Source organism: Microbacterium pumilum, assembly GCF_039530225.1.
GTDB lineage: Bacteria > Actinomycetota > Actinomycetes > Actinomycetales > Microbacteriaceae > Microbacterium > Microbacterium pumilum.
Window position 1 is genome coordinate 3,604,370 of sequence record NZ_BAAAOH010000001.1, and the last position, 57,671, is coordinate 3,662,040.

44 protein-coding genes, 1 tRNA gene and 1 pseudogene (2 of these 46 running past the window's edge) are annotated in these 57,671 nt (G+C 66.2%); 25 read left to right on the forward strand and 21 right to left on the reverse strand.

Going from position 1 to position 57,671, the window contains the following annotated elements:
* Positions 1 to 359, forward strand: the 3' portion of a protein-coding gene (gene mscL / locus ABD188_RS16230) for a large conductance mechanosensitive channel protein MscL (protein ID WP_344067180.1). It extends 64 nt beyond the left edge of the window; 359 of the gene's 423 nt are visible here — the last part of the coding sequence; its start codon lies off the left edge, out of view; its stop codon occupies positions 357 to 359.
* Between the two features lie 30 nt (positions 360 to 389).
* Here mscL and ABD188_RS16235 read toward each other — a convergent pair whose 3' ends face one another.
* Positions 390 to 587, reverse strand: a complete 198-nt coding sequence (locus ABD188_RS16235; protein ID WP_344064627.1) for a hypothetical protein — start codon at positions 585 to 587, stop codon at positions 390 to 392.
* On the reverse strand, positions 574 to 4,299 hold the full coding sequence (locus ABD188_RS16240; RefSeq protein ID WP_344064630.1) for an AAA family ATPase: 3,726 nt from the start codon (positions 4,297 to 4,299) through the stop codon (positions 574 to 576). The genes ABD188_RS16235 and ABD188_RS16240 overlap by 14 nt, the downstream gene beginning before the upstream one ends.
* 173 nt (positions 4,300 to 4,472) lie before the next feature.
* Here ABD188_RS16240 and ABD188_RS16245 point away from each other — a divergent pair, with 173 nt between their 5' ends.
* Positions 4,473 to 5,027 (forward strand): methylated-DNA--[protein]-cysteine S-methyltransferase, encoded by a 555-nt coding sequence (locus ABD188_RS16245; protein WP_344064633.1) that lies wholly within the window; start codon positions 4,473 to 4,475, stop codon positions 5,025 to 5,027.
* Between the two features lie 60 nt (positions 5,028 to 5,087).
* On the opposite strand, the gene ABD188_RS16250 is transcribed toward ABD188_RS16245, so the two are convergent.
* Genes ABD188_RS16250 through ABD188_RS16260 form a run of 3 tightly spaced genes read right to left on the reverse strand, consistent with a single transcriptional unit; the run spans position 5,088 to position 9,042 of the window.
* Positions 5,088 to 6,710 carry a solute symporter family protein gene (locus ABD188_RS16250; protein ID WP_344064637.1) on the reverse strand — a complete coding sequence of 541 codons (1,623 nt, stop codon included), beginning with the start codon at positions 6,708 to 6,710 and terminating at the stop codon, positions 5,088 to 5,090.
* Positions 6,707 to 7,057 (reverse strand): DUF485 domain-containing protein, encoded by a 351-nt coding sequence (locus ABD188_RS16255; RefSeq protein ID WP_344064640.1) that lies wholly within the window; start codon positions 7,055 to 7,057, stop codon positions 6,707 to 6,709. Before ABD188_RS16255 ends, ABD188_RS16250 begins: the two co-directional genes overlap by 4 nt.
* Positions 7,058 to 7,101: 44 nt before the next feature.
* On the reverse strand, positions 7,102 to 9,042 hold the full coding sequence (locus ABD188_RS16260) for an AMP-binding protein (protein WP_344064642.1): 1,941 nt from the start codon (positions 9,040 to 9,042) through the stop codon (positions 7,102 to 7,104).
* Positions 9,043 to 9,158: 116 nt separating this feature from the next.
* Here ABD188_RS16260 and ABD188_RS16265 point away from each other — a divergent pair, with 116 nt between their 5' ends.
* Together ABD188_RS16265 and ABD188_RS16270 are read left to right on the forward strand one after the other, a co-directional pair.
* Positions 9,159 to 10,016 carry a helix-turn-helix transcriptional regulator gene (locus ABD188_RS16265; RefSeq protein ID WP_344064644.1) on the forward strand — a complete coding sequence of 286 codons (858 nt, stop codon included), beginning with the start codon at positions 9,159 to 9,161 and terminating at the stop codon, positions 10,014 to 10,016.
* Positions 10,017 to 10,172: 156 nt separating this feature from the next.
* Positions 10,173 to 10,526, forward strand: coding sequence for a histone-like nucleoid-structuring protein Lsr2 (locus tag ABD188_RS16270; protein ID WP_344064647.1), 354 nt, complete (start codon positions 10,173 to 10,175; stop codon positions 10,524 to 10,526).
* A 16-nt stretch (positions 10,527 to 10,542) separates the two neighbouring features.
* On the opposite strand, the gene ABD188_RS16275 is transcribed toward ABD188_RS16270, so the two are convergent.
* The 3 genes from ABD188_RS16275 to ABD188_RS16285 are packed head-to-tail and all read right to left on the reverse strand — an operon-like array spanning position 10,543 to position 13,513.
* Entirely contained in the window at positions 10,543 to 11,922 is a 1,380-nt protein-coding gene (locus ABD188_RS16275) for an NAD(P)(+) transhydrogenase (Re/Si-specific) subunit beta (RefSeq protein WP_344064649.1), read from the reverse strand.
* Positions 11,919 to 12,218, reverse strand: a complete 300-nt coding sequence (locus ABD188_RS16280; protein WP_344064652.1) for an NAD(P) transhydrogenase subunit alpha part 2 — start codon at positions 12,216 to 12,218, stop codon at positions 11,919 to 11,921. The genes ABD188_RS16275 and ABD188_RS16280 overlap by 4 nt, the downstream gene beginning before the upstream one ends.
* Positions 12,218 to 13,513, reverse strand: a complete 1,296-nt coding sequence (locus tag ABD188_RS16285) for an NAD(P)(+) transhydrogenase (Re/Si-specific) subunit alpha (protein ID WP_344064655.1) — start codon at positions 13,511 to 13,513, stop codon at positions 12,218 to 12,220. The genes ABD188_RS16280 and ABD188_RS16285 overlap by 1 nt, the downstream gene beginning before the upstream one ends.
* 198 nt (positions 13,514 to 13,711) lie before the next feature.
* On the opposite strand from ABD188_RS16285, the gene ABD188_RS16290 reads away from it, so the two are divergent.
* From ABD188_RS16290 to ABD188_RS16315, 6 genes are all read left to right on the forward strand, one after another.
* Entirely contained in the window at positions 13,712 to 14,683 is a 972-nt protein-coding gene (locus tag ABD188_RS16290; RefSeq protein WP_344064658.1) for a phosphodiester glycosidase family protein, read from the forward strand.
* Positions 14,684 to 14,687: 4 nt separating this feature from the next.
* Positions 14,688 to 15,812, forward strand: a complete 1,125-nt coding sequence (locus ABD188_RS16295; RefSeq protein ID WP_344064660.1) for a GtrA family protein — start codon at positions 14,688 to 14,690, stop codon at positions 15,810 to 15,812.
* Positions 15,809 to 16,468, forward strand: a complete 660-nt coding sequence (locus tag ABD188_RS16300; RefSeq protein ID WP_344064662.1) for a DUF4956 domain-containing protein — start codon at positions 15,809 to 15,811, stop codon at positions 16,466 to 16,468. Before ABD188_RS16295 ends, ABD188_RS16300 begins: the two co-directional genes overlap by 4 nt.
* The gene (locus ABD188_RS16305; protein WP_344064665.1) at positions 16,465 to 17,319 is read left to right on the forward strand and encodes a polyphosphate polymerase domain-containing protein; all 855 of its coding nucleotides are present in this window, start codon (positions 16,465 to 16,467) and stop codon (positions 17,317 to 17,319) included. Before ABD188_RS16300 ends, ABD188_RS16305 begins: the two co-directional genes overlap by 4 nt.
* A complete protein-coding gene (locus ABD188_RS16310) occupies positions 17,301 to 19,061 on the forward strand; it encodes a carbohydrate-binding domain-containing protein (protein WP_344064668.1) in 1,761 nt (586 codons plus the stop codon). Before ABD188_RS16305 ends, ABD188_RS16310 begins: the two co-directional genes overlap by 19 nt.
* Positions 19,062 to 19,225: 164 nt before the next feature.
* Positions 19,226 to 19,651 (forward strand): VOC family protein, encoded by a 426-nt coding sequence (locus ABD188_RS16315; RefSeq protein WP_344064671.1) that lies wholly within the window; start codon positions 19,226 to 19,228, stop codon positions 19,649 to 19,651.
* Between the two features lie 65 nt (positions 19,652 to 19,716).
* On the opposite strand, the gene ABD188_RS16320 is transcribed toward ABD188_RS16315, so the two are convergent.
* A complete protein-coding gene (locus ABD188_RS16320; protein ID WP_344064674.1) occupies positions 19,717 to 19,878 on the reverse strand; it encodes a YciI family protein in 162 nt (53 codons plus the stop codon).
* A gap of 201 nt (positions 19,879 to 20,079) precedes the next feature.
* Here ABD188_RS16320 and ABD188_RS16325 point away from each other — a divergent pair.
* A tRNA-Arg gene (locus tag ABD188_RS16325) sits at positions 20,080 to 20,151 on the forward strand.
* A gap of 313 nt (positions 20,152 to 20,464) precedes the next feature.
* A complete protein-coding gene (locus ABD188_RS16330) occupies positions 20,465 to 21,352 on the forward strand; it encodes a YDG/SRA domain-containing protein (RefSeq protein WP_344064677.1) in 888 nt (295 codons plus the stop codon).
* Here ABD188_RS16330 and ABD188_RS16335 read toward each other — a convergent pair.
* From ABD188_RS16335 to ABD188_RS16355, 5 genes are all read right to left on the reverse strand, one after another.
* A complete protein-coding gene (locus tag ABD188_RS16335; protein ID WP_344064680.1) occupies positions 21,349 to 21,747 on the reverse strand; it encodes a (deoxy)nucleoside triphosphate pyrophosphohydrolase in 399 nt (132 codons plus the stop codon). The genes ABD188_RS16330 and ABD188_RS16335 overlap by 4 nt on opposite strands.
* 94 nt (positions 21,748 to 21,841) lie before the next feature.
* Positions 21,842 to 22,972: a tyrosine-type recombinase/integrase gene (locus ABD188_RS16340; protein WP_344064683.1), complete on the reverse strand. Its 1,131-nt coding sequence runs from the start codon at positions 22,970 to 22,972 to the stop codon at positions 21,842 to 21,844.
* 351 nt (positions 22,973 to 23,323) lie between these two features.
* Complete coding sequence (locus ABD188_RS16345; protein WP_344064686.1) at positions 23,324 to 23,617, reverse strand: ScoMcrA-related endonuclease; 294 nt, start codon at positions 23,615 to 23,617, stop codon at positions 23,324 to 23,326.
* A gap of 44 nt (positions 23,618 to 23,661) precedes the next feature.
* The gene (locus ABD188_RS16350) at positions 23,662 to 24,537 is read right to left on the reverse strand and encodes a macro domain-containing protein (protein WP_344064689.1); all 876 of its coding nucleotides are present in this window, start codon (positions 24,535 to 24,537) and stop codon (positions 23,662 to 23,664) included.
* A gap of 112 nt (positions 24,538 to 24,649) precedes the next feature.
* The gene (locus ABD188_RS16355) at positions 24,650 to 28,078 is read right to left on the reverse strand and encodes a helicase-related protein (RefSeq protein WP_344064692.1); all 3,429 of its coding nucleotides are present in this window, start codon (positions 28,076 to 28,078) and stop codon (positions 24,650 to 24,652) included.
* 74 nt (positions 28,079 to 28,152) lie between these two features.
* Between ABD188_RS16355 and ABD188_RS16360 the strand changes: the two genes are divergently transcribed.
* The 6 genes from ABD188_RS16360 (at position 28,153) to ABD188_RS16385 (ending at position 40,663) form a co-directional block, all read left to right on the forward strand.
* On the forward strand, positions 28,153 to 29,175 hold the full coding sequence (locus tag ABD188_RS16360; RefSeq protein ID WP_344064694.1) for a hypothetical protein: 1,023 nt from the start codon (positions 28,153 to 28,155) through the stop codon (positions 29,173 to 29,175).
* On the forward strand, positions 29,172 to 32,264 hold the full coding sequence (locus ABD188_RS16365) for an AAA family ATPase (protein WP_344064697.1): 3,093 nt from the start codon (positions 29,172 to 29,174) through the stop codon (positions 32,262 to 32,264). The genes ABD188_RS16360 and ABD188_RS16365 overlap by 4 nt, the downstream gene beginning before the upstream one ends.
* Positions 32,265 to 32,372: 108 nt before the next feature.
* Positions 32,373 to 35,186, forward strand: a complete 2,814-nt coding sequence (locus ABD188_RS16370) for a DUF1156 domain-containing protein (RefSeq protein WP_344064699.1) — start codon at positions 32,373 to 32,375, stop codon at positions 35,184 to 35,186.
* Complete coding sequence (locus ABD188_RS16375) at positions 35,186 to 38,536, forward strand: Swt1 family HEPN domain-containing protein (RefSeq protein ID WP_344064702.1); 3,351 nt, start codon at positions 35,186 to 35,188, stop codon at positions 38,534 to 38,536. The genes ABD188_RS16370 and ABD188_RS16375 overlap by 1 nt, the downstream gene beginning before the upstream one ends.
* A 7-nt stretch (positions 38,537 to 38,543) precedes the next feature.
* Complete coding sequence (locus tag ABD188_RS16380; RefSeq protein WP_344064705.1) at positions 38,544 to 38,711, forward strand: hypothetical protein; 168 nt, start codon at positions 38,544 to 38,546, stop codon at positions 38,709 to 38,711.
* 50 nt (positions 38,712 to 38,761) lie between these two features.
* On the forward strand, positions 38,762 to 40,663 hold the full coding sequence (locus tag ABD188_RS16385) for a GmrSD restriction endonuclease domain-containing protein (RefSeq protein WP_344064707.1): 1,902 nt from the start codon (positions 38,762 to 38,764) through the stop codon (positions 40,661 to 40,663).
* Positions 40,664 to 40,913: 250 nt separating this feature from the next.
* Here ABD188_RS16385 and ABD188_RS16390 read toward each other — a convergent pair whose 3' ends face one another.
* The gene (locus ABD188_RS16390; protein ID WP_344064710.1) at positions 40,914 to 41,237 is read right to left on the reverse strand and encodes a hypothetical protein; all 324 of its coding nucleotides are present in this window, start codon (positions 41,235 to 41,237) and stop codon (positions 40,914 to 40,916) included.
* A gap of 350 nt (positions 41,238 to 41,587) precedes the next feature.
* On the opposite strand from ABD188_RS16390, the gene ABD188_RS16395 reads away from it, so the two are divergent.
* The 3 genes from ABD188_RS16395 to ABD188_RS16405 all read left to right on the forward strand — a co-directional run bounded on the left by ABD188_RS16395 (position 41,588) and on the right by ABD188_RS16405 (position 46,771).
* Entirely contained in the window at positions 41,588 to 44,323 is a 2,736-nt protein-coding gene (locus tag ABD188_RS16395) for an AAA family ATPase (protein WP_344064712.1), read from the forward strand.
* A gap of 960 nt (positions 44,324 to 45,283) precedes the next feature.
* Complete coding sequence (locus tag ABD188_RS16400) at positions 45,284 to 45,460, forward strand: hypothetical protein (protein ID WP_344064715.1); 177 nt, start codon at positions 45,284 to 45,286, stop codon at positions 45,458 to 45,460.
* 363 nt (positions 45,461 to 45,823) lie between these two features.
* Positions 45,824 to 46,771: a hypothetical protein gene (locus ABD188_RS16405; RefSeq protein ID WP_344064718.1), complete on the forward strand. Its 948-nt coding sequence runs from the start codon at positions 45,824 to 45,826 to the stop codon at positions 46,769 to 46,771.
* A 316-nt stretch (positions 46,772 to 47,087) separates the two neighbouring features.
* On the opposite strand, the gene ABD188_RS16410 is transcribed toward ABD188_RS16405, so the two are convergent.
* Positions 47,088 to 47,267 carry a helix-turn-helix domain-containing protein gene (locus ABD188_RS16410; protein WP_344064721.1) on the reverse strand — a complete coding sequence of 60 codons (180 nt, stop codon included), beginning with the start codon at positions 47,265 to 47,267 and terminating at the stop codon, positions 47,088 to 47,090.
* Between the two features lie 119 nt (positions 47,268 to 47,386).
* Here ABD188_RS16410 and ABD188_RS16415 point away from each other — a divergent pair, with 119 nt between their 5' ends.
* The 4 genes and pseudogenes from ABD188_RS16415 (at position 47,387) to ABD188_RS16430 (ending at position 51,637) form a co-directional block, all read left to right on the forward strand.
* Positions 47,387 to 48,028 carry a hypothetical protein gene (locus tag ABD188_RS16415; protein ID WP_344064723.1) on the forward strand — a complete coding sequence of 214 codons (642 nt, stop codon included), beginning with the start codon at positions 47,387 to 47,389 and terminating at the stop codon, positions 48,026 to 48,028.
* 458 nt (positions 48,029 to 48,486) lie between these two features.
* A complete protein-coding gene (locus tag ABD188_RS16420; protein ID WP_344064727.1) occupies positions 48,487 to 48,684 on the forward strand; it encodes a hypothetical protein in 198 nt (65 codons plus the stop codon).
* Positions 48,685 to 49,034: 350 nt separating this feature from the next.
* Positions 49,035 to 49,807: pseudogene (locus ABD188_RS16425) on the forward strand (RtcB family protein); the annotation flags it as partial.
* A gap of 120 nt (positions 49,808 to 49,927) precedes the next feature.
* The gene (locus ABD188_RS16430; RefSeq protein WP_344064729.1) at positions 49,928 to 51,637 is read left to right on the forward strand and encodes a SulP family inorganic anion transporter; all 1,710 of its coding nucleotides are present in this window, start codon (positions 49,928 to 49,930) and stop codon (positions 51,635 to 51,637) included.
* A gap of 56 nt (positions 51,638 to 51,693) precedes the next feature.
* On the opposite strand, the gene ABD188_RS16435 is transcribed toward ABD188_RS16430, so the two are convergent.
* The 5 genes in view from ABD188_RS16435 to ABD188_RS16455 are tightly spaced (at most 55 nt apart) and all read right to left on the reverse strand, a layout consistent with a single transcriptional unit that may run on beyond the window.
* Positions 51,694 to 53,136, reverse strand: a complete 1,443-nt coding sequence (locus tag ABD188_RS16435) for an AAA family ATPase (RefSeq protein ID WP_344064733.1) — start codon at positions 53,134 to 53,136, stop codon at positions 51,694 to 51,696.
* A gap of 55 nt (positions 53,137 to 53,191) precedes the next feature.
* Positions 53,192 to 54,343: a GDSL-type esterase/lipase family protein gene (locus ABD188_RS16440; protein ID WP_344064736.1), complete on the reverse strand. Its 1,152-nt coding sequence runs from the start codon at positions 54,341 to 54,343 to the stop codon at positions 53,192 to 53,194.
* Positions 54,344 to 56,470, reverse strand: a complete 2,127-nt coding sequence (locus ABD188_RS16445; protein ID WP_344064740.1) for a glucosidase family protein — start codon at positions 56,468 to 56,470, stop codon at positions 54,344 to 54,346.
* A 9-nt stretch (positions 56,471 to 56,479) separates the two neighbouring features.
* Positions 56,480 to 57,295 (reverse strand): carbohydrate ABC transporter permease, encoded by an 816-nt coding sequence (locus ABD188_RS16450; protein WP_344064743.1) that lies wholly within the window; start codon positions 57,293 to 57,295, stop codon positions 56,480 to 56,482.
* A 2-nt stretch (positions 57,296 to 57,297) separates the two neighbouring features.
* A protein-coding gene (locus tag ABD188_RS16455) for a carbohydrate ABC transporter permease (protein ID WP_344064746.1) crosses the window boundary here: on the reverse strand, positions 57,298 to 57,671 show its 3' portion. 445 nt of this gene lie beyond the right edge of the window; 374 of the gene's 819 nt are visible here — the last part of the coding sequence; its start codon lies beyond the right edge, outside the window; its stop codon occupies positions 57,298 to 57,300.

A 57,671-nucleotide genomic window follows, 5' to 3' on the forward strand; every position in this document is an offset into this window, starting at 1 on the left:
TCATCGGCGCGGCGTTCACGGCCGTGGTCACAGCGATCGTCTCGAGCATCATCAACCCATTCATCGCGCTGTTCTGGAAGCCGGACGAGAACGGCACCATCGGGATCACGGTGAATGGGCTGTGGGGCCCGGTCACATTCCCGATCGGCGATCTCATCAACGCGATCATCGCCTTCCTCGCCGTCGCCATCGTCGTCTACTTCGTGTTCGTGGTTCCGATGAACCGGCTGAAGGAGCGTGCCGCGGCCAAAGCGGGATTGACGCAGGCCGACGAAGAGCCGCAGCTGCCGACCGAGGCGGAGCTCCTGGTCCAGATCCGCGATCTGCTCGCTCAGCAGCCGCCCGCCACGAAGGTGTAGCGCTCGCTACATCCCGTCCGCGGGTCCGTGTCAATAGTGCGGGGGCACGTCCCGCCGCATGCGCTCGTCGTTCGGACCGGATCCGGATGCCGCGTCCCCCTCGACGGGCGCGGCATCCTCGGTCTCCTCCGACGGCACGGGCTCGGGCGCCGTTCCCGGCGCAGGTGTCAGGCGCGCACGGCGTGAGCCGGCGACGCGCTCGATGTGCTGGCGGTCATTCGAAGACATCGATGGGCTGTGTGTCGGTCTCCACCCGCGGCGCCTCCGGCGGCACGCCGAGCATCGCGGCGATCCGCGCGGCCACCGCGGCCGGATCGCTGTAGAGGTCGAACGAGTGCACGCGCACGTAGTGCCAGCCGAGGCGCCGAAGGATCTGCGGGCGCAGTCGCAGCGACTCGCGCAGCGATTCGCCGATCGTCTCGGGATCGCTCTCGGCGACGACAGCTCTGCCCTCGAACTGGGCGACGAGAGGCAGCAGACCGCGATAGTGGACGTCGACCGAGACGCCGAGGCGACGCAGTTCCCGCGCGAGTGCGAGGGTGAGCGGGTCGGAGAGGTCTTCGAGCCGGGAGTCGCGCCTGCGGGCCGCGATGCCGCCGAGGATCCCCATCAGCGTCGCAGCACCATATTCCAGGCGGCCGTCGTCGAAGGCGGAGGGGCGGATCGATGAGACGATCACCATCGACCGGCGGGCGCGTGTCATTCCGACCGTCAGCAGCCGTTCGCCGTCGGGCGTCGAGAGGTCGCCGAAGTCGCTGAGCACGCGACCGTGCTTGGTGAGCCCGAATCCGAGGGAGAAGATCACGCGGTCGCGGCTCTCGGCGACGGATTCCTCGAGGGTGAGCACCGCGAGGGGCTCGGCAGTGTCGCGCGAGACGAAGTCGGCGACATCCGATCTGCCGGCGAACGCCGCCTCGATGGCCGCTCTGATCCGCTCGGCATGTCTCGTGCTGGCGGTGACGACCATCAGCGACTCCGAGCCGCGGTTGACGGCGTGCTCGACGACGAGGGTGACCACGCGCTGCACTTCGGCCTCGGGGCTCTCGACGGCGCCGGTCACGGGGTCGGGGGCTCCCGTGCCGCCCTCGACGTAGTCGACGCTGAGGCTGCCGCGTCCGAGATACGAACCGGCCCACGGCAGCGACACCAGCTCGCCGCCGTAGAACGCGTCGTTGACGAGCTCGGCGAGGTCTTCGCCGCCCGCTCGGTAGCTTCGCGTGAGGGTCTCGACCGGCAGCAGCTCGGCCAGGCGCTCGAAGACGCTGGTCTCGTCGAACGGGTCTTCCGGCTCTTCGTCGTCCGTTGCCGTCCCGGCGCCGACGCGGAACGGCGTGGGCTTCTGCGTCACCGGGTCACCGAACACCACGACCTGACTCCCCCGGCGCAGCGCGGGTGCGACCTCGGCGACGCACAGCGCTGCGGCATCCGCGATGATCACGACGTCGAATGCCGGGGCGGATGGGATGTCGGGCACGTCGTAGGGCGACGCCAGCCACACGGGAGCGAGGGTGCGCAGCAGCGCGGGTGCGACATCCGCGATCTCGGCGGGGGTCACCGCGCCGCGTTTGAGGGTGCGCTTGAGCGCCGCCGCCTCTTCAGGCTGATCGACGATGCCGATGCGCCACTGGGTCGCGAGCTGTGCGGCGAGGAGGGGACCGGATGCGCCGGCGTGGGCCTCGTCCACGAGCCGGTAATCGCGCTCGAGGCGATCGACCACCGAGGTGTTCGCACCGAGCAGCGCCCGATCTCCCCGCAGCAGGTGCTCGAGCGCGGACTGCCACCACGCGAATTCGAGCTCGGCGGCAACCCGCTCCTCGGGCACGTGCCGGACAGACAGCTCGGCAAGGAGCGGCCCGAGGCCGAGCGCCGCGAGTTCGGTGCGCAGCGTCGCCCGCTCAACGAGGTTGTCGAAGACCTCGGAATCCGCCGCGAGCGCCGCGAGGGTGCGAACGAGCTGGGCCACGGGCAGTATCGACAGCCGATCGGCGTCGGTGCGACCGAGCACGGTGTCGAGCTCGGCGAGGTCGGCTTGAACGCGCTGGCAGGCCACGTGGACGTCGGCGAGGCCGATCGGCACCTCGGGCGTCACCCCGGCATCGACGTGGCGCTGCCACTCGGTGCGCTGCTGCTGGATGCGCACGAGGGCCTCGTACATGTCGGGCACGTGCACTCCGGGCCGGACGTACTCCCGCGAAAGCCGGCGCAGCCGCCGGCGGTTCGCGCCGCTCATCGTCGAGGCGTCCCGTCGCGGTGCGTGGGCCTGGATCAGATCGCCGAGCGGACGTTCGAAGACCGTCAGGCTGAACCGGTCGAGCGAGTCGCGGATGCCCTGCAGCAGCGCGACGTAGGCGTTCAGCTCTGCAATGGTCTGGAACGGTCGCATGCGGGTCTGGGCGATCAGCTGATAGCCGCGCTCGAGGATCGATGGCACGTCGTGCTTGTGCAGCTTCGCGGCTCGGGCATGTGCGGTGCGGGCGGCTTCGGTCGTCGCGAATGTGACCCCGTACCAGGGCGAGTCGTCGGGGCCGAAGCGGAACTCGCCGAGCCGGGCGGCGGCCGCGAGCTTTGCGGCCGCCTCGGTGCGGGCGGGGGCCAGCAGCTCGAGCGTTCCGATGCTGAACCGGGCGCTGGTCGAGGGCGATCGGCCCTCGTCGGCGAGACGCGCGAGGGCGCGGAGGATCTCCAGGACCGACACACCGAGTGACGGATGCCGCGTGGTGACCGCGGATCGGTAGTCCCGCAGCACGCCGCGCAGGCGCACGAGCGCGTCGTCGACGTCGGCGATCTTCGGCTGTTCGGCCTTCTCGTTGCGACCGATCGCGCGGATCAGATCGCGCTGCAGCTGACGCGGTGACACGGCGAGCCCCGGCAGGCCGATCGCGGCGAGCCGATGACGGACGCCCTCGAGCGTCGAGCGGCGGGCGCTCACGACGAGCACCCGCTTCCCATCGCGCACGAGCGCGCCGACCGCGTTGATGACGGTCTGCGTTCCCCCCGTGCCCGGCAGGGTGTGCACCGCGAGTGACTGCCCCGCGACGATCTTCGCGAGCACCGCCTCCTGCTCCGCGTCGGCGTCGAGAAGCAGCGTGTCGGCGGCGGGCGGCCGCTCGTCAGGGCTCGCCATGGGCGGCGCGGGGCGCACCGTGCCGAGGGCCGCGCGGTCGTCCGCGTGACCGGCGAGCGCGTTGAGGATCGGATGGTCGAGGTCAGCGGCATCCCGCGCCATCGCGACGCCGACGTCGGCGAAACTCGACACCAGCAGACGGGGGTGAACGGTGAACGACGCGATCGTGGATGCGGCCGCCCGCAGCTGATCGATGACCGGCTGCGGCTTGAACACCCCGTCGGCATGGGCGAGCGCGGCCAGAGCGGTTCCGTCGAGTTCGATGCCGAAGTGCGTGTGCATGGCCCGGACGAGCTCAGGGTTGACGACGAACTCGCCGTGCAGCTTCAGTTCGAAGTCCGCATGATGGCGCCGGATCGCGAGAGGGCGCAGCAGCACGGGTGCGCTGCACACCATGCCGCCGATCCGCCACGAGGCGAGGCCCACCGCGAGATGCACGGGCTCGAGCCCTCGCGTGGTCCGCAGCTCGAGGTTCTTCGCGGTGATCCGCTCGGCCGCGATGCGGGCCGTGCGGAGGGCCACTTCATCGCGGAACAGGTTCGACAGCAGCGTGGAACGCCCGGTGATGAATTGCGGAAGACTGCCGGGATGGGCTTTGGTGATCTCGATCGAGGCATCCGCGGCATCCGAGAAGTGCAGCAGGGTCGACCTGCCGCCCAGCGCGGCGGTCCGCCGCCGCATCCGGTCTCGCTCTGGGTCGGCGATATGGCTCACCGACACGTCCGGATCGGCAAGCCCCAGATCACCTGGGGTCACCACGGGTCCGGACTCGACCCCGTCTTCGCCGACCACGGCGGTGCCATCTGCTCGCCACACACGAGCCAGACTAGGCGGGGTCGTCCCGCCGCCCCGGCAGCCGACCCGAGTTTCGCAGTATTGAGACACGCCGCGCCATCAGCCCTTCCTCCCCAGCGGGGCATCTCCGTCCGTGTTGCACAGCTGGGCCCCGGTCGGACTGGCGCTGTGCTGCAGGGCGCGAGGATGGTCGCATGAGCACAGCTGGTCTTGTCAACACGGGGGCCGTGACCCGTTTCCACCTCCACCCCTCGCCGATCGGCGACATCCTGATCGTGACGACAGCCGAGGGCATCGTCACCCTCCATCCCGTTCACGGAGAAGTCGACGCCGAACTGCAGAATCTCGCGCAGCGGCTCGGGTCGACTCCCGAGCACGACGAGACGGAGGCCGCGACCGCCGCCGCCTCGCAGCTCGACGAGTACTTCTCCGGCGCCCGCACCGAATTCGACCTGCCGCTCGACTGGCGGCTGGTGCGCGGCTTCACGCGTGCGGCGCTCGAAGCCGTCTGCGACATCCCGTACGGCGAGACCGCCGGCTACGGCGAGGTCGCGATCACGGCAGGCAGACCGCGTGCCGCTCGTGCCGTCGGCACGGCGTGCGCGACGACGCCGTTCTCGATCGTGGTGCCGGTTCACCGGGTCGTGAGATCCGACGGCTCGCTGGGCGAATACGGCGGACACCCTGAAGTGAAGAAGTTCCTCGTCGACCTCGAGCAGGCGAAGGAGGACGCGCGCGCGGACGAGTAGGCCGTCCGCCCGCCGTGCGGCCCCGGGGTCTGGAGCCCCGGGGCCGCACAACTCACCGATCTAGTGGTTCGTCGCCTTCTCGGCTCCGTAGCCGGAGAGCGAGCGCACATCCATCTCGGCCGCCAGAGTCTTGTTCTCGTGCGTGCCGCCGACGACCGAGCCCAGCCACCCGAGGAAGAACCCGATCGGGATCGACAGGATGCCGGGGTTGTTCAGAGGCCAGATCGCCACTCCGACATTCTTGAACACGCTCGTCTCCGTGCCCCAGAAGACGGGTGACAGGAAGATCAGGATGACGGCAGCAGCGAGGCCGCCGTACATACTCCACACGGCTCCGCGGGTGCGGAACCGGCGCCAGTACAGCGAGTAGAGGATGGTCGGCAGGTTCGCCGATGCGGCCACCGCGAAGGCGAGCGCGACCAGGAAGGCGATGTTCTGGCCCTGCACGCCGATCCCGCCGATGATCGCCAGCACGCCGATCACGATGACCGTGCGCCGTGCGACCTTCACCTCTCCGTCGGGTGGCACGTTCCCCTTCTTCATGACGTTCGCGTAGATGTCGTGCGCGAACGACGCTGCTGCCGTGATCGTCAGGCCGGCGACGACCGCGAGGATCGTTGCGAACGCGACCGCGGAGATGAACCCGAGCAGGAACGGTCCCCCGAGCGCCAGTGCGAGCAGGGGGGCCGCGGAGTTCACACCGCCGGGCGAGGCCAGGATCTTCTCCGGTCCGACCAGCGACGCGGCGCCGTAGCCGAGCACGAGGGTGAGGAGGTAGAAGATGCCGATGAGCCAGATCGCCCAGACGACCGAGCGACGGGCTTCCTTCGCGGTCGGAACCGTGTAGAAGCGCATCAGCACGTGCGGCAGACCCGCCGTGCCCAGTACGAGCGCGATCGCGAGCGAGATGAAGTCCCACGGGTTCTTGCCGTACTGCAGGCCGGGGCCGAGGATCGCGTCCTGCGGATCCGTGACGGATGCCGCGACAGCGCTTTCCAGCAGCGTGTTGAGGCTGAAGCCGTTGATCGCGAGCACCCAGACCGTCATGACGATCGCGCCACCGATGAGCAGGAATGCCTTGACGATCTGCACCCAGGTGGTGCCCTTCATCCCGCCGACCAGCACGTAGATGATCATGAGGATTCCCACAACACCGACCACGATCGACTGGCCGAGCTTGTCGTTGACGCCGAGCAGCAGCGAGACGAGTCCACCGGCACCGGCCATCTGCGCGAGCAGATAGAACAGGCACACCGCGAGCGTCGTGATCGCCGCCGCCATGCGCACCGGACCCTGCTTCAGGCGGAACGACAGCACGTCGGCCATCGTGAACTTGCCCGTGTTCCTCATCAGTTCGGCCACGAGCAGCAGCGCGACGAGCCACGCCACGAGGAACCCGATCGAGTAGAGGAACCCGTCGTACCCGTTGATCGCGATCGCCCCGGTGATGCCCAGGAACGACGCGGCAGACAGGTAGTCGCCCGAGATCGCGAAGCCGTTCTGCGGACCGGTGAACGAGCGACCGGCCGCGTAGTAGTCGGCCGCGGTCTTGTTGTTGCGGCTCGCCCGGATCACGATGAACAGGGTCACCGCGACGAACGCCGCGAAGATCGAGATGTTCAGGACGGGGTTGTTCTCGACCGTTTCGACGGCCGTGTGGACTGCGCCGAACATGTCGTTCATACGCCCGCCTCCTGACGCTCGAGATCGTCACGGATGTCCGCCGAGATCGGGTCGAGTGTGTGGTTGGCGTACCACACGTACCACATGGTGATTCCGAACGTGGTCACGAACTGACCGAGCCCGAGCAGGAGGCCGAGCGTGATGTCGCCCCACACCCGCTGGGCCATGAACTCGGATGCGAACGACGAGAGGAGCACGTAGGCGAAGTACCAGAGCAGGAATGCGACGGACAGCGGGAAGACGAAGCTGCGGTGCTTGCGCTTCAGTTCCTGGAATCTCGGCGTCGCCTCCTCCGAAAGGTAGTCGACGCCGCCCGGCGGGGCGGTTTCGGTAGGTGATTCGGACATTGTTGAGGCCTCCTTGCCTTCGTGCGAGCTGCCGTCGAGGGTGCTCAGCGGACTTTCTGGGGGGTGCCGGCTCCGCTGCGAACGGCGGAGACCAGCGCATCGAGGACTGTGGGGTCCTCGATGGTGGCGGGGATCTTGTAGGGCTCTCCGTCGACGATCTGCCGCATCGTCTTGCGGAGAATCTTGCCCGAGCGGGTCTTGGGGAGCCGATCGAGGATCGTGACGTCGCGGAACGCCGCGACGGGTCCGATGTGCTCCCGCACCAGGGCGACCAGTTCTGCTTGGAGTTGGTCGTGGTCGACGTGCTCGTGGGCCTTGAGCGTCACGAATCCCGCGGCGCGCTGCCCCTTCAGCTCGTCGTGGACCCCGATGACCGCGCACTCGGCGACTGAATGGTGAATGGTCAGCACCTCCTCAAGCGAGCCGGTCGAGAGGCGATGCCCCGCAACATTGATCACGTCGTCGGTGCGGCCCATCACGAACACGTAGCCGTCCTCGTCGATGTGCCCCGCATCTTCCGTGGCGTAGAAGCCGGGGAAAGCCGAGAGGTAGGCGTCACGGAAGCGGCCGGGACTTCCCCACACGCCCTTCAGCGTCCCCGGCGGCAACGGCACGCGCAGCGCGATGTTCCCTTCCGGAGTGGATCCACCCGGACCGGTGCCGGTGACATCCCGGCCCCTGCTGTCGAGGATCCGCACGTCGTAGCCGGGCATCGCCACGGCTGTCGAACCGACCTTCGCCGGGAGGACCTCGAGCCCGACAGGGTTCGCACAGATCGGCCAACCGGTCTCGGTCTGCCACCAGTGGTCGACGATCGGCACACCGAGTCCGTCGTTCGCCCAACGCGACGTCTCAGGGTCGAGACGTTCACCGGCGAGGAACAGTGTCCGCAGCGTCCGCAGGGCACCGTCAGGCAGTTCCTCCAGGTCGGGATCGACACGCCGGATCGCACGCAGCGCGGTCGGCGCGGTGAACATCGTCTTCACGCGGTACTCGTCGACGATTCGCCAGAACTCCCCCGCGTCGGGGGTCCCGACCGGCTTCCCCTCGAAGAGAACCGTCGTCGCACCCGCGAGCAGTGGCCCGTAGACGATGAACGAGTGCCCGACGACCCACCCGACATCCGATGCCGTGAAGATCGTGTCGCCAGGACCGACGTCGTAGATGTTGCGCATCGCCCAGGCGAGAGCAACCGCGTACCCGCCGGTGTCTCGCACGATCCCTTTCGGGCTGCCCGTCGTCCCTGACGTGTACAGCACGTAGAGCGGGTCGGACGAGACGACCGGCACGGCCGGCGCCGGCGTTGCGGCAGCGACCGCTTCGTCCCAGTCGCACCAACGGACACCGTCGACCGAGCCGGTCATCGAAGCCGCGGACCCGGGAACGGCTGCGCGATCGCGGACGACGACCGTGCGCACGATTCCAGGCGCTGCCTCGAGCGCCCTGCGGACGATCGGCAGATACTCCACGACCCGACCGGGCTCCAGACCGCCCGAAGCGGTCACGACCACCGAGGGCCGGGCGTCGACGATCCTCACGGCGAGCTCCGTCGCAGCGAAGCCGCCGAAGACGACGGAGTGGATCGCCCCGAGGCGCGCGCAGGCGAGCATCGCGATGACGGCCTCGGGAGTCATCGGCAGGTACAGCAGCACGCGGTCGCCGCGTGAGACGCCGAGATCCTCGAGGGCGCCCGCGAACTCCGCCACTCGGTCGCGGAGCTGCCGGTACGTGTAGTCCTTCCGCGTCCCCGTCATCGCCGAGTGATAGCGCAGGGCGACGTACTCACCACGTCCGGCGTCGATGTGACGGTCCAGGCAGTTCACGGTCATGTTGAGAGCCGCGTCGGGAAACCACGTCCATTCGTCGCCGTGGTGGTCGACGGCACGCTGCGGCACGACCGTCCAGTCGACGGCGGATGCCGCATCGAGCCAGAACGAGGTGGGATCGTCGAGGCTGCGTCTCCACTCCGGGGCGTATTCGACCATGGGCGTTTCTCCTTCGAAACCGTTCCATCCGGCCGAGCGACTTCGCCGGTCACGGTGGTATGGTCGACGCTACGAAAGGCGGCGACGAGGCCGTCACCCCCGGAAGTAGGTAGTGGGTGGCCGCACAGACGGGTACCGAAAGCGACGCTCGCCTCATCGAACGTGCCGTTGCGGACCTCGCCCGGCAGTCGCAGTTCCCCCTCGCGTTCGGCGGAATCGAGCATGACGGCGCGGTCGAAGTGACCGCGACCGTCGGAACCCGAACGCGGAATCTGCACGGACTCATCGTCCACGCCGACCGCGGACTCGGCGGCCGGGCGCTTGTCGAGAAGCGCCCGCGGCTGGCCCTGGATTACCGCACGTCGCGCAACATCACGCACGACTACGATCGCGCGGTGCTGGGCGAGGGCATCGTGACGCTCTTCGCGATCCCGGTGATCGTCACCGGAACCGCGCGCGGCGTGCTCTACTGCGGAACGTGGGCCCAGGTGTCGGTGGGTGACGTCATCGCCCGGCCCGCATTCGCCGTCGCCGGAACGCTCGCGACCGAGTTGCGCATCCGCGACGAGGTCGAGCGCCGGGTCTCGCTGGCGCCAGCGGCCACAGGTGAGCCGGGCCTGGACGCCGTCGCGCGTGAGGAGCTGCGCGAGAGCTACGCCGAGCTGCGCAGCATCGCTGCCGTCGTCACGGATGATGACGTGCGTCGACGACTCGAGGTGCTCGAGCAGCGCCGTGCCGCGCTGTCGAACGAGGGCGCGGGACGACCCGTGGACCACGGCATCGCGCTCTCGCCCCGCGAGACCGACGTCCTCGCCCGGGTCGCTCTCGGGTCGACGAATGCCGAGATCGCGTCGAGCTTGTCGCTGAAGGAAGGCACTGTGAAGTCATACCTGCAGTCGGCGATGTCGAAACTCGAGGCATCCACCCGTCACGCCGCCGTCGCCAAAGCTCGCCGCGCCGGCATCCTCCCCTGATTCGTCGCCACCGTAAACGCGCTGACCGAATTTCGGCAATCCGTCCGAAGTTGGGATCCGGATGCCGCAATCCGCCGATTATCGCGTCGTCATCCGAATTCCACGTCATGCGCAATGGGCATCAATACGGTCTTCATTCGGCGTATTGTTGCGCATATGGCTCGCAGAATTGTGCATCAACTGGTGGATGACCTCGACGGCACCATCCTCGAAATCGGCGCCGGCGAAACCGTCCTCTTCTCAATCGACGGAGTCGCGTACGAGATCGACCTCACCGACGACCACGCCCGCGCACTGCGCGAGGCACTCGCCCCCTATGTCAGCGCGGGGCGATCGATCTCGTCACGCGGTTCGAACGGTTCCGGCGGTGGGTCGTCGGGCAGGCGCCGGCGCACGGGGCAGCAGGACTACAGCGCGATCCGCGCGTGGGCGAAGTCCACCGGGTACGAGGTCTCGGAGCGGGGCCGGGTTCCGGCATCCGTTCTCGAAGCGTACGAAGCCGCGCACTGACGCGCGACCTGCCGGCTCAGGCCGTCGTCTTGACCGCCGCGAGGATCTTCGTCAGGGTCTGCTTCGCATCGCCGAGCACGATCGACACCTTGGGGTCGTAGAACAGTTCGTTCTCGATGCCCGCGAAGCCGGGGTTCAGCGAGCGCTTCAGGAACACCACCTGCTGCGCGTCGCCCACGGTGAGTATCGGCATGCCGTAGATGGGCGATCCCGGCGACGATTTGGCCGCCGGATTCACCACGTCATTCGCACCCACGACCAGTACGAGGTCGGTCGTCTTGAAACGCGGGTTGACCTCATCCATTTCGACGAGTGATTCGTACGGCACATTGGCCTCGGCGAGAAGCACATTCATGTGGCCGGGCATGCGACCCGCCACGGGATGGATGCCGAACACGACATCGACGCCGCGTGCCTCGAGCAGTTCGGCGAGCTCGGCAGCGGCGTGGTGAGCTCCCGCCACGGCAAGGCCATAGCCGGGCACGATGACGACGCGCTGCGCGTAGTCGAGCAGGATCGCGACGTCGTCGGCGTCCATCGTGCGCACCGGCCGATCGGCCGCGTCGGCGCTGTCGCCGCTCGCCACGCCAGCCCGGAACGCGCCGAAGACGATCCCCGTGACGGTGCGGCCCATCGCCTTCGCCATAGCGATGGTCAGAATGGTTCCGCTCGCCCCGACGAGCGTGCCCGCGATGAGCAGCAGCACGTTCGCCAGCACGAGACCGGATGCCGCGACCGCGAGTCCGGTGAAGGCGTTCAGCAGCGAGATCACGATCGGCACATCGGCGCCGCCGATCGGCAGCACGAGAAGGACTCCCAGCACGAGGCCGACGGTCGCCAGGGCGATCGCGAACAGCGGGTCTCGGGTGAGGACGAGTGCCGTTCCCATCGCCACCGCGGCCAACACCAGCGCCACCATGAGTATCCGCAGCCCTGCGAAGGTCACTGCCCGCGTCGTGAGGATGCCCTGCAGCTTGCCGAACGTGACGAACGAGCCGGTCAGCGATACCGATCCGATGAGCACGGTCACCGCGACCACGCTCAGAGTCCACGGGCTCTCACCATGACCGGCCTCGACGAGCGCCACCAGCGCGGCCGCCCCACCACCGACGCCGTTGAAGGCGGCGACGAGCTGCGGCATCTGCGTCATCTGCACCCGGCGTGCGGCGAAGACCGCGATCACGGCGCCGACTGCGACGGCGATGCCGATCCAGCCCAGGTTGCGCACGTCGACGCTCAACAGGTAGGCGAGCACAGCGATGGCGGCGCCCGCCGCGCCGAGCAGGTTCGCGCGACGGGCGGTGCGCGGGTTGCCGAGACCCTTGAGGGCGAGGATGAAGAGCACCGCGGCCACGATGTAGGCGACTGTGACGACCTCGGGAGGGAGCAGCTTCACGATCCCACCTCCGTCCGGCGCGGCTTGGCGGAGAACATCAGGAGCATGCGGTCGGTGACGACGAAACCGCCCACCACGTTGATGGTCGCCAGCAGCACCGCGAGGATCGAGAGGGCGAGCGCAAGCGGATCCTCCGCCTGGCCGGCGACCATGATCGCGCCCAGCAGGATGATGCCGTGGATGGCGTTGGCCTCGCTCATGAGCGGCGTGTGCAGTGTGCTCGACACCTTCGAGACGACCTCGAAACCGAGGAATACGGCGAGGATCGTGATCGTGATGAGTGCGAAGGCATCCATCAGGCACGCTCCTCGATGGTCTGTGGCCCTTCGACAAGCTCAGGGACCGCGGCGGGCTCTGGCCGTTCGACAAGCTCAGGGACCGGGGCGGGCTCTGGCCCTTCGACGAGCTCAGGGACCGGGGCGGGCTCTGGCCCTTCGACAAGCTCAGGGACCGGGACCGGCAGCGCAGCGGCCACGCGCTCGCTCACGATGCGGCCGTTGTGTGTGACGGCGCTGCCCGCGACCAGTTCGTCGGCGAAGTCGAGCACGAGTTCTCCTTCCTTCACGATGAGCGCAGCGAAGTTGGCGCAGTTCATCGCGTAGAGCTTCGACGCATCCGGCGAGAGATCCGACTGGATGTCGCGGGCTCCGATCAGGGTCGCGATTCCTCCGGCCACGGCCACCGCGCGTCGCTCGCCTGCCACCGAGCCCTCGATGTTGCCGCCCGAGTCGGCGGCGAGGTCGACGAGCACCGAGCCCGGCTTCATCGCGGCGACCATGGCGCCCGTCACGAGCCGCGGCGCCGCGCGCCCCGGCACCGCCGCGGTGGTGATGACGATGTCGGATGCCGCGACATGCGGCGCGAGCAGCTCCTGCTGACGGCGTGCCCGGTCCTCGGCGAGCTCCTTCGCGTACCCGCCGGACGCGTCAGCAGTCCCGAGGTCGAGGTCGATGAACGTGCCGCCCACCGAGCGCACCTCGTCGGCGGATGCCGCCCGCACGTCGTTCGCCGACACGACGCCGCCCAGCCGCTTGGCGGTCGCTATCGCCTGCAGCCCCGCGACGCCTGCACCGAGCACGAGCACCCGGGCCGGAGCGAGGGTCCCGGCGGCCGTCATCGTCATGCCGAACATGCGCCCGAACGCATCGGCGGCGAGCGTCACGAGCCGGTACCCCGCGATCAGCGACTGCGACGAGAGCACGTCCATGGACTGCGCCCGCGAGATACGCGGCAGCAGGTCCAGGGCGAAGGATGTGACGCCGGCATCACGCGCAGCGACGACCGAATCGGAGTGCTGGAACGGATCGTCGACCCCTATCGTGACCGTGCCCGCAGGCAGCGCGGCGAGTTCCGGAGGTGTCAGGGGCCGGACATGGAAGAGGATGCCGTCGGCGAGCGGTGTGCCCGGCTCGATGATCGTCGCACCGGCGTCGCGGTAGGCGGCATCCGACACCAGTGCATCAGCACCCGCACCTGACTCGACCTCGACAGCGGCGCCGATGGCGACCAGCTTGCGCACGCTCTCGGGACTCGCGGCGACGCGCTTCTCACCCGGCGAGCGTTCGGCTCGAACGCGTACGACGACCGGCACAGTTCCTCGTTCCCGCCGTGACGTCCTCGTCGCGGCCCTCCCGGAATCGTAGACGAGCCCACCCCCTGGCAGGACCGCCCGCGACCGAATTGTTGTGCCCGCTGCGACGCAAAGGCGCTCAGGGACTTCATAGCCATTCATCTGCGCCTCATCGCCTCAGGCGAGGCGAGTCGTAGGTCGGGTGCGTATCCCTGGAACATGGCAAAGAAGAACCCCCGACGAACCCGCAACATCGTGATCGCCTCCGGGCTGGTCGTTCTGCTCTCAGGCGGTGGTGCCGCCGCGTGGGCTGCCGACCGCTTCCTCATCGAGCATGTCGAGATCGCGGACGTGTCGACCTACGAGGCTGAGAACTCCAGTGTCGACTCCTCGTCGTCGACGGATGACGCCACCGACTCATCGGACGACACCGCGGACGCTGTGCAGACCGACACGTCCTACACCGACGGCGACACCTCGGTCACGATCTCGACCGTCACGTCGGGATCAGGCTCCGAGACCGTCACGTACTACGTCGCGGATGTCGTGCTCGGCGACGCGACCGACCTCCAGAGCGCCTTCGCGAAAGACCAGTTCGGCGAGAACATCACCGAGCTCACCAGCGCGATCGCCGCCGACAACGACGCCGTCTTCGCGGTGAACGGCGACTACTACGGGTTCAGGGACACCGGCATCCTGATCCGCAACGGCGTGGTCTACCGCGACTCCCCCGCCCGGGACGGGTTGGTGTTCTATGCCGACGGCCGCGTCGAGGTGTACGACGAGACGGCGACCAGCGCAGCCGCACTCGTGGCGGACGGCGCGTGGAACACACTGAGCTTCGGTCCCGCGATCGTCGAGGACTCGTCGGTGGTCGACGGCATCGAAGACATCGAGATCGACACGAACTTCGGCAACCACTCGATCCAGGGCGACCAGCCGCGCACCGCGGTCGGCGTGATCGACGAGAACCACCTCGTGTTCGTCGTGGTCGACGGCCGGCAGACGGGCTACAGCGCCGGCGTCACGCTCACCGAGCTCGCCGACATCATGATCGACCTGGGCGCCACGACCGCGTACAACCTCGACGGCGGCGGGTCGTCGACGCTGTACTTCAACGGCGAGGTCGTGAACCAGCCGTCCAACGGCGGGGAGCGCGCGACCAGCGACATCCTCTACATCGCGGGGTGATGACGTGATCGTGCTGATCCCCGCCTACGAGCCGCGGCCGTGCCTCTCGGCACTCGTGGCCGAGCTGCTGGCCGCAGATCCCGAACTGGGCGTCGTCGTGGTCGACGACGGGAGCGGCGCCGAGTTCAGCGCTGAGTTCGCCCGTGTCAGCGCACTCGGGGCGACGGTGCTCCACCATCACCGCAACCTCGGCAAGGGCGCGGCGCTCAAGTCCGGGATCAGGCACATCCGCGACGAGCATCCGGGTCAGGATGTCGTGACCGCCGATGCCGACGGTCAGCACACCGTGCGCGACATCCTGCGGCTGCCCGACGAACTGCGGGCGGATGCCGCATCCGGCGCTCCCGCCCTGGTGCTCGGATGCCGCACCTTCTCGGGGAACGTGCCATGGCGCAGCCGGATCGGCAACGCGTCGGCTCGGACGGTCTTCCGGCTCGCCGCCGGCTGGAGCCTGTCCGACACCCAGACGGGGCTTCGCGGCATTCCCGCGGACCTGCTGGCGTGGGTCGAGGCACAGCCGGGCGACCGCTTCGAGTTCGAGCAGAACGTCCTGCTGCGCGCGCGCCGAGCCGGCGTCGCCGCGCGCGAGGTGGCGATAGAGACCGTGTACCTCGAGGGCAATGCCTCGAGTCACTTCCGTCCGGTCGTCGACTCCTTGCGAGTCGCCCTGCCGCTCATCAGGTTCACAGGGTCATCCCTTCTGGCGTTCGCCGTCGACACCGTGGCGCTGCTCGTTCTCGTCGCCCTCACCGGATGGCTCATCCCCGCCATCGTCGCAGCGCGCGCGATCAGCGCATCGGTCAACTTCGCCGTAAATCGGCGGGTCGTGTTCCGGGCGCCGAGTGAGGGCGGGATGCGGGGCCAGGCCGTCCGCTACGCGATGCTCGCCATCGCGCTCCTGGCGTCGAACATCGTGTGGATCGAGGGGCTCACGGCCATCGGCATCCCACTCATTTTGGCGAAGATCGCCACCGAGGCCGTGCTGTTCGTGACGAGTTACGGCGTTCAGCGCAGTTTCGTGTTCCGCAGCGCCGAACTCGTATCCCCCGCTGGCGCGCGTCATAGCAGCCGCATAGCGAGCCCGACTCGAATGGATGCAGACGTGATCAGCAATGGGAGAAATTCATGACCACCAGCACTTTCATCCTCATCGGGATAGACCTGGCAGCCGCCCTCATCCTCAGCTTCGGCATCTATTACCGCCGCCACCACCGCCGTGACCTCGTCGTCGCGTTCCTCGGCGTGAACGTGGGAGTGATGGTCGTCGCCGCTGTCCTCGGCACCGCCGAGGTCGCGCTCGGACTCGGCCTGGGACTCTTCGGAGTGCTGTCGATCATCCGGCTGCGCTCGTCCGAGATCTCGCAACGCGAAGTCGCCTACTACTTCGCGGCCCTCGCGATCGGGCTCGTCTGCGGTCTGCCGCAGACGGATCCGTGGCCGGTCGCGGGCCTCGTCGCACTCATTCTCGTGGTGCTCTGGGCCGCCGACCACCCCGCCCTGCTGTCGCGAAGCCGGCACCAGATCGTTCGGCTCGACCGCGCGATCTCGAGCGAGCCCCGGCTTCGCGAAGAACTCGAGCTGCGCCTCGGCGGCGCGGTGACGTCGGTGATCGTGCAGGAACTCGACCTCGTCAACGACACCACGCTGGTGGATGTCCGCTACCGCGCGCCGCGCGAATCGGGGCGGGCAGGCAACACTCTCGCAGACTCGGCCTCGGGCACGGCGGGCACGGCGGGCACGGGCTCCGCTCGCGAGCAGCTCGCGATGGAAGGGGCGGTGCGATGAACCCGCTGCGTCGATTCGACACCATCGCGCTCGACGAACTCGTGGCCACGGCATCCCTCCTCACCCGCGTCGACCGCAAGTACGTCGTGCCTCGCGCCGACCTCGTGCGCGTCTTCGCCGCGCTGGATGCCGCCACGCGAGTGCTCGAGATGGATGGCGCGCGCGACTTCGCGTACGAGTCCGTCTACTTCGACACGCCCGATCTGCTGAGCTTCCGGATGGCGGCTCAACCACGCCGGCGGCGGTTCAAGCTGCGCACCCGAACCTACCTCGACACAGGCACCTCGTACCTCGAGATCAAGACGCGCGGGGCGCGCGGGGCGACGGTCAAGGACCGGGACGCCTACGACCCCGCCCATCGAGATGTGCTCTCGAAAGACGCGCGCGCCGATGTGGCCGACGCGCTGTCGACGATCGGCGTGCCGAGCGAACGCGCGGGGCATCTCGACGCCACCCTCATGACGCGCTATCGCCGTGCGACGCTGCTCGTCGGCGATGGAGCTCGCGCGACGGTCGACACCGACCTCGCGTGGCTCGAGCCAGACGGCTCGGGCTTCACGCTCCCCCACCTCGCGATCGTCGAGACGAAGTCGGCGGCCGCGGCATCCGCTGTCGATCGCCTGCTCTGGCGGGCCGGGCATCGTCCCGCGACCATCAGCAAGTACGGGACCGGGCTCGCCGCGCTGCATACCGAGCTGCCGCGAAACCGCTGGGCGCGGCTGCTGCGCGGCCCGTTCGCGGGCGCTCAGCCGATCGGGCCCGCACCACGGTCCGATACCCGTCCCCGATGCTCTCCCCCATCCGATACCGCCCACCGACCCGAGGAGGCATCATGCTCCGCCGCCGCTTGATTCTGGCCACCACCCCGCTCGTGCTCGGAGCTCTCGTGCTCGCAGGCTGCGCAACGCAGTCGGCCGGCTCGACATCCGGCACGACGTTGACCACCGACGACTCGGCGGCTGTCGAGACGACGGCTGTCGTCGATTCCGACCTTGCTGCGGACGCAGTCCTCGCCGCGAACGCCGACGTCACCGTCGTCAACGACGACGAGTGGTCCTCCGCAGACGCCGTCGACATCGAACTCTCCGACACGACCGCGTCGTCCGACTCGTCCGCAGTCACGGTCGACGGCTCCACCGTCACGATTTCCGAAGGTGGGGTCTTCCGCCTCTCGGGCTCTCTCGACGGCCAGATCGTCGTTACAGCGCCCGAGGATGCTCAGGTCGTGCTCATCCTCGACGACGCCGACATCGCGGCATCCGATTCACCGGCCATCACCGTGACGAGTGCCGATGACGTCGTGATCTCGCTCGCCGATGGCAGCGAGAACTCGGTGTCGGACGCCGCGTCCTACGCCGATGACGCCGCCGCCAACGCGGCGATCTACAGCGATGCAGACCTCACGATCACGGGCAGCGGATCCCTGTCGGTCTCGGGCAACGGAAACGACGGCATCACCAGCACCGACGATCTCGTCATCCTCTCGGGTGACATCACGGCCGACGCGGTCGACGATGCGCTGCGGGGCAAGGACTCGCTGGTGGTCGAAGGCGGCACGCTCGACCTCACGGCCGGCGGCGACGCGCTCAAGAGCGACCAGGACGAGGACGCGACCCAGGGCTTCATCTGGGTCTCGGACGGCGACATCTCCGCCGTCAGTCGCGACGATGGGCTGAGCGCCGCGACCGACGTCGTCGTGACCGGCGGCACGATCAACGTCACGGCCGGGTCGTCCGCATCCGCTGCCGACGCTTCGCCGAAGGGCGTCGTCGCCGGGATCGTCGTCGCACTGGACGGCGGCGACCTCACGATCGACGCCGTCGATGACGCCGTGCACTCCGACGGATCGGTCGGCATCGGCGGCGCCACGCTCTCTGTGACGACCCGGGACGACGGCATCCACGCCGAGCAGGCGCTCGAGGTCCGCGACGGTTCGGTCGTCGTCGAAGACTCTGCCGAAGGCCTCGAGGCGACCGACATCGCGATCTCCGGCGGCACGGTCGATGTCACGTCGAGCGATGACGGCCTCAACGGCGCGAGCGGGACCGTCTCGACCGCTGGTGCCGGTGCCGGCGGCGGCATGGGCGGCGGCGGTGAGACCGACTCGGGCGAGACGATCGTGATCTCGGGCGGCTCGGTGAGAGTGAACGCGGTCGGTGACGCGATCGACTCGAACGGCTCGATCACGTTGTCCGGTGGCACCACGATCGTGACCGGACCGACGTCCGGCGGCGGTCAGGGTGCGCTCGATGCCAACGGCGCCATCACGGTGGACGGCGGCTCGGTGTCTGTGGCAGGCAGTGTGCTGAAGACCGCGACCGGCGCACAGGCCTGGATCGCGGCAACCGTCAGCGGGACCGCCGGGCAGACCGTCGAGATCACGGATGCCTCTGGTGCGGTGATCGACTCGTTCGAGGCCGACGCCACCTTCGGCGCCGTGTTCTACAGCGGTCCGGATGTCGCATCAGACGGCTCGTACTCGGTATCGGTCGACGGCTCTGACGCAGTGACGGTGACCGCGGGTGTCGCCGTGCAATCGGAGATGGGCGGCGGCCCTGGAGGCGGCAGAGGAGGCCGACCGCAACAGCCGTAAGGCTGATGGGCGGCGGACGCGGAGGACGCGAGGCCGACCGCAGCAGCCGTAAAGGCGGTCCGCGGGGCGCAGGTCGACTGAGGTCGGCCTGCGCCTCTGTCGTTGCGCCGTCGTCGTCCAGGCACGGTCCTTGGCGTGTCTGCCGCAGCGTTTATGGTGAGGCAATGGACGTGCAGTTTGTCGCCGGCTTCGGACCCATCGTTCGTGATGACGCGGAGTCCCGCCGGTTCTATCAGGACTCGTTGGGCATCGTGTTCGAGGAGCCGACGCCGGGGTATCTCGACACTCACGCGCTGCCGGGGGTTAAGGTCTTCGCGCTCTGGCGGCTGGCCGAGGCCGCGGAATCCACGTTCGGGGTAAGTGAGTGGCCGGCCGACGTGCCGGTTCCTCAGGCTTGGCTGGAGTTCGAGCTCGCCTCGCCGATCGCCGTCGCGGAGGGCGAGGCCGAGCTCCGTGCCGCCGGTTACGAGATCCTGGCGACCAGGCACGTGGAGCCGTGGGGTCAGACGATCGCCAGATTGCTGAGTCCCGAGGGGATGCTGGTCGGCCTGTCGTACTTCGACCAGCTGCACGACGAAACCATTGCCTGAGCTTTTGGGTCAGGTCGCGGTCACGGTCGCAGCCTTGCGGTAGTGCAGCCACAGGTGCCAGCGCTCTATCGAGCCCACCTCGAGAGGTCGGCGTCGGCCCATGGGTCTTCCGAGAAGCGCCGGCGCGCGGCATCCTCGTCTTCAGCCTCGACGAGGTTCAGAGTCTCGTGACCGTCCCCGAGCGGACCGCCGATCAGGAGGAACCCGTCTGCGACGAGACCGTCCATCAACGCAGCGTGCTCGGTCCAACCCTGTTGCTCGCGGATGCCGACGCGGTCGTCCAGTTCGCGCTGTCCAGGAGCCTGACGGCGAAGCTTGGCATATCTCGCCTCCTCCGGTTGACGGTACTGCGCCCCCCGGACATCACTGTCGGCCTCGGTTTGCCGGAGCCGGGCGCACTGCCTCATCTCGGTAGACTGGTGCGGCCAGCCTCTGTAGCTCAATGGAAGAGCAGTTCCGTCCTAAGGAAACGGTTGGGGGTTCGAGTCCCTCCAGGGGCGCAGTCTTTTTTTGACTCTGACCAGGTATTTCTCCAAGGTCATACCACACGAAGTTCCGTTTTTGCCCGTTTTTTGCCCGCATTCTGAGAACTCCGAGGGCAGCGACGACCGTCTTCAAGGGCCTTCGTTCGACATCTCAGAACGCCCGAAGTCGATCATTTCGGGCGACCTGTACCCCGTCGAAAACTGAGCATTCTGCTCTCTGCGGTCACCGCGGTCGGGCGTAGCGGGTCTGGCGACCCGTCGGCATTGCCACCCTCCCGACAGAGCTCTCGTCGACGAGTCGGATCCGTCGCGATAATGTTGCGCTGACATGGCCAGATTCTTTGGGACACCCGATGGCGTGAAGGTTGGCCAGTTCTTTCTCGACCGCAGAGAGCTGCAGAGCGCCTGGGTTCATCGACCGGGTCGGGCGGGAATCAGCGGGACGAAGGCCGAGGGTGCGGACTCGATCGTCGTTTCAGGCGGATACGTAGATGACGAGGATCATGGCTCCTACCTGATTTACACCGGCCATGGCGGCAATCAGCGGCGTCCAAACAAGCAAATCGCCGACCAGGATCCCGAGGCCCCAGGAAACGCTGGGCTCATAACGAGCTTGGTGCAGGGGCTCCCTGTTCGCGTTATCCGGGGTGCCCATGCGAGTTCTCCATTCGCGCCGCGCGCCGGTTACGTCTATTCCGGGCTGTATTCCGTCACGAGTTGGTGGATGGAGACCGGTCGTGACGGATTCCGGATAGTCCGTTTCAGGCTTGACGCGATTGACAATCAGACGGTGGTCGAACCTGCACCGGCAATAGATCACGACCCAGCATTCGCCTCGGCTGTCGTCACACGCAGAATCCGAGACACAGCGGTCGCTCGTGAGGTCAAGGAGTTATACGACTTCAGTTGTCAGATTTGCGGAATCGGGTTGCGCGGATTCGAGGGACGGAAGTACGCGGAGGGAGCCCATGTGCGTCCCCTTGGGCGGCCACACCTCGGCGCCGATCACCTGGAGAACCTCCTCTGTTTGTGTCCGAATCACCACACGCAATTGGACATCGGTGGCATCTGGATCAGTGACGACATGGTTGCGATGTATGCGACGTCCCACGAGCCGGTCGCGACCCTCAGTTGGAAGAAGCGACACCGAGTCAACCGCGAGAACGTGGCCTATCACCGCTCTCTTTGGCCGTCCATAGCTGAGCTGGCGAGCTAGAACGTCACCGACTCGCGCTCAATCTTGTCAACGGCCGGAATGTCAGCTGGAGCCCACTCAAGCGCGCTCAGGTCTGTCGGTGCGACCCATCGCAGCTCCGCGTGTTCCGTTGCGGATGGAGTCCCCGTTAGGAGTTGGCAGTAGAAAGTTTGTAGCCTCACGACACCAAACTCATACTGGTGATGGGTCAAAGCGACTTCCGCGCCAACAGAGACAAAACAATCGAGTTCTTCGGCAATTTCACGCACGAGAGCTTGCTGCGGTGTCTCGCCCGGCTCAATCTTGCCCCCTGGGAACTCCCAAAGACCGCCGAGCAATCCGGCCGACCCTCGCTGGGCACAAAGCACGAAGCCGTCCCTGATAATCACTGCACCGACAACGTCGTAGTTCCTCACGAGCGCTCCCTCGGTTGTGTCTCAGTGTAGGTACGCATCGGTTCCACGGCTCGAAAAGACATCATGACAAGCGCTGTCAAGCGGAGCAAACTGGTCAGTGCGGTCGGGCGTAGCGGGTCTGCGGGCCCGTCGGCAGTGCCACCAGCGGCATGGCGTCGTTCAGTCTCGTCGCCACCGCATCCAGATCGTCGTCGAAAAGATCGGCGTAGGTGTCCAGCGTCATCGCGGCCGACGCGTGACCCAGCATCCGCTGCACGGCCTTCACGTTCGCGCCCGAGCTGATCGCAAGCGACGCGGCGGTGTGGCGGAGGTCATGAGGAGTGAGCCGCGGAATCGACGGATCAAACTCCTGCGCACGCCGGACCGCGTTCGCGAACCATCCCTTGTTGCCCGAGTTGCGCATGTGGTTGACCCCGTCGCCGAAGAGCAGTCCCTCGGGACCCTTACGGGCGCACGCCTGCTCGATCATCGGAGCGAGCCGCTCGGGGTACGGGACGGAGCGCTTCTCGTGCGTCTTGGGCGTGCCGACGTGGATCTCGTACGCGATCATCACCGCATTTTCCTCGATGACGAAGCGTCGACGCAGACGGTTCACGCTCCGCACACGCAGCCCCGTCGCCTCGCCCCAGCGCAGACCCGTATAAGCCAGAGTCAGGACGAGGGTCGGATACGCCGAGCACGCCGCCAGCGTCGCCACCTGGTCATGCGACAGGTAGACGCGACGCTTACCCGGCCCGTGCCGAGGAAGATTGCGCACATGCCGGGCCGGATTGCTGGCGAGACGACGATCGTCGATTGCGACGTCGAGGATGCCGGCCAGGATCCCCAGCGAGCGAAGGACGACCGTTCGCGACTTCTTCGACGCGAGGGCTGACACCCAATCCTGGACTTCGGAGCGCCGGATCGATGAGATCTCCCTGTCGGCCCAAACCGGAGCGACGTGGTTCTTCCACGCACGCTCGAGCGTCATGTAGTAGGAAGGCTTCGACATCGGCGGCTGCTTCGATCGCAGCCAACTGTCGGCGAACATTCGGACCGGAACCCTGGACGCCACCGGATCGATGTACTCGCCCTTCGCCTTCGACACCGTAACCATGGCGAGGTACAGCTCCGCTTCGCGCATGGTCGTGAAGCCGCGCTTCTCCGCCTCGGTGCGATCAGGCCGGCGATAGCGCACGCGGTAGCGGCGGCCCTTCGCCGATTCATATGGGGTGATGCTGCCCATCTCGACCTCCGCTCGTGCCCAATCGACCGTCAGTATCGGGCCAGTGTCGGACACTCAAGCGACCGCGTCAACGCCGCCGAAGCGGTTTGCCGGACGATGCTTGCAGACGTCGCCAAGTGTCGGTGGCGGGAAGCGGATCGCCTCCCTCCGACGCCGAGAGCGTAGCGATCGGGCACGGCTGCGTTCCGGGCTTTCGCGGCATGTGCTCCCTCGCTGCGCTCGGTCCGCCATTCCACGGTCCCGGCACTCCGCCACGCCCGATCGCTAGTGGGCTGAATGTCGGATGGGAGGTTATGTGGTCACGTCCGCAATCAGATGTGTTTGCGCAGACGATTGGTGAAATCGGCGAGCTCAGCCCGTGAAGTTGATCCCCGTGATGGAGTATCCGAGCTCCGCCAGACGACCTGCCGCGCCGTCGCGACCACCGCTGAACTCGTCCGAGCCAAGCGGCGTCCCGTGCTGAAGTCCGAAGGCGACACCGAAGATCGCTTTGGAGTCATACCTTCCGGAATCCGTGACGAGGAAGTAGTCACGGGCCACGCCGAAGCCGAACTTGTGGAGAAACGCATCGCGACCGAGTCGATCAAACTCGTCGATAGCCCGTTGGACTGCGGATCGATCGGTGAGCGCACTGTAACTGGGCACGCTCGAACCATACTGCTCAGCGCTCGCAGCTGTCGTCGCCGAGGTCACGAATCGACTGGCACGGTCAGTCCGTCACCACCGTCTTGCTGGGGCAACGTCGCCTCAAATCGGTCGATGAGAATCCGGATACCTGTGGTGTTCCACCAGGAAGGCGTGACACCGCCCGCCGACATTCCATGACCAGGATCGAACTCGGGGAGGTGGAACGGCTCGTCGCCCTCCGCCAGCGGCCTGCCAGTGATGGTTTCCGCGGCCGTTCGGATCATCGTCTCGAGTGCCCACGAGTCGCGTGGGAGCGGCGTGGAAGCGAACTTCGCGCGGAGCGCCCTCCATAGATACGGGTCGCCCCGGAAGCTCCATTGGCGAGGCGCGCGGTCGAAGAGCTGACCCACCGATCCCGCATCTGTGGGCGGCGGGAACCGCCTGAGCACCTGGGCCCTCACCCGCCGGTGGGTATCGTCATTGAGCGCGATCAGCCGTACTTCAGCGACCCGCGTTCGAGTCCGGGCGATCGTATCGACAGCAACCTCGATCGCGTCGTTGATAGGCCATGCGTAGACCCCTGCACTGATTAGCGGCGAGGCGACGCTTCGCGCGCCGAGCTCATCGGCGACCTCCAGCGCCCGCCGATAGCAGGACACAAGTAGCGTTCGGTCGTGTTCGCCAGCCCCGTAGTTCGGGCCGACCGTATGGATCACCCAGTTCGCCGGCATTGCGCCCGCCGTCGTCCATCCCGCGTCGCCAGTGTGGAGTCCGTCTGGAAAGCGCGCGATGCAATCCTCGAGTATGGCGCGACCGCCGGCCTGATGTATCGCACCGTCCACTCCGCCTCCGCCGCGCATAAGACGGTTCGCAGCATTGACGATTGCATCGACACGTTGCTCGGTGATGTCGCCGCGAACGGCGCTGACGGTAACCATCGCCTAGCCTCCCTCCATCCGACCTCGCAGCGACAAGCCCATCTGGTGTCGCGGCCGTTGGCGCGAACGACCGGTCCCGTGGGTCTTTGAATCGAAGGGCGCCCATCGCACCCTAATAAGGATCACCTCCGCGACCCCACCACGAGTCCCAGTCCAGCGTCTGCGCGACAACTCCGAAGTCATTGAGCCAGGCCGGCTCGGCGCCCGCGAAGGCGTTCCCGATGTAGCGCACGAGGTCTTGCGCGGATCCGTCCGGGTGCACCGAAACCAGCGCGAGCCTGTGGTGCGGCGAAGTGTTCAGCGCCATGAGAACCTCGTTGCGAGTGATGGTGAAGTCATCCGCCCCAACAACGCGCGCCTTGACTTCGATGCGAATGCTGTGGTCGTCACCCTTGGTCGACAGGATGTCGAATCCGGGGTTGTTGAACGCCTGCTCTTCTGGCTCCCGGCCCAGTGCCCGTTCGGCGGCGAGGACGGCCTCCACACCGCGACGCTCGACTGCCTTTCGCGCCGCGGCGAGATCAACGGGCGTTCCGCCCGTCGGCTGCGCGATCGCAGCGGGAAGGACCACAGCGGCTGAAACCACTTTCGGCGGCAACGGCGCCATCTTGAGCTGCTTCTCGATCAAGGCGAGGCGCACAGTCAGTCTGTTCTCGAGATCGTCGGCGCGCCGGCGCAGGGTGTCTCCAGTGATGCGGACCTTCTTCCCCGCGCGGGAGGCGGCGTCGGCTTTGAGTGCTTCCAGGCCTAGTCGATTGATCTCCCGATTGAGTCGCTTCTCGACCCTGTCGGCGAGTCGCTCGTAGTCATGGGTGCGATGTTCGATCGATGACGAGGCGAAGGCCGGCAACTGGTGCGAGATCACCCACGTCCGGGCCGCATCTTCCCGCGAGCTGAAGCGTTCGACGGGCGCAGCATCCGTCACCGTCCCCGGACCGTAATCGAGGTAGGGAGCGGGTCCGGCATCCAGGATGTCCCCGTCTTCGCTGGCGAGGACGTAGCCGAACCGTTGGGCGATGGTTGCCCCGGTTGCGTCTTGTACTTCGTTGAGCACTCCTACGAGGAGTGCAGGCGCGTCGATCTCGGTCGACGTAAGCACCGTGCCACGATCGAGCACTGTGCGCAGACCGTCGACGGTGAGGCGGAGCACCGCGTCGTGAAGCGGATGTCCGGGCGCCAGCAACTCTGCGCGCTCACCCAGCTCGACCGCTGCCGTCTTGAGGTCGAACGTCACTCGGTGATAGCGCCGAGCGATGGGTGCGCGTGTCGAGTCCCGGACGAGCGCCGGCACGTGCGTGATCTCGTAGCGGCCCTTCTCTCGGCGCTCGATTCGACCTCCGAGGCGGGTGAACGCCTCGACGAAAGCGTCACGGATGAAGTGAGGCTGCAGCCTGCGCGCCTGGGCATCCTCCATGTCGCGCCGCAGGCGTCTCAGCTCGTCGCCGGGCAGAGCCTCGTGAGCGAGTGCGTGATCGTCCATGAGCTCTCGGAGCCCGGCTGATACGCCCGCGTCGATGGTCTCGTGCATCTTCGCCCGCACGTCGTCGCGCTCTCCATAACGGATTGCGTCGCGCAGCAGTTTTGTGAGCGACATCTCACCGAGCGAGGTGCCGAGGACATCGAACACCTTGCCCCCATAGGCGCGTTTCTGCTCCTCGATCTTGTCGAGAAGCCGCTGGAAGACTTCGCCCTCTCGGGTGCCATCCGCGACGAGGTTCCACAGTCGGCACACCTCGGTCTGACCGATGCGATGGATGCGTCCAAAACGCTGCTCGATGCGGTTTGGGTTCCACGGGAGGTCGTAGTTCACCATCAGGTGCGCTGCCTGGAGGTTGAGCCCCTCACCCGCGGCATCCGTTGCGATCATGACCTGTACATCCGGGTTGTGAGTGAACTCTTCGGTGATGCGCCGGCGATCATGGCGTGGAACCCCACCGTGGATCGCGACCACCGCGTTGCGTCGCCCGATCAGTGAGGAGACTCGGCGTTCGAGGTAATTCAGGGTGTCGCGGTGCTCGGTGAAGACGATGAGCTTGCGGGGCGATCCGCCGTGGTTCGCCAGCACCTGGCTCTCCAGCACACCTCGCAGCTCCACCCACTTGCTGTCGGCTTGGCTGGCGAGCACATGCTGCGCAAGCTCCGCCAGGTCATTCAGCTCTGCGACCTCGGTCTCAAGCTCGGCCGCAGTGAGAGCCGCGGTCGCTGCGTCGACGAGCTCCTCTTCGACGGTCTCTAGCTCTTCGGCGTCGTACTCTTCGAAGTCCGGCTCTCCCTCGTCAAAGATGAGGCGCATCTGCGCGGGGGGCGCATCGCGACGCGCGAGCAGATCGACTCGAGTACGTTCCAGTCGCTCGGAGCGGCGACGCAACGACTGGAAGATCGCCTCAGGGCTAGATGCCAGGCGGCGCTGCAGCACGGTGAGCGCAAATCCCACCGTCACTCGTCGTTTGCCGTCGAGACGATCGGCGCGATTCATTCCTTCGCGCACGTACTCCGTGACTTGCTCGTAGAGGTGGCGCTCGTTCGCTGAGAGTGGGTACGTCGCCGTCTCGGCTTGTCGTTCGGGGAAAAGCGGTTTGCCTTCGAAGGTCAGCAGATCTTCCTTGATCATCCGACGCATGAATCCGTCGGCCGTCCCCGACTCCGCCCGCTTGTCCCCAGGTCCCTCGAAGCGATCCCGATCGAGCAGTGAGAGGAAGCTCTGAAAATCCTCCTCCTTGCCGTTGTGGGGAGTTGCCGTCATGAGCAGGAAGTGCCGAGTGCGCTCGCTCAGCAGCCGGCCGAGCTCGAAGCGGCGTGACAGCTTGATCTCGCCGCCGAACCAGCGAGCACTCATCCGGTGTGCTTCGTCGACGACCACCAGGTCGAATTCGGCGTCCTCGAGCTGCGTGAGCAGGTACTCGTTTCGCGCGAGCTGATCCATGCGCGCGATCAGCAGCGGCTTGCCCTCGAACACGTTGGCGCCGGGTGCGGCATCTTGCGAGCGTGCGGCCAATATCTCGAAGTCGAGCCCGAACTTCAGGCGCAGCTCGTCCTGCCACTGCTCGACTAGGCTCCCGGGAGCGACGATCAGGCAACGCTTCACATCGTCGCGCAGCAGAAGCTCCTTGATGTACAGCCCGGCCATGATTGTCTTTCCGGCCCCAGGGTCATCGGCAAGCAGAAATCGAAGCGGCGTTCGCGGCAGCAGCTCGCCGTACACGGCACGGATCTGGTGAGGAAGCGGCTGCACGTCGCTTGTAGCGACCGCGAGCATCGGGTCAGAGTGGCCAGCGAGCAAGATCCGCTGGGCTTCGGCGGCGAGTCGAAAATCTCGCGCGTCTGCATCGAAAGGTCGTCCGCCGTCCTGGTGGGTGGAGAGGCCCGCATCGTCCGCGTCGTAGAGGATCCGTTCGGCAACCTGTCCGTCGGGCAAGCGATAGATCAGCTGCACCGCACCCGCACCGTGCGAAATCACCGCCACCACGGTGACCGGCGAGCCCGGGATCACCCCTGCGATCCTCGCACCAGGGGTTGCAGACTTCCAGAACTCTGTAGACACAGCTCATTCCTACCAGCGTGCCGCGACAACGCCGTCCGTTAGGTTTGGTGCCAGCACGAGAAGGGTCGCTGTAGATGCCGTCGATCATCGCTTTCAGCGGGATCAACATCGATCGCGCATATCCAGGGCTGGGGCCGGATGCCGCCGCACGACGTCGCGCACTCTCACTCTCCGCGCTTGTCAAGGTCACGCAGCAGGTGAGGGACCGTTCGATCGACGCGATTGTCATCGTGGGAGGTCTCTACGATGACCGCTCCGTCGGCAGAGAGACCCTGGCCGCAGCGTTGCAGGTGCTCGAATCGGCGGGAGTGCCCGTCCTCATCGCGCCTGGCAGGGCCGATCCGATCGTCGCCGGCGGCGAATATGAGACCGGCCGCTTGGCTAACAACGTCTGGGCATGGACATCGACAGAGTTCGCCGAGGGAGCGCAGGTTGGCGGCATCGGCATCGTCGGTCGTGCGCGACGCGGTGTGTGGGATTCCACACCCCAGCTCTCACCGGCCTTCACCAGCGCTCCATACCTCGTCGTCGGAGATGGCATTGAGTACGACCGGTTCGAACCGCCAGCGGTGATTCACGTCGTGACGACGGGCTCTGCTGAAACGGCGGACTCTCGGTCGACGGTGCTGCGCCCCGTCAATGGTGATCTCGGCGAGCCGTTCGGCCGCGCGGCAGTGATCCTCATCGACCACGCTCACCAGGTTGCGGTCGACTGGGTCGACCTTCTGGCCGGACATCCCTCGACCGAAGACGTCGACGTAACCTCCGCAGCGACGACCGCAGACCTGCTCGCACAGGTCATTGCAGCGGCGAAGAGTCTCGCTCCATGGTCGGTTCTTCACCTCCGAGGCCTCCTTCAACCAGGAGTCGTCATTCCCGCCACGAAGGAGGAGATGAGCGGCCGTGATGACATCCTGATAACCGACGAGGCTCTCGAGTTCGCCTCGGTCACCCCCGAATCGGATGACCACAGTGCCCTCGCCGAGTTCGCACGGTCGCTCGACGCTGCCTCGGTCGACGACCGCACGCGCCATCAGGCAATGGCGTTCGGCCTGCTCGCGCTCCAATCCTCGGTCAGCGAGGGAGCAAGCCTGTGAAGTTCGAACGGGTGGATGCCTCGGCCTTCGGTGCGTTGCGCTCCGAGTCGCTCCGGCTCAGCCCGCAACTGACGGTGATCCACGGAGCGAATGAGGCTGGCAAGTCCACGTGGTTCGCGGCCCTCTACGCGGGGCTCGTGGGTCGCAGGGTTAGCCGAGGCCGCGGAACGCGCACACAGACGGAGTTCCGCCGTCGGCACAAGCCGTGGACGGGTTCGCAATGGCGCGCCGGAGTGGTGGTCGAGCTTGCTTCGGGGCAACGCCTGCAGATCGGCCACGATCTGTCGACCGGTGACGTCACCATCAAGGACCTCACCAATGACCGGCTCACATCTGTCCCGCGACTCGAGAGTCAGCTTGGCCTTTCGCTGAGTACCGACGGCGGTTTCGATGGTGCGCGACTGCTCGGGCTCAACCGCGAGTCGGCGCGATCCACAATGTTCGTCGCGCAGGCTGACATCCTCGCCGTCCTGCGGAATGTCGACGAGCTGCAAGAGTATCTGCAGCGCGCGGCGACATCGACGCGCGCCGACACCACCGCAGAACAGGCGCTCGAGTGGGTCGCAGAACTGCGCAGCGCGCGCGTCGGCAGCCCGCACGTCGGAAATCGACCGCTGAGGGCGACCGCGGCGGCCCTGGAAGCAGCGCGCAGTCGTCACGCCGACGCGTTGGATGCTCGCCACCGATTCCGCGCGCTTCACCAGAGCGTGGCGACGCTCGAAGCTGATGTCGCTGCAGTCGAGAGGGAGCTCACTGAGATCGCCCTCCACATCGAGTGGGCGGCGATCGATGAGCTAGGCGGGCGCATCGGCCGCGCACGACAGTGGACTGACGAGGCCGCAGCGCTGCTCGCCGAGGGTGAGCCGGCCGCAGACGATCTGGTGGCCCGTGTGACGACGGCCGTTGAGGGTTTCAAGTCGCGCGGAGATGAACCGGCGCCGCCGACCGGTCCGGATGCTGCGACCCTGCAGGTGGAGATCTCGAACTTGCCAGAGATGCCTGAAGGACCACGGCGTCCAGAGCCGCGCGCAACCGAATCGCTGCGTGCGCTGAACGAGGCAGAAGCTGCGCGCGACACTCTTCTGGTCACGGCACCGCCCGAACCGGTGGTCGCCGAAGTCGCGGGAGCCAGCTCTGAGCAGCTGCGCATGCTCGCCGACAGGCTCACGGCCGTCGCGGCACCCGAGCCGCCGGGTTTACGTGCGCAGATCGACGAGCTACGCGCGAAGGTGGATGCCGATCGTGCTGCACACTCGAGCCGCCGGGCCGCGTACGAGCGGGCTTCAGAACAATACAGGCGCACCCAGGCGCGATATGAAGCGGAGCGATCGGAGTATGACCGCGCACTAGACGCGTACAGCTCAGAAGCGACCGCCTATCGCGATGAGCGTGCGCGGTACGACGAGGTCCGTGCACGTAATGAAGTACGGCAGCGCGCCCACGAGAATGCCGCGCGGACGGCAGAAGCGAGTGTGAGCGCTGCCAAGCGAAAGCGGTCGGCGGGTCTTGCGATTCTGGTCGGCGGGGCGGTGGGCTTGGTGATTGGCGTCGTCCTGGCAGTCATCGGACTGCTGCCTGTCGGCATCGCGATCGGCGCGCTCGGGATCGCGGGCGGCGTGACGGGGGTCGTGCTCGCACGGCGTACCGACGATCAAGCAGCCGCCATCGGTGCGGAACTCGAGCCGCTGCCGTCCGTACGCTCAGAGCCCCGCCCCCCTACGCCCCCCTCTGCGCCCGAGCCGTTCACTTTGGCCGCGCCCGGTGATGCACCCGAGGCGCCGCCGGCATTGGCAACCGCATTGACCGAACTCGACCGGTGGGAAGAGTCGGTTCGATCCATCACCTCAGCAAGACACGAGTCCGAGGCGGCGACGAGCCGCCTCGGGTTGCCCGCCGACCCGCAGCAACTCCGTGCACTGGCGCGAGCGCTCGATGATCGGGATGCCGCAACTCTTCGCTCTGCCGAGCACACACGTCGGTTGAGGGAAGCATCGGAGAAGGTCGCCACGGCCGCGCGCACGCTCGCGAGCGCGAGTGGAGCAGAGCCGACAGAAGAACCGGCAGCTGCCCGCAGGGAGTTCGCTCGGTACGAGGCGGATTGTGCCGAGCGAGACGGCCTAGCACGCGAGGCCGAGCGTCGCATCGATCTTGAGCGCGCGCTCACCGAGCGTCGCGAACGAGAAGAAGCGCACGCCCGTGCGCACACGACATGGCTCCAGGCGGCGGCGGCACTCAGCGAGGCGGCGCAGCATGTGGGTGTTGCAGGCGACGATGCCCTGCCGGCGGTCGAGTCGTGGCTTCAAGAGCAACGGCGTCGCTACGATGTGAGGTCGGCCACGGCCGCCGTTCAAGCCCGACTCGATCAGCTTCTAGAGGGCGCCACGATCGAACAGCTCGAGGAACAGCGCACCGCCCGTGCGAGCGCTGCCGGTGCACGCCCCGCCCAGCTGATGCTCGTGACCCACTCGCAGCGCAGCGGTGTCGAAGCGAAACGCGACAAGGTAAGAGAAGAGCTCGCCAACATCCACGGGCGCATCCGCGAGACAGCGAAGACTCTGACTTCCATCCCTGAGGCGATCGAAGCCGAGGCACGAGCTGAGTCCGCAGCGGCCGCCGTCCAGAATCTCGATTCGTACCTGGCGCTCGCCCAGACCCATCTCGAGATCGCCAAGGATCGTGCGCATGCCGACATCGCACCCGTGCTCGCCTCGACGATCCGTCCCTGGGTACCGAGGGTGACGGATGGTCGGTTCGTCGATGTCGATATCGACGTCGACACTCTTATGCTGCGAGCCGTGGAGCAGAGCGGCCGCATGAAGGACGCGGACGTGCTTTCACACGGAACGATGGAGCAGCTCTTCCTCCTCCTGCGAATCGCACTCGCGAAGCATCTCGCCACCGGCGAGGAGATCGCTCCGTTGATCCTCGACGACGTCACAGTGCAGTCCGACAGCGCTCGCACCCTCGCCATCCTCGACCTCCTGAGCGAGCTGAGCACCGAACGCCAGATCGTGCTCTTCACGCAGGAGCAGGAAGTCGTCGACTGGGCGGCTGCCAACCTCCCCGCCAGCGCGGTGATCGCGCTTTGACGCCTGCGTCGGGGCCGCCGGGCAGTCGGAATGTCGGTGGGGACGACATAGGCTCAATGGCGTTGCCTCCTGGGGGAGGCCGTTCCTTGGCCGGAAGGTAGATAAGGCATGGCGCCTGCACGCAAGTTGATCGAAGTCTCGCTCCCGTTGGAGGCGATCAACCGCGAGTCCGCCCGTGAGAAGTCGATCCGCCACGGGCACCCCTCTACGCTCCACCTGTGGTGGGCGAGACGCCCTCTAGCGGCCGCTCGGGCGGTGCTCTTCGCGCAGCTCGTTGACGACCCGTCGTCCCACCCCGACCGCTTCCCGACCGAGGCCGAGCAGGTCGCCGAGCGCGAGAGGCTGCACGACATCATCCGTCGCCTGGTGGTATGGGAGAACGTGCGCGACGGGCGGCTGCTCGACGAGGCGCGGAAAGAGATCCTGGCTTCGACAAACGGCAACCCCCCGGCGATCCTCGATCCGTTCGCGGGCGGCGGCACCATTCCGCTCGAGGCGCAGCGGCTGGGGCTCGAGGCGCACGCGTCTGACCTGAACCCCGTCGCGGTGCTCATCAACAAGGCGCTCATAGAATTTCCGCCGAAGTTTCGCGATCGCAAACCCGTGTTCCCCGGACTCGCCGGGTCGCAGGTAACGCCCTGGACGGGCGCGTCGGGCCTCGCGGCCGACGTGCGTGCCTACGGGCAGTGGATGCGCGACGAAGCCGAGAAGCACATCGGACACCTCTACCCCAAGGCGACGCTGCCCGACGGGTCGGACGCGACCGTCATCGCGTGGATCTGGGCCCGCACAGTCACCTGTCCCAACCCCGCATGTGGCATCGAGATGCCCCTCGTGCGCTCGTGGTGGCTAGGTAAGAAGAAGAACAAAGAGGCCTACGTCGTTCCGACGATCTTGGCGGACGACTCGCACCCGAGCGGCAAGCGGGTTGATTTTACGATCGGGCACGGGGCGGAGAGCGCGCCCACCGCAGAGACCGATGGCACTGTGGGCCGCACAGGCGCGACCTGCATCTCGTGCTCTAGCGGAGTCGACCTCAAGTATGTTCGGGCAGAAGCGAAGGCCGATCGGATGGGTGCGACGCTGATGGCGGTCGTTGCGGAGGGCTCGCGTTCCCGTCATTACGTCGCTCCCACTGGAGAACATGTTGCGGCGGCACAACAGGCGTTGCCTCATGATGCGCCTGACCAATCGATCCCCGCTCAGGCGCCCAGTTTTCGCGTTCAGGCTTATGGAATGACGAAGTGGGCGGACCTGTTCACGAACCGGCAGCTCGTGGCGCTCACGACGTTCAGTGACCTCGCGGCGGAGGCGCGCGAACGCGTGCTCGCCGACGCGCTCGCTGCCGGACATCCCGAGGGCACCCGACTCGATGACGGGGGATCGGATGCCGCCGCCTACGCCGATGCTGTTGCCACCTACCTCGCATTTGGCATCTCCAAGGCAACCGACTATCACAACGCACTTTGTGGTTGGCGCTCCGACGTCAAGAACGAAGGAATCGGGCACCTCTTTGCGCGCCAGGCGATCCCGATGGTTTGGGACTACTGCGAGGCCAACCCGCTCTCCGCTTCGTCGGGCAACATGCTTGACCAGTACACATGGATCGGAAAGGTTCTGGATCTCTTGCCGGCAGCGACCAAGGCGGTCTCCAGCCAGGCTGACGCCTCAGTGAGATCGTTCGCCTCCGCAGTTGTATCCACCGACCCGCCGTACTACGACAACATCGGCTATTCCGATCTCTCCGACTTCTTCTACATCTGGCTGCGACGTTCTCTGCGTGGCATCCTGCCCTCGCTCTTCGGCACCGTGCTCGTGCCGAAGGCTGAGGAGCTGGTCGCGAACCCGTATCGTCACAATGGCAAGAACGGGGCCAAGGAGTTCTTCGAAGACGGCTTCCGCGACGTGTTCAAGCGGGCACGGGAGTCCGCGAGCGAGGAGTACCCGATCACGGTCTACTACGCGTTCAAGCAATCGGACACAGACGATGATGGCCAGGCGTCCTCCGGTTGGGAGACGCTCCTCGACGGCATGGTGCGCAACGGTTGGATGATCACGTCCACATGGCCAATGCGAAGCGAATTGAGCAATCGGATGATTGCGAGCGGTACCAACGCGCTCGCGTCTTCCATCGTCCTTTCGCTCCGCCCGAGACCCGAGGACGCGCCGATCACCGATCGGCGCGGGTACATCGCCGCGCTCAAGCGAGAGTTGGGCGATGCCTTGCGCGATCTACAGTCCGGCGGAATCGCGCCGGTCGATCTGCGGCAAGCGACGATCGGTCCTGGCATGACCGTGTTCTCGCGGTACACACAGGTGGTAGAGGCCGATGGGTCGCCAATGACCGTGCGGTCGGCGCTCGCCCGCATCAACGAGATTCTCGACGAGGTACTCGACGAGCAGGAGGGGGACTTTGACCCGACGACACGGTTCGCGATCGCTTGGTACCGCTTGAACAGCTACCGCTCGGGGCCGTTCGGCGACGCCGATGACATCGCGCGAGGGCGCAACACTGCGGTCGCAACAATGCAGCGCCACGGCATCCTGTCGTCTCGCGCTGGCAGAGTGCAGCTCTATAAGCCCGCCAACCTGGACGCGAAGTATGACGTGCTCGCGGACGAGTCGACGAGCACATGGGAAGCGCTCCACCACGCGGTACGGCTGCTCGAGTCAGGAGGGATTATCTCTGCGGGGGTCTTCCTACGCAGCGCCTCGCAGCGTGCCGACGGTGCGGTAGACCTCGATCTCGTGAAGGATCTCGCCTATCTGCTGTTCGAAGTGGCCGAGAAGAACGGCTGGACCAAAGACGCGATCAGCTTCAATGCGCTCGCGACGTCATGGCCGGAGCTCATGGGCGCCGCCCGCGCCGCGACCGGAGAAGCCTTCGTGACATCCACCCTCGACTTCGGAGAGGACGCCTAATGGCGACATCCAATCGTGACCGCATCGGCCGCATGTTCGAGATCATGTCACCGGCGCTCGACGACTTCATCACCAGGACCGTGGAACCGGTCATCGGCGACACGGACTGGACGGAGCTCGTCCGCCTCGTCGATACAAGCAAGGGGGCGTCATCGGCCAAGAAGTACGATCGCAGCGATCCGCAGGTGCAACTCCGCTTCATCACCGAGAACATCGCCGGTCGCGCGAAGTCGGGGTGGTTTCCTTTCGATGGCGTCCTCTCGCACCAGCACAAGGCGTACGCGAGCGAATTGCGGTCGACTCGCGACGAGTGGGCGCATCTCAAGCCGTTCGACGATGACACCGCCTATCGCAGCCTCGATACCGCGCGTCTGCTCATGGCGGCGATCGGATCGGCATCTGCGGCAGATGAGATCGACGGCGTCCGCCTGGATCTTCGCCGGCTAACTGCTGACAAACAAGACAAGAAGTCGCTCAAGAACTCAGTGGTCGTTCCTGATGTCGCGGGCCTTGCGCCTTGGCGCAGCGTACTCAAGCCGGTTGACGAAGTGGCGACGGGCAACTTCCAGTCGTCCGAGTTCGCCGCCGACCTCTACAAGGTTGCCCGTTCTGACGCGTCATTGAGCAGCGAGTACTCCGATCCTCGCGACTTCTTCGCCCGCACCTACCTCACCGAGGGTCTGCGCGACCTGATCTCGCGCGGAGTGAAACGCCTGTCGGGCGACACCAACGCATCGCCGGTGATCAACCTGCAGACGAACTTCGGCGGCGGCAAGACCCACTCGATGCTCGCTCTATGGCACCTCGCGGGCGGGCTGCCCCTTGGATCGTTCCCGCAGGAGGCCCAAGAGCTGCTGTCCGCGTCGGGCTATCCCGAAGCCGGCTTCGCGCTGCCTCGGGTCGCGCTCGTCGGCAACCACATCGCTCCGCAAGGCGAACAGAAAGTCGGCGGGCCGCGTGTCCAGACGATCTGGGGCGAGCTTGCCTGGCAACTTGGCGGGCAGGACGCGTTCGACCTCGTCGCCGAGCATGATGCGGCCGGTACGAACCCAGGAGCCGCGCTCCACACACTGCTGGCGAAGTACTCACCGGCCGTCATCCTGGTCGATGAGTGGGTCGCCTACGCGCGCCAGCTCTACGGCCGTGAGGACCTCGCCGGCGGCACGTTCGACACGCAATTCACATTCGCGCAGTCACTCACCGAGGCCGCCAAATCGACGCCCGGGGTGCTTCTCGCGATCTCCATCCCGGCTTCCCACGATGGCGACGACAGCGCCGGCACCATCGCCGGCGCAGCAGAAGAAGTCGGCGGCAGCAACGGCGTGGAGGCGCTCAAGCGCCTCCAGAACGTAGTTCGTCGTGTGGCGGATCAATGGCGCCCGGCCACGGGTGATGAGGCGTACCGCATCGTCAAGCAGCGTCTCTTCGAACCTGAGGACGCCACCGCGATCGCACAGATCAACGTGACCGCGAAACAGTTCGTTGACTTCTACGCGAAGAACGCAAGCGACTTCCCCAAGGAGGCCCGCGACCCCGCGTATGGCGAGCGGATCCGCCGCTCGTACCCCCTGCATCCTGAATTGTTCGATCGCTTGTACGAGGACTGGTCATCGCTCGAGCGCTTCCAGCGCACCCGCGGCGTCCTCCGCCTCATGAACGCGGTGATCCATGCGCTGTGGGTCGGCGAAGACCAGGGACCGCTCATCCTTCCCGGATCGATCCCCCTTGCTGACGCGCAGGTCAACCCCGAGCTCACACAGTACCTGCAGGACTCGTGGAAAGCCGTCATCGACGCGGACGTGGACGGTCCTAACTCGGAGCCGGCCAAGCTCGATGGAGAAAAGACTCTGTTCGGTCAGCGTTCGATCACGAAGCGTCTCGCGCGCACGGTGTTCTTCGGCGCGGCGCCGACCATCGGTACTGCGCAAAAGGGAATTGATACGCAGCGCGTGTTCCTCGGCACCGCCGTGCCCGGCGACGTTGTGGGCAACTTCCACTCGGCGCTCGCGCAGCTCGGTGACCGTGCGACCTACTTCTATGCCGGCGCCGGCAAGTACTGGTACGACACACAGGCGAACATCACTCGCCGGGCGAAGGATGCCGCGGACGCACTCCACCCCGAGGATGTCTGGCTCGAGATCTCTCGGCGCCTTAGGCAGAGCGAGGAGCGCAAGCCAGGCGAGTTCGCAGCGGTGCACGTCGCTCCAGGTGACACGGGCGACATCCCCGATACCGAGCAGGCCCGCCTCGTTGTGATTCATCCGCGACACGCGCACAAGCGGGGTTCGAAGGATTCCGCGGCCAGGGTCTTCGCGCAACAGGCCACCGAACGTCGCGGCACTGCCAACCGCACAAACCGCAACATGGTCGTGTTCGTGGCACCCGATGCCGACCGGCTCGCCGAACTTGAGGCATCCGTTCGCCAATACCTGGCGTGGAACAAGATCGTGACCGAAGCGAACGACCTCAACCTCACGCCGCAGCAGCTGCAGCAGGCCGCCGGGCGACGCGACCAAGAGAGCGGGACCGTCGACGGGCGGCTCGCGCAGACATACGTGTGGATTCTCAATCCCGCCAACCCGGTGACCGACGGCGCATTCGAGATCGAGGAGATCAAGGCGGACGGTCAGGCCGCGTCACTCGCGGACCGGGCCGCGAAGAAGCTCGGCAGCATGGGGCTGTACGGCACCCAACACGCTGCCGGAGTGGTGCGCCATGCACTCGACGCGAAGGTGCCGGGAGTCTGGAAGTCCGGGCACGTCAGCGTGGGCGACGTGTGGTCGCTGTATGCGCAGTACCCGTACATGCCCCGGCTACGCGACCGGGAGGTGTTCATTGATTCTCTGCACAACATGCCGATGCTCTGGGAAAAGGAGGGCTTCGCCCTGGCGACTTCGTGGAACACGAGCGAGGAGCGGTATGTCGGGCTGCATCTTCCAGGAGACGCCGGATCGGTCGTGATCAACGACACGACCCTGCTCGTGAAGCCGCAGATCGCGATCGATGCGCGACGAAGCGAGGTCGTTGTTCCACCGGACCTGCCGCCGGGTCCGGGACCTGGGCCTGGGCCTGATCCGGTCATCGTTGATCCGCCGATCGTCGTGCCCGAAAAGAAGACGACCCGCTATGTCGGCAGTGTGGAGCTGTCTTCTGAGCGGTACGCGAACGACTTCGCGAAGATCGCGAACGAAGTGATCGCGAACCTTGCGAGCGTGCCGGGCGGGCGGCTTCGCTTGGCCCTCTCGATCGACGCCTCAGCGGCGGAGGGATTCACCGAGCAGCAGATTCGAACGATTCGCGAGAACGCGTCGACTCTAAAGTTCACGACGAACGAGTTCGAAAAGGACTGAGGCAGCCGTGGCAAGCGACAAGCAGGTCGTCCGCGCGATCAACTCAGGCTCGATCTCATCCGAGGATCTCGTCAGCCGTGACGGGTGGAGCTACATCTGCAAGGTGCGCGGACGAAACTTCAGCAAGGTCGACGAAGAAGCGTGGCAGCGTGTGCCCGCCGCGGTTACCTCTTGAGCAGACGTAATCCACGCGGGTTCTGACCCGCGGACCAAGGAGGATTCCCTATGAAAGTCAGTGATCTGCTCCACCAGGTGGACTCGGGCGACATCGCGCTGCCCGAGTTCCAGCGAGGATACGTCTGGAACAACGATCAGGTGCGCGGACTGTTCACCTCCCTCTACCGTGGCTATCCGGTCGGGGGTTTCATGACCTGGAACACGCCCGCTGACACCGCCAGTGCACGCGGCGGCGTGAGCACGGATGGCACGGTGAAGCTGTTGCTCGACGGGCAACAACGCGTGACGTCGCTATACGGCGTGATCCGGGGCGAAGCACCGAAATTCTTCGAGGGCAACGCCAAGGCGTTCACCGGTCTCCATTTCAATGTCGAGGACGAGTCTTTCGAGTTCTACGCACCGGTAAAGATGAAGAGCGATCCTGCCTGGATTGACGTGAGTGCCCTCTTCAAGGGCGGTCCAGGCGCGTTCTTCCCGGCAATGATGGAACTCTCCGACGGCGACGCACAACGGCAAGGCACGTACTTCAACCGCCTTCTCGCCGTTGCCAATATCGACAAGCGGGACTTCCACATAGAGGAAGTAGTCGGCCCGGGCATGACGATTGACGTCGTTGTCGACATCTTCAACCGAGTGAACTCCGGTGGCACGAAGCTCTCGAAGGGTGACCTCGCCCTCGCCAAAGTCTGCGCGTCCTGGCCAGAAGCTCGACAGGAGTTCAATGCGGTCCTTGCCACCTGGCGCGAGGCCGGGTACTGGTTCAAGCTCGACTGGCTGCTGCGCGTCGTGAACGGCGTGGTGACCGGTAACGCCCCGTTCACGGCGCTCGCCAGCGCACCCGTTTCCGACGTCCGCGAGGGCCTGAAACTCGCGAAGAAGTACGTCAGTGGCTGGCTTGACGTGATTTCCGGGCGACTCGGTCTCGACCACGATCGCGTCCTGTTCAGCAAGTACGCACTGGTGCTGCTCGCGCGGTTCTCGCATCTCAACGGGGGCAAGCTCCCGGATGCCGCGACACAGAGCCGTCTCCTCGCCTGGTATGTGCACACCGGCATGTGGGGCCGTTACGCGGGTTCGTCAGAGTCCGCGCTGGCCCAGGATCTCGAAGCGGTCGACCGAGATGGCGTTGAGGGGCTGTTCGGCACACTGCGACAGTCGCGAGGCGACCTGACCGTGAGAGCCAGCGACTTCGCCGGGAACTCGATGGGGTCACGCTTCTACCCGACGCTCTATCTCCTCACGCGCACCCACTCGGCGCGCGACTTTGGTACCGGAGTCGCGCTTTCGAGCTCGCTGCTCGGACACAATGCCTCGCTGGATGTGCACCACATCTTCCCCAAGGCCCAGCTGTATGCGGCCGGATACAGCCGTGGCGAGGTCAATGCTGTCGCCAACTTCTGCTTCTTGACCAAGCACACGAATATCAATATCAGCGCGACGCCACCGGCGACCTACATGCCGCAAGTTGAGGCGACCTTCCCTGGAGCACTCAGCAGCCAGTGGATTCCTAGTGACACGCGACTGTGGGAGATCGCTGCCTTCCGCGAGTTCCTCGCGGCGCGTCGCGAGCTCCTTGCTGATTCCATGAACGCGTTCCTGGGTGAGCTCGAGTCCGGCCACGGCGCGCAGACGGAACTCGCGCGCGGAGTCGCGGTAGTGCTCGCGGATGACGAGCGCGACGTGGAGGACGCGGACCTCGCGTCTCTGGTCGTGTGGCTCGAGTCAGAAGGCTATGCGACACCCGATCTGGGTGTGGAGGTCGTAGAGGAAGCCAGCGGTCAGATCATCTGCAACGCAGACGCGCTGTGGCCCAACGGGCTGCAGGAGGGGATTGGCAATCCTGTCGTGCTCGAGCGTGACGAGCCCGATGCGGTCGATCGGCTCAAGGTCCTCGGCTATGACGTCTTCTCTAGCGTCGGCGCGTTACGGGAGTATGTCGCGAGGCGATAGCGACGGCTTCTAGCTTGCGCCGGCAATGACTCAGAGACGAACGGTCTACGCTGGCTCATACCAACGGCTGAGCGTCTTGCCCCCGATCCGCCACTCAGTACCGACTGCTTCTGGCTTCACAGGGTGGGTGAGCACCCGAATTCGGTAAGTTTCCGTGTCCACGTGCTCAATGACCTCGACGGTCCGGCCTGGGCGTCGTCTGTCACGATCCGCGAGAACATCGCCGACTCGGACGAACATGCCTCGACCTCTACACCGTTCGCCCGAAGATGTGCGGGAATAGCCTCGCCGCGGTCACCTCGTCGATCGCTTCGATCTCGACCGGCGGACCGGGCTCGTTCACGATTTCCGCTATGTCGCCCTCGTTGCCAATCCAGAACAGGATCTCGCCGAATGGCGCAGGTAGCTCGATGGATACATCGTCCGCGCTATCTCCTGGACCGACGATCTCAAATGTCGAACCGGTGGGTAGAAGCCAGACGATGGCGCCGGCCGGCTTGTCTGGCATGCCACCGCCTTCGCTATCGAACCAGCTCGGGGCGAGCAGTCGAACGTATCGCTTCGGTTCAGCCACATTGTGATCGTAGGTCGTCCGGCAGTCGGTTCCCAGCCCTTCGTTAACGTTCGTCGGTCAGCACAGATTTGGGCATCGCTGCGCACCGTCAGACGCGAGGCCGAAGAACACGGCGAGCCAGCGACATCGCGAGTCGAAGGCAAGCCCCGTGCAAACGGGGCCCATAGTCCTCACACCCACCGGAACGAGTGCCCGATAGTCGAGCGACCGAACCGACCGACAAACGCAATAAACGCAATGCACGCAGGCACCCACGGTGGACGACGACCTTTGAAACCGTTTCGCTACAGTTACCTGCAATGCAGAAAAATCCCTGGATAACCGCGAAAACCTGGCCTACCCTGGGCGCCATGCGCGGAGGTCTGGAGCGATGGAAGAGGGGTGTCGGATCCCACGGGGTCCGGCAGGCGATCTCGTACGCGCTCGAGGGCTCCTGCGACGCCCACCTGCAACACACGACCGGCACCGAAGCGCTCGAGGCATACAGTGCCGCATCCGATGCGACCGTGTCGCGGTTCATCGTCGACAATGGCGTCATCACATCCGACGAGCTCACCGCCGGCGGTCTTCGTGTCTGGCTGACCGGGCACGATCCGGTCACTGGAGAGGAGAGAGGTCACCAGCGGCTCAGCCCCGACGCCGACCTGCTGCTCGACGGCACGCTCAACCACCCGAAGTCCTACAGCATCGCCGCCCTGCTGCATCCCGAACTTGCCGCCGAGTTCGAAGCGCTCCAGAACCGTTTGCGTGAGCGGATCCTGCTCACGTGGCAGTCCGAGCTCAATGCGCGGCGTGGGCACGGCGGCCTCGTCCGCGAGGAGATCACGCGCATCGAAGTCGTCGAACTGCAGCATCGCCGCTCGCGTGCGCTCGACCCCCACATCCACCGCCACCTCTGGCTGAACATCAAGGTGCTGGGCGCGGATGGCAAGTGGTCGAACCTCGACTCGCGTGTCGCGATGAAGCTGCACACCATCGTCAACGCCGAGGGTGACCTCGCCGCCCGCACGGATCGTGCGTGGATCGCCGCGCTCGCGCGCCGCGGGTACACGCTCGATGACGCGGGAGAGATCGCCGAACTCGCCGGCGCCGTCCGTCCGCTCTCGCGTCGGTCGGCGCAGATCGAGGCAAACCGTGCGCGGATGATCGCGGAGTGGTCGACGGCGCACGGCGGTTCGGCGCCGAGCGTCGAGGTGCTGCAACAGATCGACCGCCGTGCGTGGGCGGTGTCTCGTCCGAACAAGCCCGCCGATCTCGACGAGCTGTCGTGGGAGGCGAGAGTCCGGGACGAAATCGCGTCGATCGATGCCAGCCTGGTAGCCGAGCGAGCAGCCGTCGATATCGACGCGACAGACATCGACACCCTTGATTTTGATCTGCTCGCCGCAATGGCAGTTGTCGACGCCGACGAACGGTCCACGTCATCCGGTGGACGGTTCAATGCCTTCGACATCCGCGCCGGCGCAACGCGTGCCCTCTCGCGCACGGGCATCGTCGCGCACCGCGCCCAGCTCGATGGCGTCATCGACGAGATCGCCGGACGCGCTGCCATGGCCGTCGTGCGAGTCATCGCAGAACCCGCTCCCGCGCACGTGAAGACGCTCATGGCGACCGAGACGATGCGCGCGAAGGTACGCCTTGCCGGTCGCCTCGACGCAATCGCCAATCCCGGACGATCCCTCCTGCCCGCCGAGCTGCATCGGCATGCATCGAAGGAGGACGTCTCGATTCTGGATGCTTCGCAGAACGTTGCAGCGTGCGCCATCGCAGGAACGGATGGGCTCGTGACGGTGACCGGTCCCGCGGGCACAGGGAAGACCACGATGCTGCGTGCCGCGTTCCACGCCCTCACCGCGCAGCGGCGACGGATGTTGGTGGTCGCCCCGACGCTCAAGGCGGCCTCGGTGGCGGCCCAAGAGATCGGGACCTCGGCATCAAGCATCCATGCATTGCTTTTCGATCATGGTTATCGGTGGAGCACGGACGATGCCGGCGCGAAGGTATGGGTTCGACTTGCCCGCGGCGACACCGACCCCAAGATAGGTGGTACCTACAGCGGCCCCGCCCAATGGGTGCTTCGTACCGGTGACCGGATCGTCGTCGACGAAGCCGGCATGGTCGACCTTCAGACCGCGAACGCGCTCACCGAACTTGCGCTCGAACTGCGGGTCGGTCTCGCGTTCGTCGGCGACCCGCATCAGGCGTTGCCGGTAGGGCACGCTGGGGCGATGGCATCCGCGATCCGGCATGCCAACGCATCCGTCGAGCTGGACACCGTGCATCGGTTCCGCGACCCCGAGTACGCGGCGCTCACGCTGCGACTGCGCAACTCAGTCGATCGTGAGCACGCGCTTGAGGTCGCCGGCGAGCTCGCGGAGCGCGGTCACCTCGAGTGCTTCGATCACCACGACGCGGCGCGCGAGCGGATGATCGACGCCTACTTCGACTGGCACGCGCGCGGCAAGCGGGTGACGCTCGTGTCGGGGACCAACGCCGAGGCGGATGCCATCAACGCCGCCATCCAGCAGCGCCGTGTTGATAAGGGTGAGCTCGATCCCGGTCTCGTCGCGTGCGGGATGGAGGAGCAGCGGATCCTCGTTGGCGACACGGTGCAGACCCGCCGCAATGATCGGCTCACTGGCGTCGAAAACCGCGCAAACTGGATCGTGCGCGGCATCTACGACGAGTTCGTGTCGCTCGTCTCCGTCTGCGACAGCGGTGAGGTGCGTCACATTCCCCTCGACTATGCGCGCGAGCACCTGCAGCTCGCCTATGCGTCGACCGTGCACGGGGTCCAGGGCGACACAGCCGACGCGTCGGTCGTCGGGCCGGATGTGGATGCTGCCGGGCTCTACGTCGGGCTTACGCGCGGCCGGATCCACAACGTCGCGATCGTCGTCGCACGGACGGATGCTGCGGCCCGCGAGCGGATTGCCGATTCGATGCAGCGCGGCACGACAGAGGTAACGATGCAGGATGCTTTGCGCGCGGCTCAGGCAGAGGTTAGGCGCGCGGCGCGGAATCGAGAGGCCGCAACGGGTCCGGTGGTTGGGGCGTCGACTGCGGGGCGAGGGATGGGGATGTAGAGGCGTTCTATTGGCGGGCTCTGGATTCAGTTGATGGACGCAAGACCATTCCTGCGGTAGTTGCGGTGTGTCTGACGCTGGCCTCCCCTACGGCGGTGCGACTTCTGGCTGCCGTGAAGTCGGGTGAGAGGCTCAAAACGTCAGCCCGCATCGCTTAGATCAGTGTTGGCGGCTGATGTCGGCTGCTGTAATCGCGGTATCTTCAGATGCGCCGCTCGAGGTTGGATTCGGTCGCGGCTGTCGCAAAGATGAGGGTGCGAACCGGACACCTCCCTGAGTGGGAAGCGCTCATCGAGCCCTGCCGCTACGGCATCATCTTGCTGTTCTCGAAAACGATCGAAGGGCTGTGTTGGGGACGCGTTCGACGTGTGCATGACCGTTTGTGACGGAGCCTGGGCCTAGGTTTCGACAGCTGACGAGGCGTGTGCGTGCTTCGGTTGCGGCTCTTGTCTTCCGGCGTATCGAGTGGCCAGCGACTCCGCGCCGTCCACCTGACGCGATTTAAAGGTGCAAGTTAGCAGCCCAAATCGATGCGGTCAGGTTCGTACCCGCCTCGCGGTTCACGCGGTCCCCCGAGGGGCACACTCTGCTTCCCAGTGCGCAGTCGGTGTCCGGCATTGGTCCGCTATGCTTCTCGTAGTCCCCGGAGGGCGGCCGACGAACGAGCTATCACGCGTCTGCAGCTAACATGCAATTGCCAACCTCCCCTGAAAGAGCTACTCTTGAGGGGTGGAGACGCGTCTCCAGACTCTCCCATGCCTTAGTCCTGAAGCCGTATGCTTTACGCTTCATGCTTTACGCCTCTAGCCTTTCGCTTCTTGCCGAACGCCAGATACCTGATGCCTTAGTCTTGATGCCTTAACCTGTTATGCGTTGAGCCTCAAGCCAACAATTCAATACACCTCACGCTTTCTGCCACTCGATCCCCCGCCAAGCGGGGATGATCCATCGGAGAAAGTTATGTCACAGAAGATTCAGGCGTTTTGCCTCGTCTTGTTGCTGACGGCTGCGATCTGGATCGGCCACATTTGGGCCGAGGAAGCGCTGAAGTTCGCCGCACATATCGTGCTCGTACTCGCGCTGGAGATCGCTGTTTCCTTCCTCGTCGGCCTTGGCCGGCGAGGTCCAAAGGTTTAGCCGGTTCGCAACGAAGTATGACTGTCGGAAGGGACTATGGTTGGGTTTCCAGCTGTAGTCCCTTTTCCGTGTGAGCGAGGCAAAGTGCGCGCGTTTGTTGATTTGACGACTGTGAGTTCGGGGCAGGAGCGTCTCTGGCTCAGTCGGTTCCTCGCGAAGGAGAGCGAGATCGACGAGTCGGACTTGGTAGTTGCCGCCGCCTCAAACTCAGTCGATGATCGACCTGGTGTCGTGTGGGTTGAAGGGGATCCCGGCCAGAGGTGGGCGACCCTGACAACTGCTCTGAGCGCCTTCCTTGATGAGGCGCCAGATGCGCCCGCGAAAGTTGTGTCTTTCAGCAATGAAGTTCTACACGCTGCTCGAATGACTGCTGGCGACCGCGCAAACGTGGTCACGGAGGAGTTCAAGAAGTATGTGCCAACTCGGACTGTCCGATGGCCGAGTGGGACGGTCAGCCTCGACGATGCACATGCTGCGCTTACTGCGGCTCTCCGCGCCAACGGCGGGACGTTGCGGATGACCACTGTCCGCCCAGCCATGGCCTCCATAGACTCACGGTTCAAGAAGAGCGAGATTCCTAGCCACCCGCTTAACGCGCAAGGGGTGTGGGGCGCAATGGTGTCCGCCGCAGAGGACGCGGGTCTAGTTTCCACTAGCGGCACGCCTTCAAACCGCCTGGTGAAGTTAGTGGGCGGCAGCGCGATAGAGATCGACGACGCATCCGCTTCTCTCGTACCGGCTGGGCCAGCGATGTTTGAGAGAGATAGCGACCGATACCTGAGCTTGCTGCGCGCGGCGGCACTCGGTCCCTTCCAGCAAGTCCGTATAGCAATCTACGGGGAGATTCAGCGAGAGCTGGACAAGGGGCGGGAAGTCACCATTGCTCAACTCCTCGATCGTTCCATCGCGCGTGTCCGGAAGGACATCGAGAACGCGCACGTCAAGGGCAAAGATCACCTTGTCAAGCAGGGCCAGGCACTCCCGTGGAGCTCGGTACGCGCATTTATCGGCACGTTATTTACGCGCCAGGCGGTGCTGCTGTCAGCCGGCGAAGCCGTGCGCGCTGATTGGTTGCACCTCGACTCCATCGCGTCAGGACTAATCGACGAATGGCAGCTGCGGCTTGACGGTGAACTAGTCAAGTATCTGATCGAACAGGGGTGCAGGGTCGACCAGTACGCCGAAGTAGAACTAGGCGGCGCCCTGTACAACTCTCGGCAGGATCTTGCACCGGTTCGTGCCGTATTGAAGCATCTCATCGAGGTCGGTGCGTGCGAATTTGCGCCCGACTACTCACTGCGCCTCCGATAGCGGTCGAGCACCCGAGCGCGCACGCGTGGAGTTGCAGAGACTCCGCGAGTACCGGCGTCGGAGTGCGTGCAGGCCTCATTCGCAGTCCAGAACCACGGCGAGCACCGGCGGTCGGCTCAGAGGCCCCGCACACGACATGGACTTGGGCACTCTTGCTACTGCAAGGCGCTATTCATTAATCGTCGCCACCGAGATGCAAGAGGCGCCGAGGAATCCATGACTGCTGTCGCCCACTCGGTGTTGCTGAATTTGTGTCACTATGGCGTGAACCTACGCAGATCGCGCTCTCTGACCGGCGTCCATACGAACGGCGTGCCTAGACGTTTATCCCGAACACGCGCAGCAACGGGACGCGGGGGATCATCCGGCGCGGCCCAAGCTGGACCGTGGGGATGGTTCCGCTCTCGATGCCGAGCTTGATCGTGCGGTAGTCGACGCCGACGAGCTTGGCGGCGTCCTTCATCGTCAGAGCAAGGTGCTCCGGTGAGTGGTCCATAGCCCTTCCCTTCGTTGAGCCAGCAGTGTCAGTCTCCCTTCGTCGCAAGCTACCACAAACCTGAGCCAAGGTCGACACTCTTCTTCACGAATCCTCGGCAACCTGGAATAGTGGGCACCATGGCAGACGTCGAGACGTACGGCATCAGCGACGAACGCATCGAGCTAGGGAGCGGCGTAACCGTGCCCAGGTCGTGGCTGGCTCGTGTCTCAGGCGAGCAGGATGTGCCCGCAACGATCACGGTGCGCGTCGAGTGGGATGCAGAGCTCGGGCGCACCGCAGTCGCACTCGCCTCCCTCGAGCGTGAGGGAGGGGGCGTCGACATCACGAGCCAGGTGCTACGCGAGGTACGTACGCATTGGATCATGACGAAGTCAGCGTTCGATGTCGTCACAGTCGACGTCATCATGAGTGACGGGGGGGTTCGGCCAATTCCCGTACGCGAGTTCCTCCGTCTCGAACGGGAGCGGGCCGATCGGGACAGTTCAGACTCGCTCGAAGACGCGGTCGCGGTCTACCGCATCGCGACCGCACTCAGCTACCCGCCGCTCAAACTCATCGCCGACACGCTCCAGATCAGCCAGAGCACGGCGACGCGCCTCATGACCCGCGCGCGCGACGCGGGCCTCGCACCCGAAGTGCGTATCCAAGAGCCAAGGCGGGCGCCGGCAGTCGACCCGTACAACCCCGGCCGGCCGTACGACCCTGCGGCGCCCCACTACGGACCGTCAGGGACTGGTGGGCCGTCGATCGGTCGCTAGCGGCTACCATGCCGGTATCGGAATGTTGTAAAACGTATCCTGGTGCCGCTGTTAGCTACAGCGCACTCCTGAGCATTCTGCTCACTCCCCCGCCACTCGAGTGATGCGGTGGCGTCCGCGGGAATCCGCGTAAACACGCGACTCTGGCGCCATCGCGTCCCTCAGGGATTTGCCCGCATTTTGCCCGCATGCTACATGTCGCTAGCGGTTTTCGGACGCAGGTCGATGTCGGCGGAGCCTCCGAAGCCCGTGCAATTCCGCGGTTCGTGCGGGTCGCTGTCGCTAGATATATTCCAAATCTCGCATTCGAGTCCCTCCAGGGGCATCGCGATACCTTGACACGTAACCCAAAGCGCGACCTCCCCTTGAAGGCTTCGCCGAGCGGCGCCCCAATCAGCGTGACCACTCAGCACTGTGCTGAGTACGATTGCCGTCAAGCGATAGCGAGGAGGCGCGAAATGACCGACGCCACGATGCCGGCATCGACTGACCTGAACGGAACGGCGGATGAACGGATCCGGCAACTCTCCGAAGCGGACCCGACGGCCTTGCAATCCGCAGAGTGGCTCCTTCGCCAGTTGAACGGCGCGCTCAGTGCTTGGGCGGCGGATGAAACACGGCTGGATATCGACATCGAGTCCCGCGTCGACTACTGAACCGCGACTCGCACTTCAATTCGCGGTTGACGCCCCGACCCCCATGACATGGTTGCAAGGCTGTGCCACCGGCACGGCGTCAAGGCAGGCCGAGAGGATGACGCGATGAACCCGCGATGGGAACCTCGCAGCGTGACGGTGCTGGGCGAGAAGCCTCAGTTCCGTTACGAGTCGACCCCTCCGGCGCCGGCCGTGTAGCAGCATCCGCTTCACTCACGCCCCGCACCGAACAGGTCCGGGCATTTCCTTTCCGCGCCTTCCCGCGCAGCGGAGTCGGACGTCCTCCCGGATCTGATCGACCCGCCTCGCACGCACAGCATCACGCTGTGCGCCGTCGAAGGAAAGGAATCATGGAAAGGCTCTCGAACCGCCTGCTCTCGTGGGCGAGCCTGATCGATGAGAAGACCATCGAGCAGGCACGCACCTCGTCGCGCATGCCGTTCATCTACCCGCATCTCGCGCTGATGCCCGACGCCCACCTCGGGCTGGGGGCGACCGTGGGATCGGTGATCCCGACGCTCGGCGCCATCATGCCCGCGCGGTGGGTGTCGACATCGGATGCGGCATGATCGCGGTGAAGACGCAGTTCACCCGCTCGCACCTCGCCGGCCGCGACCTCGCCGAACTGCGCCAGCAGATCGAGCGCGCCATCCCGCTGTCTGCCGGTCACGACAATCGCACGATCGTCATGACTGCCGAGCCGCGGGTTGCAGAGCTCGAGGACCTCGCCGCCAAGGCGGAGTTCGAACCGTCTACGTACGCGGGGCACTGGCGCAACCAGCTCGGGTCGCTCGGCAGCGGCAACCACTTCATCGAGATCTCGGTCGACGAGACCGACGCGGTGTGGATGTTCCTGCACTCCGGATCACGGGGTGTCGGCAACAAGCTCGCGCAGCACCACATCAAGGTGGCGCAGCGTCTCGCGAAGCAGTGGTGGATCGAGCTGCCGCATCCTGACCTCGCGTACCTGGTGGAGGGCACGCCGGAGTTCACCCGGTACATCCGGGAGCTGCGGTGGGCGCAGCGGTTCGCCCTGCTCAACCGCGAGGAGATGATGGACCGCGTCAGCAACCAGCTCGGCCAGACCCGCGGCGCGACAACCCACCGATGCCGACAGGCGAACCTCGAGTTCAGCCATCGCCATATCACCCGAGTTGGATGACGATGACCCGGCTGGCGCAACCCTAAATTTGTGGGCAACGGAACGCACGCTCGTCGTTCCCAAGAGAAGCAGGGGCACTCGATGGCCGCGATCTCGAATGTGGTACCGGCGTGGATGCGGGAGTACAAGCCCAGTTGGCTCTCCGCGGACCTGATCGCGGGCGTGACGCTGGCGGCGATCGCGATCCCCGAGGTGATGGGCTACACATCGATCGCGCAGACGCCGGTCATCACGGGGCTCTATACGATCATCTTCCCGACCCTGCTGTTCGCTCTGCTCGGGTCGTCGCGACTGCTCGTTGTCGGTGCGGACTCGGCGACGGCCGCCATCCTTGCGGCGGGACTCGCAGGGATCGGAATCGCCGGGCTGTCGCCGAACACGGCGGAGTGGGTCGCGTGGACGAGCCTGGTCGCGCTGGTGTGCGGCGTCCTACTCATCCTCGCCCGCCTGCTCAGACTGGGATTCCTCGGCGACTTCCTCAGCGCGTCCGTGCTGATCGGCTTTCTCACCGGAGTGGGCATCCAAGTGCTCGCGGGCCAGATCCCAGACATGCTCGGGATTCCCAAGGGCACCGGCAACTGGTTCGAACAGCAGTGGCACACGATCACGCACATCGTGGACGCCAACGGGTGGACTGTCGCGTTCGCCGCCGGGACACTGGTCATCATCGTCGGCTGCAAGCTCATCAGCCGGAAGATCCCGGGTGCCGTGATCGCGGTCATCCTGTCGATCATCCTGTCGAACGTACTCGACGCCTCCAGTCGCGGCGTAGCCGTGATCGGCCCGGTGCAGGGCGGGCTGCCCCCGTTTGGACTGCCACAGGGCATCACCCTCACCGACATCCCCGCCGTCATGGGAGTCGCCCTCTCGTGCTTCTTCCTGATCATCGCGCAGAGCGCGGCCACCTCGCGGAGCTTCGCGATGAAGCACAGCCAGCACGTCGACATCAACCGCGACATCGTCGGACTCGCCGGTGCCAACATCGCGGCTGGCCTCACCGGCACCTTCGTCGTCAACGGGAGTCCGACCAAGACCGAGATCCTCGACGAGCAGCGCGGCCGCAGCCAGATGGCGAACATCACCATGTCGGTGGTGGTGCTGATCGTGGTGCTGTTCCTGACCTCGTACCTCACCAACATGCCCGTCGCGGTGCTCGCGGCGATCGTGTTCATGATCGGCCTCGGTCTGGTGGACGTCAAGGGACTCCGCCGCATCCGCGCGGCGCGCGTGAGCGAGTTCCTGATCGCCTGCTTCACGGCCATCGTCGTGTTCGGCTGGGGGGTGGAGCAGGGCATCATCCTCGCGATCATCCTGTCGATCATCGAGCTGGTTCGCCGGGCGTACGCGCCGACGGATTTCCTCGTCAGCGTCGACAAGGCGGGCGACCCCATCTATGTCCCGGCGACGACCGGCGCGCAGAGCCTGCCGGGGCTCATCGTCTTCCGCTTCGACGCGCGACTGTTCTACGCCAACGCCAGCCTGTTCGTGGACGACATCCAGACGCTCATCGACGGTGCTCCCACACGCGTGCGCTGGCTCGTGCTCGACTGCTCATCGATCGGCGACATCGACTACTCGGCCAGCCTCAACCTCGCCGATCTCATCAAAGCGCTCCACGACGAGCACCGGGTTTTCGCGCTGGCAGCCGTCGACCCCACGTTCATGAAGGACCTGCAGGCGTATCGCACGCTTGCGTCGTTCGACAACGCGCACATCTACCCCACCGTCGAAGCAGCCATCGCGGCGTTCCGTGCCAGCTCGGCGGCGAACACGACTGAAGGTGGGCAATAGCTGCACCAAGCACCCACGACGACTCCTAGGCCTGCACGGGATGCGACGCTCCCGGCTCAGCCGTGAGGACTGTACGCGAACCAGCCGAAGTCGCCGAAGCCATGGTCTTCCGGCGGATCCGGCGATGCGTCCGGGTCGGTGCCGAGCATCCGACGGGTGAGGTGCTGTCGCGAGTCCATCAGTCCGGTCAGAGCAGCCGTGAGGTGGCTGTCGCCGACCTCCTCCCCCGCCGCGGCGGCGTTCAACACGCTCCGACGGATGAGCTCCTTCGCGAACGACCCGGTGACTCCCTCGGTGTTCGCTGCGGCTTCGTCGAGCGCCGCATCCGAGAACGCCAAGCCTCGGGAGTAGTGGCGGTACAGCCGCTCGCGTTCGGCGCGTTCGGGCAGCGGCACCTCCACGGCGAGATCCACCCTGCCAGGTCGCTCGGCGAGCGCCCGCTCGAGCACATCGACGCGGTTGGTCGTCATCACGAAGGCGACGTCGGCGTCGCCGTCGAGTCCGTCCAGCGCCTCGAGCACCTCGAACAGCAGCGGTTGCGGTGAGGAGTGTCGTTCCATCGCGACCAGGTCGATGTCTTCGAGCACCACGATGGACGGCTGGAACGTTCGGGCGATCTCGGCCGCCGCGCTGATGAAATGGATGCCGGACCCGGCCAGCAGTACGACGGTGGTGCCCTCGGTGGTGGCGAGCAGATGGCGCACGGTCAGGGTCTTGCCGGTGCCCGGAGGACCGTACAGCAGCACACCGCGCTTCAGGTGCTGACCCGCAGCCCGCAGCAGGTCTCGATGCTCCCCGATTCCGACGACGTGCCGCACGACCTCGTCGAGCACCCCGTCGGCGAGGATGATGTCGGATGCGGCGACCTCGGGTCTCGGGAGGAACGTCGCGCCCGCGTCTCCTCGCCCGAATTGGGTGGGGGTGAAAGAGAGCACCTGCCCGCGAAGCACGCTGTGCTGGATCATCAGCGACCGCACCTGGGCGATGAACGCCGAGACGACCGCGGGGTCGGTGCCCATCACCTCGAGAAGCGCAGTCGGGCGTCCCCTCTCCTCGGATGCCGCGCGCTGGGTGAGCGCGAGCGGTTGCCCGTCGTAGGCGAGCAGACGGACACCCATCGACACGACCCGACGGGTCGTCGACGGTCCGGTCGCGCGCTCGGCGTAGTCGACCGGGCCCGGAGCGAATGGGGTGTGCGGATTGCTGACCAGTTCGGCCATGCTGCTGTGGAGTCGCTGCTCTCCCCCGCTGACGCCGACCAGCCTGCCTGCGGACTCAGACGTCAGCAGGTCCAGCACGATGTCGGCGTCGACGAGCCGGTGGTCGGCGATAGGCTCCTGCACCACCGCGACCTGCGCGGCATCCTTTGCCAGATGAGCGCTGACGAGGTCGCCGAGCGGCGTTCGAACCGACAGCAGCTCATGCTGCTGCAATGCGTTCACGTGCTCCAGATATCGTGCGATCGCCCGCATCAGGTCGCGGTCATCGTCGTCCAGCATCCGGCCTCCAGTCATCCGACTCGTACCGTATCAACCTCGCGAACCCGGTCCGTGCCTATCCCCAGACCAGCGGCCGCAGCACCCGCTCGACGAATCGTTCCGCGATGAGTCGCTGCACGTCGGGGCCGGGATGCAGGTTGTCGGGCAGCGGCGTCCGCTCGGCATCGGCGGGGCCGTAGAGGTCGTGGCCGTCGACATAGTGGAGGTTCGGGTCGGTCGCCCGACGCCGCACGACGATGTCTGCGAGCGCTGCGCGGATGGCGCCGAGCGAGAGCTTGCCCTCGGCGACCTGAGCCTCGGTCCCGCCGGCGATCGACCACTCGTACGACCGTGTCGGGTCCTGCACGGTCGGGCCCGCCGCATCCTCCACCGGTGCACAGAAGATCGGCGAGACCACGACGATCGGTGCGGTCGGGTGCCCCTCGCGAAGCGTGTCGAGAAACCCATCGACCGCGGGCCGGAACGCCCGCATCCGCATCACATCGCCGTTCACGAGGTTGATGCCGACTTTCAGGCTGATCAGATCGGCGGGCTGGTCGCGCACGGTCCTCGCCGTGAACGGGTCGAGCATGGCGCTGCCCGAGAACGCCAGGTTCGTCAGGTCGGCACCGGTCGCGAGCGCGGCAGCGACCGGCCAGGTGCCGGTGGTCGAGTCGGCGCGGTAGCCGTGGCTGATCGAACTGCCGTGATGCACCCACTTCACCGCGGTCCGGTCCGCAGGCGGCGCAACGGGTGCGTCGGCCCGCAGCGCGAGCAGCTCGACCGCGTCGGTGAACGGCAGCCAGAGCTCGTACTCGGTCTCCACCGCGGGCAGCGACGTGAAGCGCACAGTCGACGGCGGTCCCTCGATGACCCGCCCCGATGGGTCCTCGAACGTGAACAGATAGCGAGAGCCGGCGACGGCGGCCGCCTCGGCGACGACGCGACCCTCCGACGTGAGCTCCCAGATGCTCGCCGGAAGAGCGGATGCCGCATCCGGCGCCATCCGGCGGGCTGCCACATCCAACTCGAGAGTCGTCGCCGCGGTGCGGAACGCCAGCCGGATGCCGGCGCTCTCGGCGGAGGTCTGGACCATGAACGCGTCGGGAATCTGCAGGCGCGCCCACGCCGGGAGGCGGTGCGGCGTCAACCTTCGTGCGGTTCGTTCGATCTCGACGGCGCCGCGGATCGCGACCCCGCCGAGATCGACGTCACGCAACGGAGCCATTCAGCGGTCGACCACGCGACCGTCGGCGTGCACGTCGACGAGACGGTCGCCCACCCGGAGGCCGCGGAGAACGGCCGACGGGTCGAGCTCGGCGACGCATCCGTCCACGACGCCGAGGCCATCGAGGCCCGGTACCGCACCGAACAGCGACTCGATCACGAGCGCGACGTACGCCCCCGCCGACGAGCATGCCCAGTCGTTGATGTACGGCAGCTGCGGCGGCGCCTTGCGCGCTCCGCCATTGAGCAGCGGCTGCGCCTCGGCGACGAAGTGCGCCTGTCCGGGAGGGCCCTGATTCGCCGTGCGAGCGAGGCCGGGCAGCCAGTCGAGCGCCGCCTTCGGCTCTCCCAGCGCGATGAGGGCGCGAGCCGAGTCCGCGGGCCACGCGGTGTAGGCGCCGTTCCACTGGTGGTCGGGCCGGACGCTGTACGAAGCATCCGGATCCCACGGCGAGAGCGCGCGGAGCCACTCCGGCGTCTGCAGCTCGCGCTGGAAGAACGCGACCATCTCGGCCCGGGTGGTCTCGTCGAGGTCGTCCGAGATCGTCGTGCCGACGATATTGAAGTCGTAGCAGTGCCGCACCGGCAGCTTCGAGCCGTCCGGCTGGCGCGCGGCGAAGAACCCCTCCCCCGGCATGTACAGCTTCCGCACCTCGACGACGAGCGCGTCCGCCTCCGCGCGCAGCTCGACCGCGCCGGCGGTGTCGCCGCGCATGTCGAGCACGTCCGCGGTCATCCGCAGGTTCCAGACGTTGGCGGCGTTGAAGCTCGCGACCTCGTGCGTGTACGAGCTCACGCACTCGAGCAGGTTCTCGATCTCGCCGTAGTCCGCGAGCGGCGACGACCGGCGAAGACCCTGCCAGGCCCGCGCCCAGAAGCGCAGGTGGTCCAAGACGGTGCGGCCGTCATCGGCCCGCTCATCGAGGAAGCCGGCGTCGCCCGTGAACCGGACGTAGTCGCGCACCAGCCGGGTCATGGCGTAGTCGTTGACCGAGTACCACTGCCCGATCGGACCGCCGGTGAGCGAGGAAGTGCCGTACAGCGTGTGCGTGTCGTTCACGACCCAGTGCCTGAGCTGCCGGCGCATCTCGGCCGGGTCGAGCAGCGCGTGCATCACCGAGCTCAGGCTGTAGTCCCAGATGAAGGTGGTCGTGCCCCAGTAGTTCGGCATGAGCGTGTCGTAGCTGCGTCCGAGCACGTTGCCCGCGTAGTCGCGGCGCATGTAGATGACGCCGAGGATGCCCCACCAGTAGAGGCGGCGCAGCGGCTCCGATGTCGTCTCGAGCACGGGCAGGTGACCCGAGAACTCGCTGTTGCCGGGAGTCACGGCCGCCTCGAGCTGGGCGTTCCAGTACTGCTCGGATGCCGCGACCGCCGCTTCGACGTCGCCGGCGACGGCGTCGAATACCGCGAACGCTGCATCGCGGCTCGTGGCAACGGCGTTCACGTAGCCGAAGCGCGCCTCGGCGCCGGCGGCGACATCCAGCACCACCGTCACATCACCACCGCGACCCATTCCGCCGACGCCGACCGAGAAGGCCTCGGATGTCGGCGCCACGCCGCTCAGGCGTGCGCTCGCCGGCACATCGACGCCCTGCACGCTCCACGCCGATTTGGCAGCGTCGACGAACACCACGCGGTCACCCTCGACGGATGCCTCGTTCTGCGCGTCCGGCGAATAGGCCGAGTTCCATGCCTCGGAGCCCGCGACGACGCGCGCCGCGAGCGAGAGCATGACCTCGACCGAGCGGCGCTCGACGCCCGTGTTGCGCACCCGCACATGGATCGCGACGGCCGTCGAGCCCGGCACGACCACTGTCGTGGTCTCGAGTTCGAGGCCCGGCAGCTCGGCACGTCGCACGACCCGGTCGGGCCGCCATTCGTGCGTCACCGGAGCTCCGTACGACTTGAAGATCCGCCCGTCGACGAAGGCGACCGCGGTCGTCGCGAGCGCCTGTGACACCGGCGGGAACTGCAGCGCCGTCACCGAGGTGAGGTCGTGGTCGACCCGCACCGTGCCGAGGTGGTTCGTCAGGCCCGAGGGCGCGATCATGTCGTCGTAGTGGTGCGTGACGGCGTCGGCCGCCAGGGCCTCGACCGTCGGGATGTGGGAGGTCTGCAGCAGCATCGGCGGCTCCTAGTACTGCCCGAGGGCGAGCCCGCGGGAGAAGAACTTCTGGGTGAACAGGAACAGGATCACCGTCGGCAGCGAGACGAGCACGGCCGCGGCGAGGACCGTTGAGATCTGTGCGCCGCCGTACGTGCTCTGCATGCCGGCCAGGGTCGTCACGATCGGCCGCACGTTGTCGGACTGGGTGAGTGTGAGACCGAGCAGCAGATCGTTCCAGATGAAGGTCGCCTGCAGGATGAAGATCGCGACGAGCGCGCTCGAGGCGATGGGCAGATAGACCCGGGAGAAGATCCGCCACGTCGTCGCGCCGTCGAGCACCGCCGCCTCGAACACGGAGTGCGCCACGCCTGTGAAGAAGTTGCGCATGACGAACGCCGAGAACGGGATGGAGATCGCGGTGTACACGATGATCATGCCCACGTGAGTGTCGTAAAGGCCGACGCGGGAGTACGCGTCGAACAGCGGTAGCAGCACCATCTGCAGCGGGAACACGGTGCCGCCGAAGATCACGACGAACCACAGGAACCCGCGCTTCAGACGCAGCGCGACGATCGCGAAGCCTGCGGCGGCTCCGACGAGCACCGCGATGATCGGCGAGACGAACGCATACAGCAGAGTGGCGCCGATGCTGTCGCTCAGGCCCGAGAGCTGCATGGCGTCTGCGATGTTGGAGACGAGCGCGAAGTCTCCCGAAGGGATCCATGCCTCTTTCGACGTGAATGTCAGCGGGTTCTTACTCGCGTTGACCAGGAGCAGGTAGACCGGCAGCAGCCAGAAGAGACCCAGGATGACGAGGACGGTCGTGCGGAGGATTCTCGACATGGTCACATCTCGTGCTTCTGGGAGAGCTGCTGGCGGAGGTACAGGATCGACGCGATCAGCGTGACGACCGAGAGGAAGACGGCGATCGCAGAGCCGAGGCCGTAGTCGCTGTTGACGAACGTCTCGCGGTACATCGTGAGGGCGAGCGTCTCGGACGCCCGGCCCGGACCGCCCTTCGTCATCGAAAGCACGATGTCGAAGGTCTTCAGGCTGGCGACGATGGACAGGCCCACCACGACCGCGGTGAGCGGACGCAGCATCGGCCAGAGGATGCTGCCGAAGAGACGGAAGCCGGTGGCGCCGTCGACGCGGGCGGCCTCGAGCGGCTCCTTCGGGATCGACTGCAGGCCGATCGTGAACAGGAGGGCGTTCACGC

Coding starts and splice junctions, on each gene's coding strand:
- ABD188_RS16235 (WP_344064627.1), bottom strand. CDS start 587: ATGTCTTCGAATGACCGCCAGCACATCGAGCGCGTCGCCGGCTCACGC.
- ABD188_RS16245 (WP_344064633.1), top strand. CDS start 4,473: ATGAGCACAGCTGGTCTTGTCAACACGGGGGCCGTGACCCGTTTCCAC.
- ABD188_RS16250 (WP_344064637.1), bottom strand. CDS start 6,710: ATGAACGACATGTTCGGCGCAGTCCACACGGCCGTCGAAACGGTCGAG.
- ABD188_RS16255 (WP_344064640.1), bottom strand. CDS start 7,057: ATGTCCGAATCACCTACCGAAACCGCCCCGCCGGGCGGCGTCGACTAC.
- ABD188_RS16260 (WP_344064642.1), bottom strand. CDS start 9,042: ATGGTCGAATACGCCCCGGAGTGGAGACGCAGCCTCGACGATCCCACC.
- ABD188_RS16270 (WP_344064647.1), top strand. CDS start 10,173: ATGGCTCGCAGAATTGTGCATCAACTGGTGGATGACCTCGACGGCACC.
- ABD188_RS16280 (WP_344064652.1), bottom strand. CDS start 12,218: ATGGATGCCTTCGCACTCATCACGATCACGATCCTCGCCGTATTCCTC.
- ABD188_RS16290 (WP_344064658.1), top strand. CDS start 13,712: ATGGCAAAGAAGAACCCCCGACGAACCCGCAACATCGTGATCGCCTCC.
- ABD188_RS16300 (WP_344064662.1), top strand. CDS start 15,809: ATGACCACCAGCACTTTCATCCTCATCGGGATAGACCTGGCAGCCGCC.
- ABD188_RS16305 (WP_344064665.1), top strand. CDS start 16,465: ATGAACCCGCTGCGTCGATTCGACACCATCGCGCTCGACGAACTCGTG.
- ABD188_RS16310 (WP_344064668.1), top strand. CDS start 17,301: ATGCTCCGCCGCCGCTTGATTCTGGCCACCACCCCGCTCGTGCTCGGA.
- ABD188_RS16315 (WP_344064671.1), top strand. CDS start 19,226: ATGGACGTGCAGTTTGTCGCCGGCTTCGGACCCATCGTTCGTGATGAC.
- ABD188_RS16320 (WP_344064674.1), bottom strand. CDS start 19,878: ATGGACGGTCTCGTCGCAGACGGGTTCCTCCTGATCGGCGGTCCGCTC.
- ABD188_RS16330 (WP_344064677.1), top strand. CDS start 20,465: ATGGCCAGATTCTTTGGGACACCCGATGGCGTGAAGGTTGGCCAGTTC.
- ABD188_RS16340 (WP_344064683.1), bottom strand. CDS start 22,972: ATGGGCAGCATCACCCCATATGAATCGGCGAAGGGCCGCCGCTACCGC.
- ABD188_RS16350 (WP_344064689.1), bottom strand. CDS start 24,537: ATGGTTACCGTCAGCGCCGTTCGCGGCGACATCACCGAGCAACGTGTC.
- ABD188_RS16360 (WP_344064694.1), top strand. CDS start 28,153: ATGCCGTCGATCATCGCTTTCAGCGGGATCAACATCGATCGCGCATAT.
- ABD188_RS16370 (WP_344064699.1), top strand. CDS start 32,373: ATGGCGCCTGCACGCAAGTTGATCGAAGTCTCGCTCCCGTTGGAGGCG.
- ABD188_RS16375 (WP_344064702.1), top strand. CDS start 35,186: ATGGCGACATCCAATCGTGACCGCATCGGCCGCATGTTCGAGATCATG.
- ABD188_RS16385 (WP_344064707.1), top strand. CDS start 38,762: ATGAAAGTCAGTGATCTGCTCCACCAGGTGGACTCGGGCGACATCGCG.
- ABD188_RS16395 (WP_344064712.1), top strand. CDS start 41,588: ATGCGCGGAGGTCTGGAGCGATGGAAGAGGGGTGTCGGATCCCACGGG.
- ABD188_RS16400 (WP_344064715.1), top strand. CDS start 45,284: ATGTCACAGAAGATTCAGGCGTTTTGCCTCGTCTTGTTGCTGACGGCT.
- ABD188_RS16405 (WP_344064718.1), top strand. CDS start 45,824: ATGACTGCTGGCGACCGCGCAAACGTGGTCACGGAGGAGTTCAAGAAG.
- ABD188_RS16410 (WP_344064721.1), bottom strand. CDS start 47,267: ATGGACCACTCACCGGAGCACCTTGCTCTGACGATGAAGGACGCCGCC.
- ABD188_RS16415 (WP_344064723.1), top strand. CDS start 47,387: ATGGCAGACGTCGAGACGTACGGCATCAGCGACGAACGCATCGAGCTA.
- ABD188_RS16420 (WP_344064727.1), top strand. CDS start 48,487: ATGACCGACGCCACGATGCCGGCATCGACTGACCTGAACGGAACGGCG.
- ABD188_RS16430 (WP_344064729.1), top strand. CDS start 49,928: ATGGCCGCGATCTCGAATGTGGTACCGGCGTGGATGCGGGAGTACAAG.
- ABD188_RS16435 (WP_344064733.1), bottom strand. CDS start 53,136: ATGCTGGACGACGATGACCGCGACCTGATGCGGGCGATCGCACGATAT.
- ABD188_RS16440 (WP_344064736.1), bottom strand. CDS start 54,343: ATGGCTCCGTTGCGTGACGTCGATCTCGGCGGGGTCGCGATCCGCGGC.
- ABD188_RS16445 (WP_344064740.1), bottom strand. CDS start 56,470: ATGCTGCTGCAGACCTCCCACATCCCGACGGTCGAGGCCCTGGCGGCC.
- ABD188_RS16450 (WP_344064743.1), bottom strand. CDS start 57,295: ATGTCGAGAATCCTCCGCACGACCGTCCTCGTCATCCTGGGTCTCTTC.